This is a genomic window from Pseudomonas sp. BIGb0381, from assembly GCF_024809815.1.
Taxonomy (GTDB): Bacteria; Pseudomonadota; Gammaproteobacteria; order Pseudomonadales; family Pseudomonadaceae; genus Aquipseudomonas.
In genome coordinates, this window is the sequence record NZ_JANUEN010000001.1 from 1,130,893 (window position 1) to 1,184,829 (window position 53,937).

Genomic DNA, 53,937 nt, shown 5'->3' on the forward strand with positions numbered 1-53,937 from the left:
TCGCAAGTATCGGGCTTGCGCCAGAGCCTGCGAGGTGTGCTGCTTGAACTGGATCAGGCCTTGGATGGTTAGACCGGCCTGGCTACTTTCTCGGGTTCATTTATCATCAATGCCAGCGAACCGACGCCGGGGTGTGATTTCCTGGCCTATCGACACCTATGGACATTGCCTGGGGATGCATGCGTTTGAGTACCAAGCTGATTACCAAAGAAGGTCATGAAGCGCTGAAGAAAGAGCTGGATTACCTGTGGCGCGAAAAGCGTCCGGATACCACACGCAAGGTGACGTGGGCTGCCTCCCTGGGGGATCGCAGCGAGAATGCCGACTATCAGTACAACAAAAAGCTGCTGCGTGAAATCGACCGGCGGGTGCGTTATTTGCGCAAGCGCCTGGAAGACATGCGCGTGGTGGAGTACATGCCCGAGCAGGAGGGGAAGGTGTTTTTCGGCGCATGGGTCGATATTGAAAACGAGCAAGGCGACACCAAGCGTTTTCGTATCGTTGGTTATGACGAGATTTATGATCGGATGGACTATATCTCCATCGATTCACCGATGGCCCGTGCGCTGCTGCGCAAGGAAGTCGACGATGAGGCCATTGTGCAGACCCCGGGAGGCGAGGTGTGCTGGTGGATCACCGCTATTGAGTACGTGAAGTAAGCGACGTTGACCCGCACCCCGCAAGGGAGGCGGGCCGTTGACCGCTCAACCCTCGCGCAATACCGTCAGCGGGCTTGCATTCAGCGCACGGCGTGTGCCGAACACCCCGGCACCGCCGATCAATACGGCGCCGACCACAGGCAGCAGCAATAGCCAGGGGTGCGGGTGCCAGGCCAGGTCGAAGGCATAGCGGTACAGCACCCACGTGACCAACTCGGTGCCCAGCGCTGCCAGCAAGCCACTGACTGCGCCCAGCAAGCCGAACTCGATACGCCGCGCCTTGACCAGCAGCTTGCGCTCTGCGCCCAGTGCTCGCAGCAGTGCGCCTTGGCGAATGCGCTCATCCAATGTGGCCTGCAGGCCGGAGAACAGTACGGCCATGCCCGCGGCAAGTACAAACAACAACACGTATTCCACTGCCAGGGTCACTTGGGCGAGGATGCTGCGCAGCTGCTCCAGCAGCGCCTCGACCTGCAGGATGGTCACCGCCGGAAAGGCGCGGGACAGATCAACGATCTGCTGATCATGCCCTGGCGCGAGGTAGAAGCTGGTCAGGTAGGTGGCCGGCAGGTCCGTCAAGGTACCCGGTTGGAAAATCATGAAGAAGTTCGGCTGGAAGTTATCCCAGTTGATGGTTCGCAGGCTGGCAACCCGTGCCTCACGGTTTTCCCCGGCGATGGTGAACACCAGGTGATCGTTCAACTTGAGCTTGAGGCTTTGCGCGACCTTGGCTTCTACCGAGACTCCAGGAATTCCATCGGTGGGTTGTTGCGACCACCATGAGCCTTCGGTCAGGGTATTGCCCGGCGGCAGGTCGGCGGCCCAGGTCAGGCTCAAGTCGCGTTGTACCGCGCGGTCACCACTGGAGTCCTTGCTGACTATTTCCTGTACAGGCTCGCCATTGATACTGATCAATCGCCCTGGCACCACCGGGTACAGCGGCGCTGATTGCGCCTGCACTTCCAGCAAGCGGGCGCCAAAGGCGTCCTTATCGGCCGGTAGGATATTCAGGGCGAAATAGTTAGGTGCGTCCTTGGGCAACTGGTTTTGCCAGGTGTCCAGCAATTCGCCGCGCAGCAGGGCGATCAAGCCCATGGACAACAGGATCAAGCCGAACGCCAGGGACTGGCCCGCCGCCGCCAGCGGGTGGCGCAGCAATTGGCCCAGGCCCAGGCGCCAGGGCAGGGACGCGCGGGCCAACAGGCGTCGCAGGCTCTGCAACAGCAGCAGAAGCAAGCCACCCAGAACCAGCGCGGCGACCACGCCGCCGCCCAGCAGGGCGAAGGTCAGCACCAGGTCGAGGCTAAGGCGCCACATGATCAGGCCCAGGGCGAACAGCGCAGCGCCGTAGACCATCCAGGTGCTGGACGGGATAGGCAGCAGGTCGCGCCTCAACACGCGCAGAGGTGGTACGCGACCGAGTGCGGCCAGTGGTGGCAGGGCGAAACCCGCGAGAGCGACCAGCCCGGTGCCGATCCCGGCGACTGCCGGCAGCAGCCCGCCTGGGGGAACATCCGCCGGCAGCAGGTCGTGCAGGAAATAGAACAGGCCAAACTGTGCCAGCCAACCGAGCAGGGCGCCGGCCAGGCTCGCCAGCAACCCCAGTACGCTCAGTTGCAGGCTGAACAGCAACATGGCCTCGAGTCGCGACAACCCAAGGCAACGTAGCAACGCACTGGCGTCGAAACGGCGGGTGGCAAAACGGTTGGCCGACAGGGCCACGGCCACACCGGCCAACAGCACAGCCACCAGGCTGGCCATGTTCAGGTAGCGCTCGGCTTTGCCAAGGGCGCCACCGATCTGCTGGTTGCCGTCCCGTGAGTCCTGAAGACGCTGGTTGGCGGCGAGCCCCGGCTTGATCAGGTCACGATAGGTTTGCAGCGCAGTGCTGGCCTGTGGTCCACGCCACAACTCGCGGTAGCTGACGCGACTGCCTGGTTGGACTACGCCGGTGGCGTCCAGGTCCGCCAGGTTGATCATCACCCTGGGCGTCAGGCTATAGAAATTGCCGGCGCGATCCGGTTCGTAGGTCAGTACGCGTGCCAGGCGCAAGGTCTTCATACCCACATCGATACTGTCGCCGACTTTCAGGTCCAGCGCCGTCAACAGCCGCGCCTCTACCCAGGCTTCACCCGGTTTCGGTCCGCCGCCTGGGGTTTCATCGCCAAAAGGCGCAGCGGCACTCTTCAACTCGCCCCGCAGCGGGTACTGCTCGTTCACGGCCTTGATGCTGGAAAGCTGAATGCCGTTGTCGGTGGCGATGACGCTGGAGAACTCAACCACACGGGCGTGATCCAGGCCCAGTTCGGTCCCGGATCTGATTTGTTCGGGGCGGGCCGGTGAGCTGCCTTCGAGTACCAGGTCGGCGCCGAGGAACTCGGTGGCGCGTAACAGCATCGCGCCGTTGAGGCGGGCGCCGAAATAACCGATAGCGGTACTGGCGGCCACGGCCACCAACAGGGCGAAGAACAACACACGCAATTCGCCGGCGCGGGCATCGCGCAGTAATTGGCGCAGGGCAAGGCTGAACAGGCGCAATAGCGGCAAACGTGCCATCAAGGCTCCAGGGGGGCGACCATCAGGCCGGCTTCAAGGCGGATCAGGCGTCGGCAACGATGAGCCAGGCGCTCGTCATGAGTAACCAGCACCAGGGTCGTGCCGCTTTCTTTATTGAGCTCGAACAGCAGGTCGCTGATGCGCTCGCCGGTGTGACTGTCGAGGTTGCCGGTGGGCTCATCGGCAAACAGCACGTCCGGTTCGGCGGCGAAGGCGCGGGCAATCGCCACCCGTTGCTGTTCGCCCCCGGAAAGCTGGCGTGGTGAGTGGGTCAGGCGTTGGCCGAGGCCCACGCGCTCCAGTAGGTGTTTGGCGCGTTCGCGGGCGTCTTTGCGGCCATCCAGCTCCAGCGGCAGCATGACGTTCTCCAGCGCATTGAGGCTGTCGAGCAGTTGGAACGACTGGAACACAAAGCCCACGTGTTCGGCGCGGATGCGCGCCCGTTGGTCTTCGTCGAGGGTGCTGAGCGCCTGGCCGGCGAGGGTGACTTCACCGCTGCTGGGCAGATCGAGGCCGGCCAGCAGGCCGAGGAGGGTGGATTTACCGGAACCGGAGCTGCCGACGATAGCCAGGCTATCGCCCTTGTTCAGTTCCAGGCTCAGTTCGTGCAGGATAGTCAGTTCACCTTCCGCGCTGGGAACCACTTTGCTGAGGTTCCGCGCGGTGAGAATGCTTGCGCCCATGGAGAATCCGATGCGAATGTGGTTTTTGAGTGCTGGCCTGGCCTTGATGTGCATGGCCCAGAACGCAGCGGCGGGTACAGTCCTGATCGTTGGCGATAGTATCAGTGCCGGTTTCGGCCTGGATACCCGCAAAGGGTGGGTGGCACTGCTGGAGCAACGGCTCAAGAAGGAGGGTTTCGACGATAAGGTGGTCAACGCCTCCATCAGCGGCGACACCAGTGCCGGAGGCCTGGCGCGGCTGCCGGCGGCGCTTGCAGAGCATAAGCCGGACGTGGTGGTGATCGAGTTGGGGGGCAACGATGGCTTGCGCGGGCAGCCGCCTGCGCAATTGAAACAAAATCTTGCGTCGATGATCGACCAGTCCAAGGCCGGCGGTGCCAAAGTCTTGTTGCTGGGTATGCAGTTGCCACCCAATTATGGCCCGCGATATACCACGGCGTTTGCCGAAGTCTATGGCGTGCTGGCCAAGGAAAAAAACGTCCCGCTGGTACCGTTTTTCCTTGAAGGCGTGGGGGGGAATCCGGAGCTGATGCAGGCGGATCAACTGCACCCGGCGGTCGGCGCCCAGGGTAAATTGCTGGAAAATGTCTGGCCGATGCTAAAACCGCTGCTATGACGCTTTTCTACCGGCAGGCTTTCGGCTAAGGTGGCGCCCCCCCGATCTGGAGCCCCCGATGTCGCGTCCTGCCTGGTCCCTGTTTAACTACCAACTGATCGAGCCGGACGAACAGCTGGATCTGTTCGCCTGCCAGGAAGTGCGGGTGCATCTGGTGACGCGTCAATTGGAACTGGGCGGCTCCATCGATCGGACCCTGTGCGGTACGTTATTGCCGGCGCAGCCGCGCTGGTCCCTGGTCGACCGTTCGATTTTTCAGGACCAGCGCCTGTGCCCTTTGTGCCGGGCGATCCTGGAGTCGCAGAAGCGTGGCACGCCGCCAATCTGGCCCGAGTTGCGTTTCGAGTTGTAGGGGGCAGCTAGAAGCCCGCTTCACGTATACAATCGATTTTTACCTCCCGTCGTTCTGCGAAGGATTTTCCGGATGTTGTCGCGCCTTTCCGTCGTCACCTGCTGCCTGTCTCTTGCTGCCTTGTGTGCGGCCGGTCCTGCCGCCGCCTTGCAGTTGCCCTTGCCTCCACCCGGTGAAGACATCGTCGGTCAGGTCCAGGTGATCAAGGCCAAGTACGAAGACACCTTTGCCGACCTGGGCACCACCTACGACCTGGGCTATTCGGAAATGGTCGCGGCCAATCCGGGCGTCGATGCCTGGTTGCCGGGGGCGGGGACCGAGATCGTCCTGCCGACGCGCTTCATTCTGCCGCCGGGCCCCCGTGAGGGCATTGTGATCAATCTGGCGGAATATCGGCTCTACTACTTCCCCAAGGGACAGGACGTGGTCTACACCTTCCCGCTTGGGATTGGTCGTGAAGGCTGGGGCTCGCCCATTGCTCACACCAGCATCATCGCTAAGACGCCGAACCCGACCTGGACGCCGCCGGCCTCGATCAAGGCCGAGCACGCCGCCAACGGCGACCCGTTGCCCAATGTGGTGCCGGCCGGCCCGGACAACCCTCTGGGGCCGTTCAAGTTCACCCTGGGGACGCCGGGTTACCTGATCCACGGTTCCAACATGAAGTTCGGCATCGGCACCCGTACCAGCCACGGCTGCTTCCGCATGTTCAACAACAACGTGCTGGAAATGGCCGGTATGGTCCCGGTGGGGACGTCGGTGCGCATCATCAACGATGCCTACAAGTTCGGCAGCAGCGGCGGCAAGGTCTACCTCGAAGCGCATACGCCCTTGAACGACGACGGCACGCCGTCGGTGGTCGACAAGCACACGGCAGTGATCAACGCCTTGCTCAAGCGTGAAGACCTGGCCAATAACCTGCGGGTGAACTGGGACCAGGTGCGTGATGTGGTCGCGGCGGAAGATGGCCTGCCAACCGAGATCGGTGTGCCAGGTGCTGCACCGATTGCCTCCAGCGCGCCGATTGATTTGCAGCAGTAAGCCTGCTCCATCAACAGCCCGCTGCAGCCTTGCGCTGCGGCGGGCTTTTTATTGTCTGTAATCGAGAGCCGAATCGCAGGCAATAAAAAAGCCGATCCAAGAATGGATCGGCTTGATAACAATCCCGAGGGATTATTACTTGCGGCTAGCTTTTTCAAGCATGCGCAGAGCGCGCTCGTTAGCTTCGTCAGCAGTCTGTTGTGCTTTTTGAGCAGCAGCCAGAGCTTCATCAGCTTTACGGTAGGCTTCGTCTGCACGGGCCTGGGAGCGAGCTGCTGCGTCTTCAGTTGCAGTCAGACGAGCTTCGGTTTCTTTGGAGACGCTGCTGCAACCGGTAGCCAGAACTGCGGCCAGAGCCAGAGCAGAGAATTTCAGAACGTTGTTCATCGTGTTCCCCTTCAAGGACTTTCTATTAAATGGCTACTCTCAGAGTGAGCTAATAGCCGGCGTACATACTACCCATTACTTGTAGTAAGTAAACTGACGTAGCGCAAGAAGCAAAAAAAATTCTTGTGCCGAATCTATTTTGGCTAATCTTTTGGACATTTGTATAAAAACCGTACAGTTTTTTGCAGTCTGACGGAGGTTGGACCCAGGCTGAGAGGGCCGGCCCGCATGTGTTAAGCCTTGTAAATAGATGAAATTTTATATATCGAGGCTGACACTTTCGTTTGGCTGGCCTTTACCACGCTCCGCATCTTTTGTGCATGTAGAGGTGACTTTAAGAGCGCCTGTTCGTCTCAAGGTTCAACTGCCGGCAATGTTCAGGCTTTCGGTCACCGGTTGATCGAGGCCCTTTCTATATCCACCAGCGGCAGGGATGACGGGTACGCCTTGAGCAATTACAGGATTGGTGCCTACTATTCCCTACGTGCTGGTTGTGAGCGCTCAAGGTTTTCTCGTTGTCGAAACCGGCACGGGGTGGCGTAGATGTTCCTTCGCCGGAAAAACATCGGTAAGGTAGGGGTCAGAATCCAAGACCCGCGAGGAGTAGTGATGAGCGAGGCGTTGTCCATCCACCATGACCAGGCTGGTCATCAGTTCGAGACCAATGTGGACGGTCATCGTGCCTATCTGACCTATATGGACCTCGGGAAGCAGACCCTGGACATCTATCGGACCTTCGTGCCCAACGCACTGCGCGGCCGTGGCATTGCAGCTGCGTTGACCGAGGAAGCGTTGAAGTTTGCCGAAGAGCAAGGCTACACGGTGATCCCGTCGTGCTCCTATGTCGAACGCTACATGGAACGCCACCAGCGCCATGCCGCGAAGCTTTGAGGCATAAAACGCAGGATGAAAAACGCCGGGCTCAGCCCGGCGTTTTTGTGTGCGCATACTTCAGATACAGGTTCAGGTGCGTTTGCGTTTCGGCAATACGTCCTTGAGCTTGGCGTGCATGCTGCGCAGGGTATTTTCGGTGGCGGACCAGTCGATGCAGGCATCGGTGATCGACACGCCGTACTGCAAGTCGGCCAGGTCCTTCGGAATCGCCTGGCAGCCCCAGTTCAGGTGGCTCTCGACCATCAGGCCGATAATCGACTGATTGCCTTCGAGGATCTGGTTGGCCACGTTTTCCATCACCAGCGGCTGCAGGGCCGGGTCCTTGTTGGAGTTGGCGTGGCTGCAGTCGACCATGATATTCGGCTTGATCTTGGCCTTGTTCAACGCCTGCTCGCAGAGCGCAACGCTGACCGAGTCATAGTTGGGCTTGCCATTGCCGCCGCGCAACACCACGTGACCGTAGGCATTGCCCTTGGTGGTGACGATGGAGACGCCGCCTTCCTGGTTGATACCCAGGAAACGGTGAGGACTGGAGACCGATTGCAGCGCGTTGATCGCCACGGTCAGGCCGCCGTCGGTGCCGTTCTTGAAGCCTACGGCCGAAGACAGGCCGGATGCCATTTCGCGGTGGGTCTGCGACTCGGTGGTGCGCGCGCCGATGGCCGACCAGCTGATCAGGTCCTGCAGGTACTGCGGGGAAATCGGGTCGAGGGCTTCGGTGGCAGTGGGCAGGCCCATTTCGGCCAGGTCCAGCAGCAATTTCCGACCGATGTGCAAGCCGTCCTGGATCTTGAACGAGTCGTCCAGGTACGGGTCGTTGATCAAGCCTTTCCAGCCGACGGTGGTACGCGGTTTCTCGAAATAGACGCGCATCACCAGGTACAAGGTGTCGGACACTTCTGCCGCCAGTACTTTTAGGCGCTCGGCGTATTCGTGAGCAGCCTTGAGGTCGTGGATCGAGCAAGGCCCGATCACGACGAAGAGGCGGTGGTCGGTGCCATCGAGAATGTCACGGATGACTTCGCGGCCCTTGGTGACGGTCTGCAGGGCAGCGTCGCTTAAAGGGATTTCGCGCTTGAGCTGATCGGGTGTGATCAGGGTCTCGTTGGATTCGACGTTTAGGTCATTGATCGGTAAATCAGCCATCGTGTTACTCGCCAGGGTCACGGGTGCCGGCCGCCTGCCATCCCCGTGCGGCGGGCACAGCATGATTTGAATGCAGGGGGGAGGAACCTTAGCGCGTAACACGGGCCCGCGACAATGGGCAAAGCCCGCTTTAATCCCGCGCTGGTCGCACAAATGTTTCATGGGAGAACTCGCCCGCATGGCGCGCCACCCACTCACGGGCCAGGGCTTCGAGTTGCTGCGGGGTCGGTTCGGCATCTTCATGCTGGCGGCAGTAGCGCTCTATCCGGCATGCTTGCTCACCCATTCGCGCACCGAACAACGCATGTTCATCGGTAAACGAAATGCCCACGCGGTAGCCGTTTTCCACCTTGCGACACCACGCCACATAACCTGGATAGCGGGCGCTGGCGCCCAGGGAGGGAATGAGCAGATCAACGGCCGTGCCCTGGCGCCACGCGCGGGGCCAATTGCAGGCGACGCCGCCCAGGCCGATAGTGAGCAGGCGTTGGCGGGGGATGGCAGGAGAGGGGCGTTGGATTAACTCGACAGCGACATCATCAGGGTGAGGTAAAAAACGACCCATGTACACGGACTCCGAGCACCGTCCAGTTGACGGCGGTGGCAGCAGTATAGTGAAGGAACTGGAATTGACCGACCTGGATATTGACCAGCAATTGCTGGGATTGCCAGGTATTTCGCTGGTGGTGTTCACCAGCGTGGGGTGTTCCAGTTGCCGTTGGGCGCGCCAGCAATTGCCGGGCTGGCGTTTGCCGGTGGACCGCGTGTGCTGGGTGGATGCCGGGCACAACGGCGGTGCGGTCGAACGCTACCAGATCTTTCATTTGCCGGCGTTGTTTGTGGTGTGCGAGGGTCAATTCTTCGGGCAGATACAGACACGTCTTACGCCTGCTGACACCTGCGAAGCAGTAAAAATAGCGCTTACCCGCACCCCGGAGGATTTGCCATGACTGCACTTGCACCCCAGACGCCACGTATCGGCATTATCGGAACCGGCGCCATTGGTGGCTTCTATGGAGTGATGCTGGCACGCGCGGGCTTCGACGTGCACTTCCTGCTGCGCAGCGAATACGCGGCGGTCAGCGAGCACGGCCTGCGCGTCAATAGCAGTGTGCATGGCAACCTGCTGCTGCGCCCGGTGCAGGCCTACGCCCGTGCCGCGGACATGCCGCCGTGCGACTGGCTGCTGGTGGGCACCAAGTCCACGGGCAATGTCGAGCTGGCCCCGACCCTCGCCCAGGTCGCGGCGCCGGACGCCAAGGTGGTGTTGCTGCAAAACGGCCTGGATGTCGAAGACAGTCTGCGTGAACACCTGCCGCCATCGCTGCATCTACTGGGCGGGCTGTGCTACATCGGCGTACACCGCTCTGCACCTGGCGTCGTAGAACATCAGGCGTTGGGCCGGGTCAACCTGGGCTACCACAGCGGCACGGCGGCCAACGATGAGAGCTGCCAGAAGGCTATTGTCGAAGCCGGCGCTGCGTTGTTTCATAAGGCCGGCATCGAATCCCAAGCCATGGCCAATGTGCATCAGGCCCGCTGGCACAAGCTGGTGTGGAACGTCCCCTACAACGGCCTCTCGGTGTTGCTGGGCGCGGGCACCACGGCGATGATGGCGGACCAATCCAGCCGTGAGCTGATCCAGGCGCTGATGGCCGAAGTGGTGCAGGGCGCCCATGCCTGTGGCCATGAAATTCCCGGCAGTTACGCCGAGCAGATGTTCGCCATGACGGAAACCATGGACGATTACCTGCCCAGCATGTACCACGACCATGTGCACAAACGCCCGCTGGAACTGGCGGCGATCTATGCGCGACCGCTCGCTGCCGCCAAGGCCGCGGGTTGCGAATTGCCGCGAATGCAGGCGCTGTACCAGGCCTTGAGTTTTATTGATCGGCATAACCGCTGATTCGGGGGACGTACCATGGCAAAGGGATTGGGCGACAAACTGGTGCTGGCGATTTCTTCGCGGGCGCTGTTCGACCTGAGCGACAGCCACAAGGTCTACCTGGCCCAAGGGGTGGAGGCCTACCGTAAATATCAGATCGAACACGAGGAAGAGACCCTTGAGCCCGGTGACGCCTTTCCGCTGGTCAAGAAGCTGCTGAGCCTCAATGCCAGCCTGGGCCGTGCTCGGGTCGAGGTGGTACTGGTATCGCGTAACAGTGCCGACACCGGCCTGCGTGTATTCAACTCGATTCAGCACTACGGCCTGGATATTTCCCGTGCCGCTTTCGTAGGCGGACGTAGTCCTTATCCTTATTTAGCTGCGTTTGGCTGCCATCTGTTTCTTTCCACCCATGCTGAAGATGTACGCAGTGCCCTCGATGCCGGCTTTGCCGCCGCGACGATTCTGTCGGGCGGTCCGCGCCGGGCGTCCAGCGAGGAGCTGCGGATCGCCTTTGACGGTGACGCGGTGCTGTTCTCCGATGAGTCGGAGCGCGTGTATCAGGCCGGCGGGTTGGAGGCGTTCCAGGCCAGCGAGCGCGAGTCGGCGCGGCAACCTTTGCACGGCGGTCCCTTCAAGGGGTTCCTGGCGGCACTCAACTTGTTGCAGCGTGAGTTTCCAGACGAGGCCTGCCCGATCCGCACAGCCTTGGTCACCGCCCGTTCGGCGCCTTCTCACGAGCGGGTGATTCGTACCTTGCGTGAGTGGGATATCCGACTGGATGAGTCATTGTTTCTCGGCGGCCTGGAGAAGTCCGCATTCCTGGAGGCGTTTGCCGCTGATGTGTTTTTCGATGACCAGGCCGGGCATTGCGAGAAGGCCCGGGAGGTGGTGGCCACCGGGCATGTGCCCCATGGCATCAGTAACGAGGTGAGGATTCAGGCCGAGAGTTAGGGGCGCTGCTAAGCTCATTCAATCTCCTCCATTCCGGCTGTCCAGGAGGTTTTATGATTCGTTCGATGCTGTACGCCACGGACCTTGGTCTGTATGCGCCTTATGTGATGCAACATGCACTGGCGCTGGCGCGGACGTTCAAGGCTGACCTGTATGTGATTCACGCGGTTGAACCGATTGGGCTGTTCGCCGAATCGGTGTTGCAGAGCTACCTTGATGAACAGGCCTTGAGTGAGTGGCAGACCCAGGGTTTGAGCACGGTGATGGCGACTATCGAGCAGCGGGTGCTCGACAGCTTTCGCGAGGAGTTGGGAGAGGGTGAGCAGGATTTGAAGTTGATCCGCTCGGTACGGGTGATCCAGGGGGACCCGTGTGAGGTGATTCTCGACCAGTTGCGCAAACTGTCCGTCGACCTGCTGATCGTCGGCAGTCACAGCCATGCCGCGGCGGCCGCCACACCGCTTGGGCGCACCGCTGCACGGGTGCTGCAGCTGTCTAACGTGCCGGTTTATCTGGTGCCTTCCTTACAGCGTCGACGCAGCGATGACGTGTGAGGGATAGAAAATGATAAAAGGTTCTAGATTTATCTGTCTAACCTTTAATATAGTTATATACCGTCGCTGATACCCACGGCGTCTACCTGCTTTGAGGGATACATATGAAGCTTCAACAACTGCGCTACATCTGGGAAGTGGCGCACCACGACCTCAACGTTTCCGCTACCGCTCAAAGCCTTTACACCTCGCAACCGGGTATCAGCAAGCAGATCCGCCTGCTCGAAGACGAGTTGGGCGTCGAAGTGTTCGCGCGCAGCGGCAAGCACCTCACCCGTGTCACCCCGGCCGGTGAACGCATCATCACCACCGCCGGCGAGATCCTGCGCAAAGTCGAGAGCATCAAGCAGATCGCCCAGGAGTTCTCCAACGAGAAGAAAGGCACCCTGTCGATTGCCACTACCCACACCCAGGCGCGTTATGCGTTGCCGCCGGTAATCCGTGATTTTATCAAGCAATACCCGGACGTCGCGCTGCACATGCACCAGGGTTCACCGATGCAGATCGCCGAGATGGCCGCTGACGGCACCGTCGATTTCGCCATCGCCACCGAAGCCCTGGAGCTGTTCGGTGACCTGGTGATGATGCCGTGCTATCGCTGGAACCGTTGCGTGGTCGTGCCCCAAGGCCACCCATTGGCCAAGTTGCCGAAGCTGACCCTGGAAGCCCTGGCCGAATACCCGATCGTGACCTACGTCTTCGGTTTCACCGGCCGCTCCAAGCTCGACGAAGCCTTCAGCCATCGGGGCCTGACGCCGAAAGTGGTGTTCACCGCCGCCGACGCCGACGTCATCAAGACCTATGTTCGCCTGGGCCTGGGCGTGGGTATCGTTGCCAAGATGGCAGTCGATACCAACCTCGATAAAGACTTGGTGGTGCTCGATGCCAGCGAGCTGTTCGAGTCCAGCGTGACCAAGATCGGCTTCCGTCGTGGCACCTTCCTGCGGGGCTTCATGTGCGACTTCATCGAGAAGTTCGCGCCGCACCTGACCCGTGAAGTCATGGCCAAGGCGATCCAGTGCCACAACAAACAGGAACTGGAAGAGCTGTTCGACGGCGTGGAATTGCCCGTCCATTAAGGGGGTTATTTGGCCTCGGTAACCGTAAAGTGTTGCCGGGCGCCTGCCACCAGAATCTCCACCTCATCCCCTTCGAACTTGCCCAGCAGGCTTTTGCCCAAGGGTGAGCGTGGGGTGATGACGGTCACCGGTTGCCCGACCACGTCCACCTTCAAACCCGCTGCATCCGGTGCCAGGAACAGCCACTGCTGGCGGCCGTTCTCGTCTTCCAGGCCCAGCAGTGTGCCGACTTCTATGCCACGTTGATCATCGTACCCACGCAGAGGAAGGTTCTGGCACAGCACCAGCGCCTGCTTGATTTCCTCGACGCGCTTGGCTTGTCCGGCTGCCAGATAAGACGCCTCCAGCCCGAGGGTGTCGTATTTGTTCTCGGCGATATTTTCTTCGTGGGTTGCGGTTTCGTAGGCGGTCTGCGCGGCGCGCCGGGCGATGTCGAGGTCGGCGGTGAGCTTTTCCAGGATCAACTGGTGAACAGCGTGTTTATTCATGGTCATCAATCGCAGAATTGCAGGACATTGGCCCGGGTCTTTTCATTCGGTGCGTTCAGGTCCTGCTGCAGCCAGAACTGGCATTTTGGGTTGGACAGGTTGCGTGCGTTGTTGCGGGCCTGGTCCAGGGCCTGCTGTTGTTTCTGCTTCTGCAGGTTCTGTTGGTACTGCTCGAACATACGGTTCGGCGGCTCCGGCGCAACCGGTGCAGGTTTACCCAGTTGCTGAACGGCCTGGGCTACAGGCGCCAGGCTTTGCGGGAACAGATAGCGCGACGCCAGCCAGGTGGTCAGTGCAATGGCGATAAACCCCAGCCACACCCCCAGGGCAATGGCGAGCGTGAGCTTGGGCAGCGACAACGAGCGATCAGACATGATGGCCTCCTGGCAGGCATTAACAGCATGGCGGCGATTGTCGCACAGCCACTGTGCAGAATAATCGCTATCAAGCCTTCTGCATCGGCGCATTTATGCGGACAATCGAGCCTTTGAGCGTTGGAGCCCGGAATGAAAGCCCGCTGGGATATTTTTTGCAGCGTCGTCGATAACTACGGCGACATTGGCGTGACCTGGCGCCTGGCCCGGCAATTGGTGGCAGAGCAGGGGTGCGAGGTGCGCTTGTGGGTCGACGACCTGCGCGCCTTCGAGCGTATGTGTCCCGAGATTGATGTGCGTCTTGACCAGCAATGGCAAGAGGGTGTCGATGTGCGCCATTGGCCGGCTGTGTGGTCGAGCGCCCCGGCAGCCGATGTGGTGATCGCCGCCTTCGCCTGCCAGTTGCCGCCTGATTACATGGAAGCCATGGCCGCGCGTGAACGCACGCCGTTGTGGATGAACCTGGATTACCTCAGTGCCGAAGACTGGGTGGTGGGGTGTCATCGGTTGCCGTCGGTGAAGTTCAAGGGCGTGCAGAAGTACTTCTTTTTTCCGGGGTTCCGTCCCGGCACGGGGGGGCTGTTACGCGAGGCAGGGTTGCTGGAACAGCGTCAGGCGTTTCAACAGGATGCCGCTGCGCAGCGGCAATTCCTGCACGCGTTGGGTGTGTTTCCGGCAGCGGGTGTGCGGCTGATCTCGTTGTTCGCCTACGAAAACGCTGGGCTGGCCAGTTGGCTGGACGTACTCTCGACCGACGGGCATGCCACTCATCTCTTGGTCCCTGAAGGGCGCATCCTCGGGGATGTGCAGCATTGGCTCGGTGTCGAAGGCCTGTCGGTGGGGGACCTGCATCAGCGCGACGCCCTGACTGTGCAGGTGCTGCCGTTTGTGCGCCAGGAGCAATATGACCGCCTGCTGTGGTGTTGCGACTTCAACGCCGTACGCGGCGAAGACTCGTTCGTGCGCGCCCAATGGGCCGGGCGGCCGCTGTTGTGGCATATCTATCGCCAGGACGAAGACATCCATCTGGACAAGCTCGATGCCTTCCTCGACCTGTACACCGCCGCCCTGTCGCCGGCCGCAAAGGCTGCCCTGGTTGAACTCTGGCAAGCCTGGAACACTGATGGCGATATGGCACAACCGTGGAAAATGCTGCTGGAGCACTGGCCTGAGTTGAGTCAGCACGCGCAGACGTGGTGTCTGGAACAGGGCTTGCAGGCAGATCTTGCGACGGCGCTGGTACAGTTTTATGAAAGTTGGATATGATACGCGACCTTGATTTTTGTAAATCCCATCCAAATTTCGGATATACGCAATGAAAACTGGTAAAGAACTGAAACCCGGTACAGTGATCCGTCTCGAAAACGACCCTTGGCTGGTTCAGAAAGCTGAGTTCACCAAGTCTGGTCGTAACAGCGCAATCATGAAGACCAAGCTGAAGAACCTGCTGACCGGTTACAAGACCGAGATCGTCTACAGCGCCGATGACAAACTGGATGACGTGATCCTCGACCGCAAAGAAGCGACCCTGTCCTTCATCAGCGGCGACACCTACACGTTCATGGACACCACCGACTACACCATGTACGAGCTGAACGCTGAAGATATCGAAGCTGTTCTGCCGTTCATCGAAGAAGGCATGGAAGACGTCTGCGAAGCTATTTTCTTCGAAGAGCGCCTGGTTTCCGTAGAGCTGCCGACCACTATCGTGCGTAAGGTTGCCTACACCGAAGGTTCCGCTCGCGGCGACACTTCGGGCAAAGTGATGAAGCCTGCCAAACTGAGCAACGGTACCGAACTGCAAGTAGCCGATTTCATCGAAATCGACGACCTGATCGAGATCGACACCCGCGAAGGTGGTTCGTACAAAGGTCGCGCCAAGAAGTAATTCTGGCCTCGCCGATACGAAAAAAGCCCGACCTTGCGTCGGGCTTTTTCGTGAGCGCTGCTTTTTACTTCAGGTGCTGCTTCAGCTCGTCCGATGCCTGCAGCAAGGCCGAACGCACGGCTGGTACCTGGCTGACCACATTGAGCAAACCGTAGTCGTGGATCATGCCGTTATAGCGCACGGCCGTCACGGGAACCCCGGCCTGGTCCAGCTTGCGCGCATAGGCTTCGCCTTCGTCACGCAATACATCGGCACCGGCAGTCTGAATCAGCGCGGGCGGCAAGCCCTTGAGCTGATCCGTGGTCGCCCGCAACGGCGAGGCGTAGATCTCGGCCCGCTGGTTGGCGTCGGTGGTGTAGTTGTCCCAGAACCACTTCATCATGTTCCTGGTGAGGAAGTGCCCTTCGGCGTACTGGTTGTAGGACGCCGTCTCGAAGTTGGCATCGGTCACCGGCCACAACAGCAACTGGAACTTGATCGCGGGTGTGCCCTTGTCCTTCGCCATCAGGCTGACGACGGCTGCCATATTGCCGCCGACACTATTGCCCGCGACCGCCAGGCGTTTGCCGTCGACGTTGATGTCCTTGCCATGCTCGGCGACCCACTTGGTTGCGCCGTAGGCCTGGTTGATCGCCACCGGGTAGTGCGCTTCCGGTGAAGGCGTGTAGTTGACGAAGACCGCCACGGCTCCCGAACCCACCACCAGATCGCGCACCAGGCGCTCGTGAGTCGGGTAATCCCCCAAGACCCAGCCGCCGCCGTGAAAGAACATGAACACCGGCAATGTGCCCTTGACCCCGGCTGGCCGCACGATGGTCAGGTCCAGCGGCTGGCCATCGACCTGAATGGTCTTCTGGCTCACGTCCGCCTTGGGCAAGGTCAACTTCACACCGGCCTGGGCACCCGTCAGTACGGCGCGGGCTTCCTTGGGCGTCAGTTGTTCCATCGGTTTGCCGGTGCCGGCGTTCAACACATCCAGGAAGGCCTGGGTGTTGTGTTCAACGTCGCCATTGGCGGCGAAAGCGTGGGTGACGGACAGGGCGAGCAGGCTGCCGGTCAGCACTTTGGCAAATGTGTTCATGTTCTTCTCCAGTGACATCGGCAGGGGTTAGACGGTTACGTGCAGGCGCACATCGACGTTGCCACGGGTGGCGTTGGAGTACGGGCAGACTTGGTGAGCGGCGTCGACCAGGCTTTGCGCGTCGTCCTGGGCCAGGCCTGGGAGGCTGACGTGCAGGTCGATATCCAGGCCGAAACCACCAGGGATCTGGCCGATGCCGACGTGGGCAGTGATCGAGGCATCATCCGGGATTTTGCGTTTGGTCTGGCTGGCGACGAATTTCAGGGCGCCGATAAAGCAGGCCGAGTAACCAGCGGCGAACAGTTGTTCCGGATTGGTGGCCTGGCCGCCGGCTCCGCCCAATTCTTTGGGGGTGGAGAGTTTGACGTCGAGGATGTTGTCGCTGGAAACAGCGCGACCATCACGGCCGCCGGTGGCGGTGGCTACTGCGGTATAGAGCGTTTGCATGGTGTCGTCCTCTTGGTTATTAGCGCTAAAGTTTTGTGCGCTAAGTAGTTTGTGAAGCAAATGTATAGCGCTAATGTTTTGCGCGCAAGATAAATGTATAAATATTTTTTCAGTCGCTGCAAACCAATGTGGGAGGGGGCTTGCTCCCGATAGCGGTGTTTCAGTCAAAAGATTCGTCGACTGATAAACCGTCATCGGGAGTAAGCCCCCTCCCACATGTTGAGTGTTTTGCTGTGTTTAGATCGCGTTCTGCAGGTTGCCCCGCAACGCGAGCAAGTCAGCCTGCAGCTTGCGCAATTGGTCCAGCTCCAAACCGCTGGCGCCGAGAATGCACTGTGGAATACCCATGGCCTTTTCCTGCAAGGCACGCCCAGCGCCGGTCAGCTCCACCACCACCACGCGCTCATCTTCACGGCTGCGGGTGCGGCTGAGCAGGCCTTCGGCTTCCAGGCGCTTGAGCAGTGGCGTCAGGGAGCCCGGGTCGGTCAGCAGGCGGCTGCTGATTTCGCCGACGGTCAAACCATCCTCTTCCCACAGCACCATCATGGCCAGGTACTGCGGGTAGGTCAGACCGAGGGCTTGCAGCAGCGGTTTGTAGACCTTGGTCATCAGCAGCGATGTGGAGTGCAGGGCGAAACACAGTTGATTGTCCAGCAACAGGGAATCGCACGCGGTGGGATTTTTGCTCATGGTGGTGCCTCAAAAAAAGCGTGTCTACGCTGGAATCTAGCGGGCAAATCTTTAATGCGCCAGATAATTCTGTCCCAGCGGTCAGACCAACCCGCTTTGCAGGGCCAGATCCCAAGGCGGCACGGGGCTGAATCGGGACTTGAGGTATTCCAGCAACAAGCGGCTGCGCGCATTGGGCTGCTGTTCCAGCCGCAGTGCGTAGATCCCGGTGGTCTCCGGGCTGGGCAGGCCGTCCTCGCAAAACAGCGGCAGCAATTCCCCGCGCACCAGGTATTCACTGGCCAGCCAGGTGGGAAGATGGGCGATGCCCAGCCCGGCGAGAGCGCCCGATAGCAGCGCTTCAGCGTTGTTGGCGCTCATGCGGATGCGCCGCGGGCGATGCGTTGCACGTCGCCCGTCCAACTCAAAGCGCCACGCGAACATCGGCGCCAGGCCGTCCCAATCCAGGCCGTCATGCTCGCTCAATTCGCGGGGGTGAGCCGGGGTGCCACGGCTTTTCAGGTAGGCCGGGCTGGCGCAGGCGATACGCACGATACTGGCCAGGGGCGTGGCGATCAGCCGTGTATCGACGATATGCCCGGCGCGCAGCACCAAGTCGACCTTACCCAAGTGCGCGCCCTGCATATCGACAAAACTATCGATCAGATGCAGGTGCACATCCAATCCGGGGTAAACGTTCAAGAAGTCGGCAATCACCGGCGCCAGGTGCCGGCGACCGAACGCTGCCGGTGCATCCACGCGAATCAGCCCTTCCGGCGCATGACTCAGGGAAGCGGCCTCTGCCCGTGCGAGTTGCAACTCGCTGACAATCCGCCGTGCCCGTTCAGCGAAGGCCAGGCCCGCCGGGGTCGGCACCACCGCGTGGGTGCTGCGCTGGAACAAGCGGCTGCCCACGGAGCTTTCCAGGCTGTCGATGCGCCGCGCCACCGCCGAGGGTGTCAGCGGATGGCGACGTGCTGCGGCGGAAAAGCTGCCCGTTTCCAATACATCCAGAAACAGGCTCAGTTGATCGGTCAGCGTATTGGGATTCATCGGTACGCGCTTATGCGAGATTGGCATAGCCATTGTGCGTTGCTGTGCGTTTCCGCGCCAGAGTCGACTGCGTAGCATGCAGGTCTTGAGAATGGGGAGTAGCGAGCGGTGTTGGATTTAGCGGTGTACCTGGTATTGGGCGTGGCCCTCGGCACGGTGGGTGGCCTGTTTGGTATTGGCGGTGGGTTGATTGCGATCCCGGTACTCGGCGTATGGTTCGGCCTGGACCAACAACTTGCCCAAGGCACGGCGTTGGTCATGGTGGTGCCGAACGTGATGCTCGCCCTGTGGCGTTACCACCAGCGCAATCGCATCGAACTGCGGCACGCGCTGCCCTTGGGCATCATGGGGTTCAGCTTTGCCTGGCTTGGTTCGATCTGGGCCGTGGGGCTCGACGCAGGTGCCATGCGCATCGGCTTTATTGTGTTTCTGCTGACGCTTTCGGCTTACAACCTGCTGCGTATGTTCACGCGGAATGCGCCGCCGACGGCACACATGCGTTACTCCTGGCCTTGGCTTGGCGTGTTGGGCGCGGCGTCCGGTTCCATGGGCGGTTTGTTCGGGGTTGGCGGCGCGGTGGTTGCCACTCCCGTGCTCACCAGCCTGTTCGGCACCACCCAGGTCGTCGCCCAAGGGTTGTCCCTGGCCTTGGCGTTGCCCAGCACGGGTGTGACGCTGGTCACCTATGCCTGGCACCACGAGGTGGACTGGATGATCGGCGTGCCGCTCGCCGTCGGCGGCCTGCTCAGTATCAGCTGGGGCGTGAAGGTTGCCCATGCGTTGCCGGAGCGTGTCTTGCGCGGCCTGTTTTGCGGCTTCCTGGTGGTGTGTGCGGTGATGCTGACGTTTAAAGTCTGAAGCCTTCGACGATGTATTCGGCCAGGCATTCGGTGATGGGCGAGGTCATTTGCGGATTGCGCAGCAAGTGCAGATTCATAGAGGGCAGCGCTGGGAAACCCTCGTCGCTGCCGAGTACTCGCAAGTCTTCAGTCACCAGGCTTTCCATGCAGATCATGGCAGCCAGGCCGGCACTCACCACTGCCAGGATCGCCGCCACGTTGGTGCTGTGATACGCCAGGCGATAATCCCGCCCGGTTGCATCCAGTGCGGCCTGGGTCCACTGCGTGTACACGCAGTCGGCACCGGACACCGCCAGGGGCACGGCATCGTGCTCTTCCACACAAAAACATGGCGCCGCTGCCCATACCATGCGCTCTGTGCGCAAAAGCTCGCCGATTTCCTTGCCAGGCTCGCGGCTGATAACGGTCAGCGCCAGATCCCGTCGCTGCATCAGCACCGTTGACGACTCGCAATGCAGCTCGATCTGGATCAGCGGGTAGGCCTTGGAGAACCGCTTGAGGATCCCTGGAAGGAAACGCATCACGTAGTCGTCCGGCGTACCGATACGTACCAACCCCACCATATGCGGCTCGCGTAGGGTGTTGAACACCTCGCTGTGGAGCTTCAAGATGCGCCGCGCATAACCCAGCAACACCTGGCCCTCGGGCGTCAGCCGCACCTGCCTGCCATCGCGCTCGAACAGCTTGCGCTGCAACACGTCTTCTTCCAGACGCTTCATCTGCATGCTCACCGCCGATTGGGTGCGGTTAACCAGTTCACCGGCGCGGGTGAAACCGCCCTGGTCGGCGATGGCGACGAAGGTACGCAGCACTTCAGTGTCGATGCTCGGGTAGCCGGACAATTGATCAATCTCCGAGATGTGTTGCATAAGAAACATTCGTTGGATTGATCATATTGCACGGCACACACTTGCGTCATCCCCACTGGAGGGCGAGAAGATGAAAGGTCAGAAAGGTTTCGTGTTGATCACCAAACGGCCGTTTTCCAGGCTGCTGCAAGTGGTATTGCGTTGGCAGGTGTTGCGCCACGAACGGCAGGTGCTGGCAAGCATGAACGATGATGCGCTCAAGGACATCGGCCTCAGCCGTGCCGATGTGGAGCGTGAGAGCCATCGGCATTTCTGGGAAGATCCACTGCGAAAATGACCCCGGATGCAGTAGGGTAGGTCGCGAGCATTCAAGGAGATTCCCATGCCCGCCGACTTGTCCTTTTCCCTCAAGCAAGCTCGACGCATGGCGCTGGCGGCCCAGGGATTTTCAGGGCGCCAGGCGCCTGCGCTGATAAAAGCTGCGCACCTCAACCGCGTGATCGAGCGCTTGGGCGTGTTGCAGATTGACTCGGTCAATGCGCTGGTGCGCTCTCACTACTTGCCGCTGTTTTCCCGCCTGGGCAATTACTCCCCATTGATGCTTGAACAAGCGGCCTGGAGCCAGGGCCGACGACGCTCGTTGTTTGAGTATTGGGGGCACGAGGCCTCGCTGCTGCCAATGGCGTTGTACCCGTTGATGCGTTGGCGTATGGAGCGAGCGCAGCAGGGGCGCGGCATCTATTCGCAGATGGCGCGCTTCGGTCGTGAGCAACAGGCCACGATCCAGCGCGTTTTGCAGACCGTCGAACAGCAGGGCGCGCTCGGCGCGGGCAGTTTGTCGACCCGCGAAGAGCGGGCCGGACCCTGGTGGGACTGGAGCGATGAAAAGCATGCGCTTGAGTGGCTGTTCGCCGCCGGCCTGGTTACCGTTGCCGGCAGGCGTGGTTTCGAGCGGCTCTATGACTTGCCCGAGCGCGTCATCCCTGGCGACATCCTCCAGCAGGTGCCGTTGACCGAGGCCGAGGCCCAACGTGGCCTGTTGCTGCACAGCGCCACCGCCTTGGGTGTAGGTACCGAAAAAGACCTACGCGACTACTTCCGTCTTGACCCCGCCGACAGTCGCAGTCGCCTGGCGGAATTGGTCGAGGACGGGCACTTGCAGGTTTGCCAGGTGCAAGGCTGGAAGCAGGCAGCCTACTGTCTGCCCGAGCCCAAAGTGCCGCGCAAGGTGTCGGCCAGCGCACTGCTGTCGCCCTTCGACTCGCTGGTCTGGGAGCGCAGCCGTACCGAGCGCCTGTTCGATTTCCGCTACCGGCTGGAGATCTACACCCCGCAAGACAAACGGGTGTACGGCTACTACGTGCTGCCGTTTTTGCACAACGAGCGGATCGCCGCACGTATCGACCTGCGGGCCGAACGCGCCAACGGACGCCTGGCCGTACATGCGGTGCATGAGGAAGAGCCGGGGCTGGATGAGGAGGGGATGTTGGTGCTGGCGTTGAACCTGCGGCAAATGGCCGACTGGCTTGGGCTCGAACATATCCAGCTCAATTGCCAGCGGCCGAGTGCCGACCGCTTGCGGTTAGCCATGCTGCACTTGTAGGAAGAAGGTACTTTCGTGGCGAGCGGGCTTGCCCTGCGTTGGGCTGCGAAGCAGCCCCAGTGGATCACTGTATTGGTTCTGGCAGAATTGCGGCGTGGGTTTTGGGGTGGCTTCGCCACCCAACGCGGGGCAAGCCCGCTCGCCACACGGGGCTTTGTTGCCACAGGAAGCCCTATTTCAAAACGTCTGCTAGCGTTTGACCTGCTTCAATGTCTCGGCAATCAGGAACGCCAACTCCAGCGACTGATCGGCGTTCATCCGTGGGTCGCAGTGGGTGTGGTAGCGGTCCGACAAGCCATCTTCGGTGATCGGCCGCGCGCCGCCGATGCACTCGGTGACGTTCTGCCCGGTCATCTCGATATGAATCCCGCCAGCATACGTGCCCTCGGCCTGGTGGACCTGGAAGAACTCCTTGACCTCACCGAGGATCTGCGCGAAGTCGCGGGTCTTGTAGCCGCTGCTGGCCTTGATGGTGTTGCCGTGCATCGGATCGGAGCTCCACAGCACCTGCTTGCCTTCGCGCTGCACGGCGCGAATCAGGTTGGGCAGGTGGTCGCCGACCTTGCCTGCACCCATGCGCGCGATCAGGTTGAGGCGGCCGGGGTCGTTGTCGGGGTTGAGGATGTCGATCAGACGGATCAGGTCATCGGGGTTCATGCTCGGGCCGACTTTGACGCCGATCGGGTTATTCACCCCGCGCAGGAATTCGACATGAGCGCCATCCAACTGACGGGTGCGGTCGCCGATCCACAGCATGTGGGCCGAGCAGTCGTAGTAGTCGTTGGTCAGGCTGTCGCGGCGCACGAAGGCTTGTTCGTAGTTGAGCAGCAGCGCTTCATGGGCGGTGAAGAAGCTGGTTTCGCGTAACTGCGGCGAGCTGTCCATGCCGCAGGCGCGCATGAAAGCCAGCGTTTCGTCGATGCGGTCGGCCAACTGGCTGTATTTTTCGGCCAGGGCGGAGTTGGCGATAAAGTCCAGGTTCCACTTGTGCACCTGGTGCAGGTCGGCAAAACCGCCCTGGGCGAAGGCGCGCAGCAGGTTGAGGGTGGCGGTGGACTGGTGGTAGGACTGCAGCAGGCGGTCCGGGTCCGGCACGCGGCTTTTTTCGTCGAAGCCGATGCCGTTGACGATATCGCCACGGTAGGCGGGCAGGGTGATGCCTTCAATGGTCTCATCGTTGGCCGAGCGCGGCTTGGCGAACTGGCCGGCCATGCGCCCGACTTTCACCACCGGGCAGCCGGCGGCGAAGGTCATCACGATTGCCATCTGCAACAGCACCTTGAAGGTGTCGCGGATTTTTGCGGCGGAGAACTCGGCAAAGCTCTCGGCGCAGTCGCCACCTTGCAGCAGGAACGCGCGACCTTGGGTCACCTCGGCAAACTGACGGCGCAACTCGCGGGCTTCCCCGGCAAACACCAGCGGCGGATAGCTGGCCAGGCTCTGCTCCACTTGCAACAAGTGCGCAGAGTCCGGGTACTGGGGTTGTTGCTGGATTGGCAGGGCGCGCCAGCTGTCGGGGCTCCAGGGTTGGCTCATCATGAACTCGATTGGGTGGTTGACGGTCGGGCGTCAATGTTATCAGCAATTAGTGCGTGACCTGTTGCCGCCGGTTGGCCGACAATCGCGCCTTTGCCGTGCGGTAAACCCTTTAGGAGTTGTGATGACCGAGGAGCGTGTCGAGCGCCTGCTGGCCGAAGTCCATGATGATTTCGGCATGATCCGTGTGCTTGAGGTTGCCGATTACCGGTTTCTCGAGTTTGGCGATGCCATCGAGCAAAGCTGCGTGTTCACCGCTGACCCGAGCTGGCTGGAGTACGACTACACCCGCGCGATGCTGATCGGCGCGTTGTGCCATGAGCAGCCGGAGAGCGCGCTGTTCCTCGGCCTGGGGGCCGGGACGTTGACCCAGGCCTGCCTCAAGTTCCTGCCTCTGGAAGACGTCGAAGCTATCGAGCTGCGCCCCGATGTGCCGCGCCTGGCCATCGAATACCTGGGGCTGGATGATGATCCGCGCTTGTATATCCGCATCGGCGACGCCCTGGAGCTGTTGGAGACCGCTGAATCGGCCGACCTGATTTTCGTCGACCTCTACACCGATGTAGGCCCGGGCGTCGGACACCTGGCCTGGACCTTCCTGGAAAACTGCCAGAAGAAACTCAACCCCGGCGGTTGGCTGGTGATCAACCAGTGGGCGACCGATGATGGCAAACCCTTGGGCGCGGCGTTGCTGCGTGGTTTGTACCACCGGCATTACTGGGAACTACCGGTGAAGGAGGGCAATGTGATCCTGTTGGTGCCTTCGGAGCTGGACCAGGCGCTGGATCTTGATGCGCTCTGGGCCCGCGCCGAAGCCCTGGCACCGCGATTGGGGTATTCGTTGCAGGCGTTGATCAAGGCGATTCGGCCGGCTACGTAGTCGCCTGTGCCGACGCCATCGGGGGCAACTCGAATCGTCGCACCACACCTCCCACACTTGGAGCTCATTTCAAATGTGGGAGGGGGCTTGCCCCCGATAGCGTCGGTACAGGCGACTCAAATGCCCTTGAACACCCCCGGCCGCTTCTCGACCATCGCGCGCACGCCTTCCTTGGCATCCTCGCTGTTCAGCAATTGATCCACCATCGGCGGCAGCGCGGCGGCCGCAACGGTTTCGCCTTCCATCCGTGCCAGGCGGGCCGACATCAAGGTGGCCTGGACGCCAAGCGGCGCCTGGCGCGCGATGCGACTGGCCAGCTCGATGGCGCGGGGCAGAAGGTCTTCACTGGCCATGACTTCCTGCACCAAACCTAGGCGCAGGGCTTCATGGGCGTCGAACTCATCGCCGGTGAGCAGCCAGCGCATGGCGTTGCCCCAGCCGGCGATCTGATAAAAACGCAATGTCGCGCCTCCAAACGGAAAAATCCCACGTTGCACTTCCATCTGTGCAAAGCGGGTATTGCTCGCGCACAGATTGATATCTGCAGCGAGCATCAACTCGATACCGATGGTCAGGCAGTAGCCTTGGGCGGCGACGATCACCGGTTTGCTGATCCTGGGGCCTGCGAAAACGCCCCAAGGATCACAGCCTCCCAGCGGCGGTTGCCAGCCGCCTGCCATTACCCCGCTGACATTGGCCAGGTCCAGGCCGGCGGTGAAGTGGTCGCCATGGGCAAATACAACGGCCACTCGTGCGTCGTCATTTCGATCAAATTCGCCATAAGCCAGGCTGAGCTCATTGAGCAAGTCCAGGTCAAAGGCGTTGCGCTTGGCGACCCGATCCAGGCCCAACAACAGGACATGGCCCTGCAGTTCACGGCTGACGCGACTACTGCTGGCTTGATTCATCGGACGTGTCCTCGGACGGGGGAAAAGTTTCAGACCAATGGAAGGTGAACCGTTTAAGCGTCATGACCAGCAGGGCCGGGCCTTTGAAAAATAGACCCTGCCGCGCTTATCTGCAAAGACTGTGATGCCGTGCGGTTTATCGGCGCCTGGCGATAAAAAAAGCTCCCTTTTTCAGGTATTTCCGGTATAGTGCGCGCCGGCCTTTAACCGGGCCGCGTTTAGGTAGTGCAATTCCCCGAAGTCAGCTTCGGCTGCGCGTCCGCACAGCGGACTCTCCCTTGACGAATCTTTTTCATTCATTCGTTTTCGCAAATCCCCGCCGACAAAGCAGCCAGGGCGACTCTTGAGTCTCAACACGGCATGCGCAGCTTTGGAGCATGGGTCTTTGCGGATGCACTTAGAGGCAGACCCATGACCCAGGAAACCGGCGGCTTCGCCGCTTTTAATCTTAACCCGAACATTCTCGCTGCCGTCATCGCGACCGGCTACGAAGAACCTTCGGCGATTCAGCAGCAATCGATCCCGATCATCATGGCCGGCCAGGACATGATTGGCCAGGCGCAAACCGGTACCGGTAAAACCGCCGCGTTCGCCCTGCCTATCCTGCACTGCATCGATCCTGCCAAGCGCGAACCGCAAGCCCTGATCCTGGCGCCAACTCGTGAGTTGGCGCTGCAAGTAGCAACCGCTTTTGAAACCTACGCCAAGCAAATGCCAGGCGTTACCGTTGTTGCCGTTTACGGCGGCGCGCCGATGGGCCCGCAACTGAAAGCCATCCGTAATGGCGCTCAGATCGTTGTCGCCACCCCGGGCCGTCTGTGCGACCACCTGCGTCGTGACGAGAAAGTCCTGTCGACCGTGAACCACCTGGTTCTGGACGAAGCCGACGAAATGTTGAAGCTGGGCTTCATGGATGACCTGGAAGTCATCTTCAAGGCGCTGCCACCGACCCGTCAGACCGTGCTGTTCTCGGCCACCCTGCCACAGTCGATCCGTGCCATTGCCGAACGCCACCTGCGCGATCCGCAACACGTGAAGATCCAGACCAAGACTCAGACCGTTACCGCGATCGAACAGGCTCACCTGTTGGTTCACGCTGACCAGAAGACCTCGGCTGTATTGAGCCTGCTGGAAGTCGAAGACTTCGACGCCCTGATCATGTTCGTGCGTACCAAGCAAGCGACCCTGGACCTGGCCAGTGCCCTGGAAGCCAAAGGCTACAAAGCCGCTGCGCTGAACGGTGACATCGCCCAGAACCAACGTGAGCGCGTGATCGACTCCCTCAAGGATGGCCGTCTGGACATCGTTGTTGCGACCGACGTAGCCGCTCGTGGTCTCGACGTTCCGCGTATCACCCACGTGTTCAACGTTGACATGCCTTACGATCCAGAGTCCTACGTTCACCGTATCGGCCGTACCGGCCGTGCCGGTCGCGAAGGTCGTGCACTGCTGCTGGTGACTCCACGTGAGCGCCGCATGCTGCAAGTGATCGAGCGTGTAACCGGTCAGAAAGTGGCTGAAGTCCGCCTGCCGGATGCCCAGGCCGTTCTCGATGCCCGCATCAAGAAACTGACCAACAGCCTGTCGCCACTGGTGGCTGACGCTGAATCGACCCACGGCGACCTGCTGGACCGCCTGACCGCCGATATCGGTTGCACTCCACGCGCCCTGGCTGCAGCCCTGCTGCGCAAGGCTACCAACGGTCAGGCCCTGACCCTGGCAGCCATCGAGAAAGAGCGCCCGCTGGTGCCGAACAACGCGCCGCGCGGTGATCGTCCAGAACGTACCGGCGACCGTCCGGACCGTGGCGATCGTGAGCGTCGTGCTCCGGTTCCATTGGCTGAAGGCCGTGCTCGTTGCCGTACCGCGCTGGGCGCGCGTGATGGTATCGCTGCCAAGAACCTGCTGGGCGCTATCCTCAACGAGGGTGGCCTGGCACGTGAAGCCATCGGTCGCATCCAGGTCCGTGACAGCTTCTCCCTGGTGGAGTTGCCGGAAGACGGTCTGGAAAAACTGCTGACCAAGCTGAAAGACACTCGCGTTGCCGGCAAGCAATTGAAGCTGCGTCGTTACCGCGAAGATTGATCCGCCCCTGGGCTGATTGATCGCACATAAAAAATCCCCGACTGGTTCGGGGTTTTTTTTTGTCCGGTGTTAACCGAAGCGGTAGATGTCCATGCCCAGCGCGCCCATGGTGAACCCTTGATGCGCCACGCTGAAGTCACCCCCAGCGCCGCGCGCAAAGTACAACGGCAACAAATGTTCATCGCTGGGATGGCTGCGCACGGCGTGTGGCGCCTGGCGACGGTAATCATGCAACGCCGCTTCGTCGTTGGCAGCGAGTGTGTCCACTACCCAGTCGCGGAAATCGCGTGCCCAGGGTTCGATACTCTCAGGTCCGGCCTGCCAGTTCAGCTCGCCCAGGTTGTGGGTGATGCTGCCGGAGCCGATCAACAGCACGCCCTGTTCGCGCAAGCTGGCCAAGGCATGTCCGACGCGGGTTTGCAGGGCAGGGCCCATGCGACTGGGCAAGGAGACTTGCACCACTGGAATGTCCGCTGCCGGGTACATCAGCGAGAGCGGCACCCAGGTGCCATGGTCAAACGGGCGGCGCTCATCGATTCGCGCATTCAAGCCGTCGGCATGAAGCAGGTCGACGATTTGGTTGGCCAATTGCGGGTCGCCCGGCGCCGGGTACTGCACGGCGAACAGCTCGCGGGGGAAACCGCCGAAGTCGTGCCAGGTCTCGGGCGCAGCGCTGCCGCTGACCAGCAGTTCCTGGCTTTCCCAATGCGCCGACACCACCACAATTGCCTTCGGCCGTGGCAGTTCAGCGGCCAGGCGCTGCAGGGCAGGGCCGCTGGCGCCGGGTTGCAGGGCAAGCATGGGTGATCCGTGGGAGATAAACAGGCTGGGTAACATAAGGAAGGTCCTGAGGTTTAACATGGGCCCATCTTCAATCAGATCATTGATCTAAATCTAATATAAGTTTTAGCGCTTTTTGATCGAATTCTCGGAGGTGATTTCATGGAGCCCAAATTTTGGCAGGAGCGCTGGGCGCGTAATCAGATCGGCTTTCACTTGCCCGAAGTTAACCCTTACCTGCTGCGTTATTGGCCTTCGCTGACCCTTGCTCAGGGCGCCAAGGTGCTGGTGCCGCTGTGCGGCAAAAGCCTGGACCTGATGTGGCTGGCCAGCAACGGCTATCACGTACTCGGCGTTGAACTGTCGGAGCAGGCGGTTGATGCGTTTTTCCGCGAGCAGAATCTGACGCCGCGAATCACTTGGCACGGCGTATTCAAGGTGTACCAGGCCGATTTGATCGAGATATGGTGCGGCGATTTCTTTGCCTTGGATGCTGGGGCACTGGCTGATTGCACGGCGCTTTACGACCGTGCCGCACTGATTGCCTTGCCGCCGCTGATGCGTGCGCAGTACGCCGAGCAGTTGAACAGCCTGTTGCGGCCGGGCTGCCAGGGGCTGCTGATCACCCTGGACTATGACCAGACGCAAAAAGCCGGCCCACCCTTTGCGGTGACGGACGATGAGGTGAAGGTACTGCTGGGTTTGCAGTGGTGCCTGGAGGTGCTCGAAGCTCAGGATATTCTGGATGAGAGCTGGAAGTTCGTGCAGGACGGTGTCACGCGCCTCGAAGAGCGCGCTTATCGGCTCACCAAGGTGTAAAACCCGCGCACAAAAAAGGGGCGATCCAATCGCCCCTTTTGCATTACCGGGTATCAGCCCCGGCGACGCAGCGCGTCGATACGCTCTTCCAGCGGCGGGTGGCTCATGAACATGCGAGCCAGGCCCTGCTTGACGCCGCCGTTGATGCCAAAGGCGGTCAGGCTGTCGGGCATATGCACCGGCAGGCCCTGTTCGGAGCGCAAGCGCTGCAGCGCACTGATCATTGCACTGGTGCCAGCCAGACGTGCGCCGGCTTCGTCTGCGCGGAACTCTCGTTTGCGCGAGAACCACATCACAATCGCGCTGGCCAGGAAGCCCAGTACCACTTCGGCAAAGATGGTCGCTACAAAGTAGGCGATACCGCGGCCGCCTTCGTTCTTGAAGATCACCTTGTCGACAAAATTGCCGATGATCCGCGCGAAGAACATCACGAAGGTGTTCACCACGCCTTGCACCAGCGCGAGGGTAATCATGTCGCCGTTGGCCACGTGGCCAATCTCGTGGGCGAGTACCGCCTTCACTTCATCGGGTGAAAAACGTTCGAGCAGCCCTTGGCTGACCGCCACGAGGGCGTCGTTCTTGTTCCAGCCCGTTGCAAAGGCATTGGCCTCGTAAGCAGGGAAAATCCCGACTTCGGGCATTTTAATACCTGCTTCTTGAGACAACTGCTCCACGGTTTGCATCAGCCATTGTTCATGGCGCGTGCGTGGTTGAGTGATGATCTGGGTGCTGGTGCTCATCTTCGCCATCCACTTGGAGATGAACAGCGAGAACAGCGAGCCTGCAAAACCAAAGACCGCACAGAAAATCAGCAGCTGATTGAGGTTCAGATCAACCCCGTTGGCCGCCATGAACCCGTTGAAGCCGAAGAGGCTCAGGGTGATGCTGGCAATCAGCACGACCGCCAGGTTGGTGGCCAAGAACAGCAGGATGCGCATCATGGTTGTAGAGTTCTCCTCATGCTTAATATGTCGCGTACTGCGGGGTATATAAGGTGCGGCTTAGGGTGATTCAACCGAGCGACTATTTCAAACTGTGTCCTACAGCTTGAATGTACAGTCTTGAAGGGATTTTCCGATGAGGAATGCCACCCGTGAAATGCCACTTTTTGCCTTGGGGCCCCGTAACTACAGGGTTTTGTGGAGGTGGAGACACAAGTGCAGCGCGGGGAGAACAGATAGCCAGAGAAGTGTTGCCAGATAATCGCCGTACGACCGAATGTCGGTCGTACGGCGCCGCACCGCTACTGGCGATAGGACTTGAGGAAGTTGCCAATTCGGCCAATCGCCATGTCCAGGTCATCCACGCGCGGCAAGGTCACCACACGGAAGTGATCCGGCCACGGCCAGTTGAACGCCGTGCCCTGGACCACCAGCAGCTTTTCCGACAGCAGCAGGTCGAGCACGAACTTCTCGTCGTTGAGGATCGGGCAGACCTTCGGGTCGATCCTTGGGAAGGCGTACAGCGCGCCCATGGGCTTCACGCAGCTCACGCCCGGGATCGCATTGAGCAGCTCCCACGTACGGTTGCGCTGTTCCAGCAGGCGGCCCTGGGGCAGGATCAGGTCATTGATGCTCTGGTAGCCGCCGAGGGCGGTCTGGATCGCATGCTGGCTCGGCACGTTGGCGCACAGGCGCATGTTGGCCAGCATGTCGATGCCTTCGATGTAGCTCTGGGCGTTGTGCTTGGGCCCGGAAATGGCGATCCAGCCGGAGCGGAAGCCCGCCACGCGGTAGGACTTGGACAGGCCGTTAAAGGTCAGGCACAGCAGGTCCGGCGCCAGGGAGCCGGTGCAGATATGCACCGCATCGTCGTAGAGGATCTTGTCGTAGATCTCGTCGGAGAACACCACCAGGTTGTGCTGGCGTGCCAGCTCGAGCATGCCCAGCAGCACTTCCTTGGAATACACGGCGCCGGTGGGGTTGTTCGGGTTGATGATCACCAGGGCCTTGGTGTTCGGTGTGATCTTGGCCTTGATGTCGGCCAGGTCCGGGAACCAGTCGGCGCCCTCGTCGCACAGGTAGTGCACCGGGTGGCCGCCGGCCAGGGTCACGGCGGCGGTCCACAGTGGGTAGTCCGGTGCCGGCACCAGCACTTCGTCACCGTTGTTGAGCAGGGCCTGCATGGACATCACGATCAGCTCGGATACGCCATTACCCAGGTAGATGTCTTCGATGCCGACGCCTTCGACCTGCTTCTGCTGGTAGTACTGCATCACGGCCTTGCGCGCGCTGAACAGGCCTTTGGAATCGCTGTAGCCCTGGGCGGTGGGCAGGTTGCGGATCACATCCTGGAGGATTTCATCCGGCGCTTCGAAACCAAAGGGCGCCGGGTTGCCAATGTTCAGCTTGAGGATGCGATGGCCTTCCTCTTCCAGGCGCTTGGCGTGCTTGAGCACTGGGCCGCGAATGTCGTAGCAGACGTTGGCGAGCTTGTTCGATTTGCTGACCTGCATGGCGATGTGATCCTGAAAATGAACGATCCAGACGGTATGGGCACTACCGTACTGTGAATGCTGCAAGGTCCGCACCCATAAATACGTTTGAATGCCGGTAGCGCGGGTGCCAGACTGGCGTTTTGAAGAGGCGCAATCATACGTGCCGCCTGATCCGTGGAAAAGATACAGATCAGGCTTTTTCAGTTGCCGAGGTGTACCGATGGAAAAGTTGCAGAAAACCGTTGAAGAATGGAAGGCAATGCTCGATCCAGAGCAGTACAACGTGTGCCGCCTCAAGGGCACCGAGCGTCCTTTCAGCGGTAAGTACAATGAGACCAAGACTGAGGGTGTGTATCACTGCATCTGCTGCAATGAGCCGCTGTTCGATTCGACCACCAAGTTTGATTCCGGCTGCGGCTGGCCCAGCTTCTACGCGCCGATCGCCGACAGCGCGATGATCGAGATCCGTGACGTCAGCCACGGCATGATCCGCACCGAAGTGACCTGCGCCAAATGCGATGCGCACCTCGGGCATGTGTTCCCGGACGGTCCGCCGCCGACGGGGCTGCGTTATTGCATCAACTCGGTGTGCCTGGACCTTGTACCCCGTTAACTCGACTGACGGCGGGCCTCTGTAGGTGCGAGCAAGCCCGCTCCTACAGAGTGTTGATGGGATGCCATCAGTCTGGTCAATTAAATTGCACACAATTGAATTGCCTACTATGTTTCACCTTCTTCCCCCTTTATCGAGGCACTGCCATGAGCAACAACCTGCTGAGTATCCCTTGCACCACCATCAAGGGTGAGCAAAAGACCTTGGCGGATTTCGCCGGCAAGGCCGTCCTCGTGGTCAACACCGCCAGCAAATGCGGCTTCACCCCGCAGTACAAGGGCCTGGAGCAACTTTGGCAGCAGTACAAGGACCAGGGCCTGGTGGTGCTGGGCTTCCCTTGCAACCAGTTCGGCAAGCAGGAGCCCGGTGACGAAGGTGCGATTTCCGAATTCTGCGAGCTGAACTTCGGTGTCAGCTTCCCGTTGTTCAAGAAGATCGACGTCAATGGCAGTGATGCCCATCCACTGTTCGTGCAACTGAAAAAACAGGCGCCCGGACTGCTGGGCTCCAAAGGCATCAAGTGGAACTTCACCAAGTTCCTCATCGGCCGCGACGGCCAGGTGGTCAAGCGCTTCGGTCCTGCCACCAAGCCGCAGGACTTGACCCAAGAGATCGAAGCCTTGCTCAAATGACCGACCTGCCCAGCGTGTCCCTGGCCCTGAACAACCAGCTGTGTTTCAAGCTCTACGCAGCGTCACGCGCAGTCACCCGCGCCTACAAGCCGATGCTCGACCAGTTGGGCCTGACCTACCCGCAATATGTGGTGATGCTGGTGTTATGGGAGTGGCACGCCACGCCTGCGCTGCAGCCGACGGTCAAGGCCTTGGGTGAACGCCTGATGCTCGACTCGGGCACGCTGACGCCGCTGCTCAAGCGCCTTGAGCAGCTTGAGTTAGTGAAGCGCCGGCGCAGTGCCAGGGATGAGCGTGAAGTGCATTTGAGCCTGAGCGCGGCCGGTGTGCAACTGCGGGACCAGGCCCATGGTTTGAAGACCCGCTTGTTGTGTGATCGCGGCATCGACCTGAATCAAGCCGATGCCTTGCGCGATGGCCTCGACCAGTTGCTTGCGCAGCTTAAAGACTTGTCGTCCCAGGCACCCACAAGTCCAGCAGCGCATTGAGTTCTTCGCGGCGGAACGGCTTGGCCAGGTAGTCATTCATCCCCGCCGCACGGCAGCGCTCGCGTTCTTCGGACAGGGCGTTGGCGGTCAATGCGACAATCGGCAGGTCCGGCCAGCGCCCGCTGCGACGAATCTGCCGGCTGGCCTCATAGCCATCCATCACCGGCATGTTGCAGTCCATCAGCACCATATCGAAGCGCTGTTCTTCAAGAAACTTGAGTGCTTCGCCACCATGGGCGGCGACAATCACTTCGCAGCCCAGCTTGCTGAGCATACCCTTGGCCACCAGTTGGTTGACCGGGTTGTCCTCCACCAGCAGGATGCGCGCCCGATGTGCGAGTGGCGCGGCATCCAGTTGGATTGGGTCAGGCATCAGATGTGCGTCGGTGCGTAAGTTGCGGTGCAGGATCTGGTACAGCGCGTTGCGGCTCAAGGGGCGCGCCTGTTGGTGCAGCGGCGCGAGCGCTGCCACTTCTTCGCTGGGCATGAAATTGCCATAGGCGGTCACCAGCAGGATGGGCGTGGTAATGCCCGGTCGTATGCGGAACAGGCATTCCGGGCAGTCGGTAATCAGCAGGTCAGGCGTTTGCCCGCTCAAGTCGTCTTCCATGGTGAAACAACGGGGGGCCAGTCCCCAACTGGGCAGCAGGGTCGTGAGCAACTCTGTCAGGCCGCTGCCGGCGTTGGTGATGGCGATGACCTCACCTTTGAGCGGCGGTGGCTGCAAGGCGGGCAAGTGGGCAGGCAGTGGCAGGTCGGCGCAGAACTGGCTGCCAAAGCCCACTTCCGAGCTGATACTCAAACGCCCCTTCATCGCTTCGCACAGGTTGTGCGTCAGCGCCAGGCCCAGGCCCGTCCCACCAAACTGGCGAGTGATACCTGCGCCTGCCTGGGTGAACGGTTGGAAGATTTTCACCTGGGCCTCCTGCGCAATGCCGATGCCGGTATCGCAGACTTCAATGCGCACCCCGCCGTCGTGGGTACGCAGGCGCACATCAACCCGACCAAAGCGCGTGAACTTCAAGGCGTTGGAGAGTAGGTTGCTGACAATCTGCCGCACACGGGTCGGGTCACCCAGCACCTGGGCCGGGAACTGCGGGTCGATCAGGCAGCTCAGTTCCACGCTCGGTGCGGCGTTCTGCGATAACAGGTTGGCGGTGTCTTCCACCAGTGCGCCCAAGTCGAACGGGATGCGCTCCAGCTCCAACTGGCCGGCGTCGAACTTGGACAGGTCGAGAATATCGTTGAGTAACTCCACCAGCACTTTGCCGGAGTCATGGGCGATAGACAGTTGCTGGCGTTGCTCGGCGTTCAACGGACTGTCCAGCGACAGCGCGATCATGCCCAGCAGGCCGTTGAGCGGGGTGCGGATTTCGTGGCTCATATTCGCCAGGAAGGCCGCCCGGGCCTGGGCCATGCCCAATGCCTTCATCTTCGCCGCTTCCAGTTCATCGTTGGACTGGGTCAGTCGCTGGTTGCTGGCCTTGAGTTCAAGGGTGCGCGCGGAAACGATGTCTTCCAGTTGCCCCAAGTATTCAGTCAGCCGGTCTTCGGCGTGGCGGCGCTGCTGGATTTCGGTTTCCATGTTTTCGAATTGCTGGTTGGCGACGTTTACCAGCACGCCGATTTCATCGTGCTCATGCCCTGGCGGGCAGTCCAGGCGTGCCTGATTGCGTGTGCTCAGCTCACGAATAATGCGCACCAGTGGCTGGGTCAGCATCACGTAGAACAGGCCCAGCAAAATCCCGGTCAGCAGCAGGCTGCGCACGAACCCGTTGAGCAGGGTGATCTCAGCGCGGCGTAGGAACCGGCTACCAAAGGCGTAGGTGTCGACGTCCAGACGCAGTACACCAAGTGACTCATTGGGCATGTGGCCCAGGAACAGTTTGTCTTCGAACTGACGGTTGGCGCCAAACATAAAGTCACTGATAGGCCGGTAGGTACTTTCCTTGCGTGGTCGGTCGACATCGGCCAGTACCACGCCGTTGTTGTCGATCAACTGCGCGCGAATGATGGCGGGGGAGTGCAGCAGGCCCAGGGTCAGTTCCTGGGCCAGTTCGGCATCGATGTTGTAGGCGATACGTGACGCGGGGTTATGGCTGATTTCGATCAGCGAACGTATTTCGCGGTTGATGGATGCGTCTTCGCTGGCATAATCAATGCCGATTTGGATCAGGCTGAGTAAGGTTCCCAAGACGAAACCGACCAGCACAGTCAATCTGGCTTGTTTATAAGACAAGCGGTGGGCGAACTTGATATCCATTGAGTGTTGAACCACTTCACGTTTCCCTTCGCCCGGCAAGCATAGCTGAACATCCACAAGCTAAGGCTTGCCCGGCATGAATCGTTTTTTACGCAGCCCCAAGCGGTCTGTCGCAGGGTTGCCAATACGCCATCTTTTGCAAGAACTTGCCAGAGGAATAATCGTGGATTCTCGATTGAGTGCCTTTCTAGAGCGAGCCGATGCAGTGCTCGCTCGCCTGGAACCCTTGTTGCCCGCGCCACGCCAAACCATCGACTGGAATCAGTGCCTGGCCGCCCGTTGGCAACGTGAGGGCCGCAGTGGTTTCCTGTTGCCGCTGGACGTGAGCCTGGACATGCGCCTGTCCGACCTGATCGGCGTAGACAAGCAACGTGAAACCCTTGCGCGTAACACCCAGCAGTTTCTGGATGGCCTGCCTGCCAACCATGCGTTGCTGTGGGGGTCGCGGGGCACCGGTAAATCGTCCATGGTCCGCGCTTTGCTCGCCCAGCACGCCAAGGCCGGTTTGCGCCTGATCGAAATCGAGCGTGACCATCTGGCCGATCTGCCGCGCGTGGTTGAGCAACTGCTCAAGTTGCCGCAACGTTTCATCCTGTTCTGCGACGACTTGTCGTTCGAAGCCGGCGAAGGTGACTATCGGGTACTCAAGAGCGTGCTGGACGGCTCCCTGGAGCAGGCGCCTGAAAACGTGCTGTTGTATGCCACGTCCAACCGCCGCCATCTGGTGCCGGAAAACCAGAGCGACAACGATAACTGGAAGCGCGTGGACGGTGAGTTGCACCCGAGCGAGGCGGTGGAAGACAAGATTGCCCTGTCCGACCGCTTTGGCTTGTGGCTATCGTTCTACCCGTTCACCCAGGAACATTTCCTGGACGTGGTCGAGCACTGGATCGGTGAGCTGGCGAACAAGGCGGGTTTGCAGTGGCAGCGCGATGAGGCCCTCGATATTCTCGCCGTGCGCTGGGCTACCGGGCGCGGCAACCGCAACGGTCGTTGCGCGTATCAATTCGCCCGTTACTGGGTGGGTCTCAAATTGCTGGAGCGTCAACCATGATCGATTTACAACAAGCCGGTACCGGCCTCGGTGGCTATGCCCTGCTGAGTGCCCAGCTGGAGTCGCTGCTGGCCGATGAGCGCGATTTCATCGCCAACAGCGCCCAGTTTTCCGCTTTCCTGTTCAGCCAGCTGGATGACCTGAACTGGGCGGGCTTTTACCTCAACCGCAATGAAGAGCTGGTGCTTGGCCCGTTCCAGGGGCAGATCGCCTGTGTGCGTATTCCGTTCGGCCGTGGGGTGTGCGGCGCGGCCGCGTCCTCGCGGCAAACCCAGCGAGTAGACGATGTTCACGCATTTCCCGGGCATATCGCCTGTGACAGCGCGTCCAATAGCGAACTGGTGGTGCCACTGTTCAAGGACGGCACATTGATTGGTGTCCTTGACCTCGATAGCCCGTCGTTGGCCCGCTTTACCCCTCAGGACCAGGCCGGTATCGAACAGCTGGCGGCGATTTTCCTGCGCTTGACCGACTGCTGATCAAATAGGGGGCGCGCCCGCCCCTTATTGGCCATCCAGCTCGTCAAGCCGCACTTGCAGCATCCTCTCCAGCTCCAGCATCAGCTTCTCCAGGGACTTCACACTCGCTTCGATCAGGGGCCGATCATCGCCCCGGGCACAGGCCTGTTCGAGGGCTTCGCACTGCGAGGCCAGCGCACTGGCCTGAACGATGCGAGCGGCTCCCTTGATCTTGTGAGCCTGTTCGATGATGGCCTCGACGCCGGTCTGCGCAGCCATCAACGCGACCAACTCCTGGCGATCCTGGCGACTGCTGCTCAGCAACTCCTTCAGCAGCAGGCGGCACATATGTGGATCGCCACCGGTAAGGGCCTCGAAATTGCCGATGTCCAGGATCAGGCCGGTGGGCTGGGGGCTGATCTTTGCCAGTTGCCGCTCCAGCGCCGTGAGGTTGATAGGCTTGAACAGGCAGTCATCCATGCCCGCCTGTGCACAGCGTTGCTTCTCTTCTGGCTGGGCATTGGCCGTAAAACCCAGTACTACGCAAGGCGTCAGCTGTTCGCGTTGCTCGTATTCGCGGATCGAACGGCTCAACTCGTAGCCATTCATGATCGGCATGTTGCAATCGGCGATTACCAGGTCGAAGTGCTCCTGGCGCCAGGCCTGGAAGCCGGCGGCGCCGTTCTGGGCGGCGGTGAACTGGTGGCCCAGGTAGCCGAGCTGTTGACACATCAACAGGCGATTCGCCGGATGGTCGTCCACTACCAGCACATTGAGCACAGGCACATCTGTGGTTGCGGCAGGCTTGAGTTCGTCGACTACCTGCGCTGCCTGCAGGCGATTCATCTTCAGGTTCACATGCACCTGGGTGCCCACCATGGGCACGCTGCTCAGGCTCAGTTGCCCGCCCATCATGGCGCACAGGCTGCGACAGATTACCAGCCCAAGGCCGGCACCGCTCCTGGCCAACTGTCCTGAGTTGTCCGCCTGGGCAAAGGGTTCGAACAGGCGCATCTGGTCGTCCCGGCTGATACCGATGCCGGTGTCCTCCACCACCAGTTTCATCTCGACCTGCTGCGGCAATTCGGTGGCTGATACTTCCACCTTGATCTTTACCTGGCCACGTTCGGTGAACTTGATGGCATTGCTGATCAGATTGGACAGCACCTGCTTGAAGCGCAGTGGGTCGATCAGGACTTCGGTGTGTTCAAGATCAGGCGTGAACTCCAGCAACAGGCTAAGGGTCTTCTGGCGTGCCAGGCCGTCGAAGACACGCACTACCGACTCGATCACCTCCCTCAGGTTCACGCGTTCCGGTGCCAGGCTGAGGCGACCGGATTCAATCCGTGCGATGTCCAGGATGTCGCCGATCAGCTCCAGCAGATCCTTGGCCGAGTTGTAGGCAACTTCGATGGCGGGGCGGTCGAGGTGGCCCTGGTCCGCCCGCTTGAGGGTCAGTTCGAGCATGCCGATCACCGCGTTCATCGGCGTGCGGATTTCGTGGCTCATGGTGGCGAGGAATGTGCTCTTGGCCCGATTGGCTTCGTCGGCTCGCTCCTTGGCGGTGCGAAGTTCGTCGAACAACTGGCGTCGTTCACTGATATCGATCCAGCCACCGATGATGCCCTGAACTTCACCGACGGAGTCGCGGTACGGCAGGATCCAGTGGTAGATCGTCAGTTTTTTTCCGCGAATATGCAGGGTGCGATCCAGGATCAGCGGGTTGCCTTCGGCCACCACGCGCTGATAGTCGGCATGGTATTGCGCCGCCTCGACTGCGAGGGCTGTGCTGATCTGGACCGCGCTTTTACCTATCACGTCTTCGCGCTTGACGTCGAACGCCTGCAAGTAACTGTCGTTGCAGGTCTGCAGCAGCCCCTTGTTGTCACGTACGTAGATCGGGTGCGGGGTTTCATTGACCAGGGCGCGCATGAACTCAAACTGATCATTGAGGGCGCGCTCGGCCATTTTCCGGTGCTTGATCTGGCGGCGCATGTACGCGTTCCAGCTCAGGGAGATCAGCAGCAGCAGCCCGGTCCCGATGATGATGCGCGCAATCAGTTGGTGATAATCACGCCAGTAGCTGTCTGAGGCGGCGGTATAGCCGCGCCAACGACTGTTGATCACGCCCAGTTCATCCGGTGCGATGCTGAGCAAAGCCTTGTCGAGAATCGAGCTGAGTTCGGTGGCGCTGCGTGATGTCGCCAGCCCGAAGGTGGCCGGCATCGTGCCAATGCTGAAGCTGATTTGAATCTTGTCCTGAAGCATCTGCGAGGACAGGAAGTAATTGGCGACCACCAGCGTATTAACTGCGCCCTCTACATGGCCTTGTACCAGCAGTTCGGCTGACTTGAATGTGTCGCCGGTTTCTACCAACTGAATCTTTGGGAAGTGCTCACGCAGGAATTTTTTCAGTGGACTGCCTTGAGTGACCGCCAGGCGCTTGCCTTCCATTTCCTCCAGACCTGTAGGTGCCTGGCCGTCCTTGCGTGTCAACATCACGTAGGAGTTTTCCAGATAGGGACGACTGAAGTTCAGTTGGGCTTCTCGCTCGACGCTGGGGATGACTGCTCCGATGATGTCCGCTTTGCCGGTCTCTACGTGCTCGATCATCGTGTTCACATCACGCCCGCGCTGGACTTCGAAGCGCAGCCCTGTGCGCAGGCGAATCAACTCCAGCAGGTCGGCCGTAATGCCGCGAAAGTTACCATCGGCGTCGAAGAAGGTCAGCGGCGCAAACGTGGGGTTCACGATCACTTTGACTACTGGGTTTTCTCTCAGCCAACGTTCTTCGCGAAGGGTCAGCTGCAGCTTTTGGTCGGTCAAGAGGATGTCGCTGCCGGCACTCCAGCGTTTGGCGATCGTTTCCCGTTCGGAGGTGGGCACGGCCCTCAGTACGGCGTCGACGATGCTCAACAGCATTCGCTGGTCCTGGGGCATTGCAAAGCTGAATCCATAGGCTTCATGTCTACCGAAGTTAGCCATGCGAATGTTTTTCAGATAACCCTTGTTGATCATGTAGTGGGTGGAAATGGTATCGCCGAGAAAAACGTCAGCCTGCTCGAAAGCCACTGCATTCAAGGCGTTTTGATAAGAGGGGTAGGCACGGATGATTGCCTTGGGGTACAGCTTTTCCACCTCGTGCAGTGGCAGATAGTGATAGACCAGTGCCAGCCGCATGCCGGCCAGCCCATCATTCAGGCTGCGAGTTTCGCCTTCGCGGGTCACCAGTACCGGCCGGTCCACGGCGTACGGCTCCGACAGGGTCAGGTTGGGGTTTGCCGCTTCAAAGCTGTTGGAAGAGCCCAGTAGGTCGATATCCCCCGCTTCGAGGGCACGAATGGCGGCCTCCCGAGAGGGGTAGCGCAACACTTTTACCGGCACGTCCAGCGCCATTGCCAGCAAGCCGGCGTAGTCGGCGGTGAGTCCCTCATAGTCACGCCCGCTGGAGGTGAGGTCAAAAGGCGGGTAGTCAGGAAACGCCGCGCCCAGTACCAGTTCGCGTTTGTTCTGGAGCCATTGGCGCTGGGCCTTGTTCAGGTGGGGCTCCAGCTGCACGGAGCTCGCGCGACTCAATAGGTTGAAATGCTCCGGGCTTGCTGGAAGGGTTGCAGGTACGGCGGTGCTGAAGCACAAACCGGCACTCAATATAATCAAATAGTCCTTTATACGCCTGGGCATCCGCTTTCTCACACTAGCGCGTTTCGTTTTGCCATCTCGATAAGTTCTACCAAGGACTTGGCTTGAAGTTTTTGCATCAGCCTCTTTTTATATGTGCTTACTGTTTTGTTGCTCAGGAACATACCTTTAGCGATTTCCTTGTTGGTACGGCCTTGTGCAAAAAGTTGCAATACCATCAACTCACGATCATTAACGGCCTTGAACAGTTCAAGTTCCTTGCCGCTTTCATCGCAGGGGGTCAAGGCTTGGCTGGGGAAGTAGTTGTAACCGGACAGTACGGCGCGGATGGCGCTCATCAGCTCGCTCAGGTCACCTTCCTTGCACACGTAGCCATCGGCGCCCGAACGCATGCATCGAGTGGCAAACAGGGTGGGGGATTGAGCCGTCAGAACGAGGGTTTTCATCGAGGCGTTCATGGCGTTGAAGCGGCAAAGCACTTCCAGGCCATCGAGTTTTGGAATGCTGATGTCCAGGATGATCAGGTCCGGCATGCATTCGCGGACCATTTGTATGGCGTCGCATCCGTTATCCGTTTCGCCGACTACTTTGAAATTTTCTTCGTGCTCCAACAACATTCGTATGGCCAGCCTTATAACGGGATGGTCATCAATAATAAAAACTGTGTTCATGATCATATTCCATGCAAGTACAAATAAAGCGGGCACATTAGCTCAGAAGCCGACGGGTAAGCATGAACTTGGGTGGCAACAGGTATAAAACAGGAAAGTTCCTACATTAAAAAAGGTAAAAGCCTACCTGTCTCTAAGGAGTTGTAACGCGATAGGTCAACGTTTCGCAGGGGCATGGGTTGAAGGGGCATGGCAAGAACTTTACGGTGGTTGTGCGAGAATTTTCCGACCGGACGATTTGTTTAAAGTCCTACATTTATAACGTCAGTAATGTATGGGTCAAATGTGCAAGCTCATCTTTATTCAACGGCTTTGGCAAGTAGCCGAGCAATGGCAGGCCACGTTTGAGGGCTTGGGTTTGCAACGCTGAAAGTTCTGTCTCGGGAAGTCCGCTGAGCAAGATGGCGGCCTTGATAAAGCATTGGCGACTGGCAATTTCAATCAGTTCAAGCCCAGGCAGGTCGGGCAGGCACTGGTCACACAGGATGATGTCGAAGGGCGCCTCGGCCTGGGTCATCAAACGGATTGCCTGCTCGGCGTTTTCGGCCGGGGCGAGGTGTTCGAAGCCGAAGCTTCTCAGCAGGCATTGGGTGGCGAGCAGTTGAAAGGGATGGTCCTCCACCAACAGGATACGAAGAGGGTAACTGGGCATAGAAGGCACACGGTGAGTCAAGCGTCGATAGGGGGCACGTAGGAACTGTTCACCAGACCTGCCCGGAGCGTGCGCGATTATTCTTCGGGTGCTTGTGCGAATTCGATCAGGCCGCTCTGTTCCCGTCGTAGGCAGATTCTGTTCAGTGAACAGGCGGCCTGATCAGTCAGGCTATTGAGGGCTGGAGCGCCCGGTCATCTCCCGTGCCATCTCGGTGGCATAGCTGTCGGTCATGCCGGCGATGAAGTCGATCATCCGCAGGAACGACCTGTGCAGCGGCCACGCAGGGTCCGGCGCGTTGTTGCCCAGCAGGTCGAGAATGCGCCGGTTCTTGAACGACGGCGTGCGTCCGCCGTGCTGCTCCAGGGCCGCGCCGCAGAAGGCGTTCAACAGGATTTCCAGGGTGGTGTAGGCGCCGATCTCGTGCAGAGTCTTGCGCTTGTCCTGGAAGATCTTTTTGCGCGCCATGTCCTTGGCATCCAGCACGCAGCGTTTGGCGGGGCCGTGCATATGCTCCACCAGGTCGCCGGGCAAGGTGCCAGCCAACAAGGCATCCTGTTGTTCGACGAAGGCGCGCGCCGCAGCGTTGGTCAAGTGCTCGATGGCCTTGCCGCGCAGGATCGCCAGCTTGCGTCGGCGCGAATCCTGGGAGCCCAGTTGGCGGTAAGTCTGCGGCAGGTCGTCGCCCACCAGGTCGAGCAGCAGCGACTCGACTTCGGCGTACTCCAGGAGGTCCATTTCCAGGCCGTCCTCCAGGTCGATCAAGGCGTAGCAGATGTCGTCTGCTGCCTCCATCAGATAGACCAGGGGATGGCGAGCCCAGCGTTGTTCCTCGAGTTGCGGCAGGCCGAGCTTGCTGGCGATCTGTTCGAGGATCGGCAATTCGCTCTGGTAGCAGCCGAACTTGTGTTTCTTGTAACCCAGGGAATCGGCGTGGCGGGCAGTCCAGGGGTACTTGAGATACGTGCCCAAGGTCGCGTAAGTCAGGCGCGTGCCGCCGTCGAACTGGTGGTATTCCAACTGGGTCAGTACCCGGAACCCTTGGGCATTGCCTTCGAAGTTGAGGAAATCATTGCGCTCGGCGGTGCTCATGTCGTCCAGCCAGCCGCGCCCCGCTGCCTGCTGGAACCAGTGGCGGATGGCGTCTTCGCCGGAATGCCCGAACGGCGGGTTGCCGATGTCATGGGCCAGGCAGGCCGATTGCACCACCATGCCCAGGTCGCTCGGGTCGCACCAGTCGGGCAGGGCGCTGCGAAGGGTTTCGCCCACGCGCATGCCGAGGGAGCGGCCTACGCAGCTGACTTCCAGGGAGTGGGTCAGGCGGGTATGGATATGGTCGTTGCTGGACACCGGGTGCACTTGGGTCTTGCGGCCCAGGCGGCGAAACGCGCCGGAGAAGATAATGCGGTCATGGTCTTTGTGAAACGGGCTGCGGCCGAGTTCTTCCGGGCTGTGCAGGGGTTTTCCAAGGCGTTCGCGGGTAAGCAGGGTGGGCCAATCCAAGGCGGGTACTCTCCGTACGGTGAATGACCCTCCCAGCTTCCCGGTTCCGCCCTGACGGGGCAAGCGAAAATCTACAGGCCGGCCGCGTCGATATCGATTAACAGCAAGCGCTGACCGTTATGGAAGAATTGTCCGGCGGTGAGGCAGTACTGGTTGGTGGTGGCGTCACGGTAGGTCGAGGACAACGTCAGGCGACGCTCCTCCCAACCTTCGGCCAGCAGGTGATAGAAGTACGGGCGCCACGACCAGTTGTGGCCCAGATAGCGGCTGTCGGCCTGCCAGGCGTCCTGGCGCCATTCGAAGTTGGGGGTCAACTGGGTGCCATGCCGGTCGCACTGGTAAAAGCGCAGCAGCCAGGGGAAGGCTGGCAGTTGGGGCAAGTGATCCAGCGGGGCTTGGGCTTGTGCCCAGGATTGCAGGATCTTCATCAGTTCGGTCAATTGCTGGCGCAGTTGCATGATGCGGCCGCGTTCGGCCAGTTTCTGCTGGACATACGCCGCGCGCAGTTGGTCAAAACGCGGCACGAAGGCGTCGGTGGCGAACCAGTCCAATTGCGCCTGGGCAAACAGATAGCCCTGTACATAGCGCGACCCGCATTCCAGGGCGAAGCTCAGCTGCGCCTCGGTTTCCACGCCTTCGGCAATGATCCAGCAGCCGGTCTTTTCCGCCATCTGCGCCAGCGCTCGCACTACGTCACTGCTCGGCCCGCCCCTGGCGGCTTGCTGGAACAGGCGCATGTCCAGCTTGAGAATGTCCGGCTGCAGCGCCAATACCCGGTCAAGCTGGGAATAGCCGGCGCCGAAGTCATCGATGGCGATGCGCGCACCGGCCTCGCGATAACGTGCCACCACCTCGGCCAGGCGCTGGATGTCGCCGCCCAGTTCGGTGATCTCGAACACAATGCGCTGCGGGTCGACGCCATGGCTGTGAATCTGTTTGAGACTCGGCAGCGCCTGGCCCGGGCGCAGTTGGTTAATCCAGCGCGGCGAGATATTCAGGCTCAGGAACCAGTCTTGCGGGGCTTCATGCAGGCGGCTTAACGCATTGTCGCGAATCTGCCGGTCGAGACGGCGCAAGGTCGCGCCTGGCGTGCGTGGGTCGGCGAACAACGGGCCAACGGAGTGCAAACTGCCATCAGCCTGGCGTAGACGGCCCAAGGCTTCGACGCCAGCAATGCGACCGGTGGCGGTGTCGATAAACGGCTGGAAGCAGGCGAGCGGTTGCCCGTCGATCACGGGGCCTCCTTAAGAGAGGTGGCGAAAAAAGGCCCGGCCCTCGAAAACGGGGACCGGGCCGATTCTGTTAGCAAGAATGCAGCCAGCCGGCTCAACCTTTGCGTGAATTGCCTTGCATGGCCAGTTTGATCAGCGGGATTAATCCGGCACCGAGCCGAACCAGGCGCGTCACACTGCTGATCCCGCCGCCCTTGGCGCCCTTACCGGTGAAGAAACCGATCAGCGTTACAGCGGCCACGCCCCACAGCGGCGCGTGCTTGATGCCCAGGCCGCCCTGAAAGCTTTGGCCCATGTTGCGCACCTTGTTCAGCGGCACCATCAATTGCTGGGACTCGTGGCGAATCTCCTGGCGGTGCATCTCCATGCGCAGGCGGATCAAGGCCTTGCGCATTTCCCGGCGGGAGGTTTGCTGGGTTTCATTCGAGCTCATGGCAGCAGGCGCTCCCGATCATTGGCCAGTTCTTCGAGGGTGGCGTGGAACGGCGTGGACTCATCGAACACTGCCGCTTTCAAGCGCACCCCGCAGAAGGCGGCGGCCAGGGTATAGAACACACAGAGGCAAATGATCCCGGTCAGGCGGTAGCCGGTGTCCCATACCAGGATCATCACCAGCGTCGACAACCCCACCAGCAGCAACAGGGCAAACACTAGTGCCAGGCCGGCAAACAGCAGCAGGCTGACGGTGCGGGCCTTCTGTTCCTGCAATTCGATGCCAAACAGTTCGACGTGGCTGTGCAGCAAGCCTAGAACGGCCGCGCCCAGGCGTCGTGAGGTGGTACCTGTGGACGAGCCAGTTTCGCCGATAGACATGATTAGCGCCTTGTGGCCAGCAGGCCGATCAGAAAGCCCACGCCGGCGGCAATGCCTACCGACTGCCAAGGGTTGGCCTGCACGTAATCTTCCGTCGCGGTGACCGCCGCCTGGCCGCGCTCGCGCAGGGAGTCTTCGGTTTGCTTGAGGGTTTCGCGGGCCTGTAACAGCGTGTCATGAATCTTGGCGCGCAGTTCATCGGCCTGGTCTCCCGCAAGCACCTTGGTGTCGTCCAGCAACCTTTCGGTGTCAGTCACCAGGGTTTGAAAATCCGCCATCAGTATTTCTTGAGCAGTCTTTGCAGTTCTTCTGGCCATGGTTATCTCCGTGATTGGCTGATCGGTACGTGTGGTTTCGAGTCACCGGCTTCGGTGAAGGTTCAGTGCAATTGTGTGGTACAGCTTTTGCTTTGCCTTGGTGCGCAGGCTCCTGGGCCTGCGCTGAATCTGGGCGGCCTAAGGCCAGTGCCTTAAAAACCTTACCCTAAATAACTGAAACTCGCGGAAAAACCCTGTCGGCAATGGCCTGTTGTGTTTTTCGCTGCGCTAAAGCGGTTCATGCCCTCTGAAGAGGGGTGGGGCCGGTGGTGCTAATTTAGTGCGCGAAACCCTGGCTTGAACCGCTTTGGTGCTTTTTGCCTTTAATGCAGGCCTGCCACCCTCCATGGAAAATTTGCAAAGTGCAGTGGATACCCTCGTCCACAGTTCCAATACCCTGTTCATCCTGATTGGTGCGGTCATGGTTCTGGCCATGCACGCCGGCTTCGCGTTTCTGGAAGTCGGGACGGTGCGCCAGAAAAACCAGGTCAACGCCCTGTCGAAGATCCTCAGCGACTTCGCCATCTCCACCCTGGCCTATTTCTTTATAGGCTATTGGATCTCCTACGGTGTGAGCTTCATGCAACCGGCGGCCGTAATCAGTGCGGATCATGGTTATGGCCTGGTGAAGTTCTTCTTCCTGCTGACGTTTGCGGCAGCGATCCCGGCGATCATCTCCGGCGGTATTGCGGAGCGTGCAAAGTTCGCTCCGCAGTTGTGCGCCACTGCGTTGATCGTGGCATTTATCTATCCGTTTTTCGAAGGCATGGTGTGGAACGGCAATTTCGGTTTGCAGGCCTGGCTGCTCAAGACGTTTGGCGCCAGCTTCCATGACTTTGCCGGCTCCGTGGTGGTGCATGCCATGGGCGGCTGGCTGGCGCTGGCGGCGGTGTTGCTGCTGGGCCCACGCAACGGGCGCTACCGCGAAGGGCGCCTGGTGGCCTTCGCGCCGTCGAGCATTCCGTTCCTGGCGCTGGGGTCGTGGATCCTGATTGTCGGCTGGTTCGGTTTTAACGTGATGAGCGCGCAGACCCTGGACGGTGTCAGCGGTCTGGTGGCGGTCAACTCGCTGATGGCCATGGTCGGTGGCACCGTTGCCGCCCTGGTGATCGGCCGCAATGACCCCGGTTTCCTGCATAACGGTCCGTTGGCCGGGCTGGTGGCGATCTGCGCGGGTTCCGACCTGATGCATCCGGTGGGCGCGCTGGTCACCGGTGTGGTCGCGGGCGGGCTGTTTGTGTGGTGCTTTATCGCCGCCCAGGATCGCTGGAAGATCGACGACGTGCTGGGTGTATGGCCACTGCACGGCCTGTGCGGTGTATGGGGCGGGATTGCGTGCGGCATCTTTGGCCAGACGGCGCTGGGTGGATTGGGCGGCGTGAGCCTGATCAGCCAATTGATCGGCACGGGGCTCGGTGTGGCCGTCGCGTTCGGCGGCGGCCTGCTGGTGTACGGCGTGATCAAGCGCGTGCACGGGCTGCGCCTGAGCCAGGAAGAGGAGTATTACGGCGCAGACCTGTCGATCCACAAGATCGGTGCGGTCAGTCAGGATTGATCGGCGCCTCTTCGTCGGTGCTCGGATGCGTGTAAAAACCGTGCAGCAGGCGATAGCGGTTATGCCGTACTTCATCGACCCGCGCCTGCACCTGGTGGTCCGGCAGGCCCAGCAGGATCAAGGCGTGGGAGGCGAGCATCAGGCTCGACTCCAGCAACTCGGGCACCACTTCGTTGGCGCCCGCGGCTTTTAATTCAGCCAGTTGGCTGTCATCGCGGGTGCGCACCAGGATCGGCACGTCGGGGTTGATATGGCGTGCTTCCTTGAGCACCGCCAGGGCGACATCACTGTTGTCCACGGCAATCACCACCAGGCGCGCGCGTTCCAGGCCCACTGCACTGAGCAACGCGCCACGGCGACAATCGCCGTAATGCACGCTGCTGTCTTCGGTGGCGGCTTCCTGCACCCGTTCCGGGTCGTCATCCAGGGCGATAAACGCCTGTTGCTCATTGCGCAGAAAGCGCCCGATGGATTGCCCGACCCTGCCATAGCCGCAGATGACCGCATGCCCTTGTAATTGGGCGTTGAGGGCGGTGATCTGTTCCAATTGCACCTGTTGGTTGGGCTTGCGGTGCAGGCGCAGGGCAATCGCCGGTGCGGCGCGCAACAGCAGTGGGGTCAACAGCATCGAACAGAACGTAGCGGCGAGCAGCAAGCCGTTGAATTCATCGGGTATCAACCGGCTCTGCTGCATCTGCGCCATCAGCGCAAAACAGAACTCACCGCCCTGGGCCAGGGCCAGGCCGCTGCGCCAGGCAGTCTCACTGTCGCTGCCGCGCAGCTTGACCAACGCAGCCACCACACACCCTTTGATCAGCATCAGCGCGAGGGTCATGCCGAGGATCAACAGGCTGTGGCTGACGAACAACTGCAGGTCGATGAGCATGCCGATGCTGACGAAAAACAGCCCCAGCAGGATGTCGCGAAAGGGGCGGATATCCGCTTCGATCTGATGGCGGTAATGGCTTTCGCCCAGCAGCATGCCGGCCAGGAAGGCGCCGAGGGCAGGGGAGAGGCCCAGCAAGTGGGTGAGCCAAGCGGTCAGCAAGACGATCACCAGCGCCAGCAGCACAAACAGCTCCGCCGAATGGGAGGCGGCGACCTCATGAAACAAGCGCGGCAATAACCAGCGGCTGGCGAGCAACAGGCCCACGAACAACACCACGGTTTTGCCCAGCGTCAGCGGCAATGCCCAGTACCAGGCCTGCTCGCTGCTGCCGGCGAACACCGGTACCAACGTCAGCAGCAACACCGCCACCACATCCTGGAACAGCAACACGCCGATCGCGTTCTGGCCATGGCTGCTGAAGATTTCGCCGAGGCTGGTCAGTTCCTTGCTGACGATTGCTGTGGACGACAGCGCCAGCCCTGCACCCAGCAACAAGGCGATGCCCGGCGCCACACCAAAGGCTATCAACAAGCCCCCCAGCAGCACGCTGCAACCCACCACCTGCAAGCTGCCCAGGCCAAACACTACGCGGCGCAGGGCGAGCATCTTGGTCAGGGAAAACTCCAGGCCCAGGGAAAACAGCAGGAACACCACGCCCAGTTCGGCGAGGTCGGGCAGATCCTCGCTGTCATTCACCCAGTCCAGGGCAGTGGGCCCCACGGCCAGGCCCACGCACAGGTAGCCCAGCACGGGTGGCAGTTGCAGACGGCGAAACAGCGCAATCACCACCAGGGATGAGGCCAGAATGATCAGCAGGTTGGCGAACACAAGCATCTCCATTGCAGGGTGAGCGGGCAAAAAGCCGCGAGAATCGCTGAATCAGTTATAGGCCATGGTGATCTGGGTCAGGGTTTATTGTGGCGAGCCCGCTCGCCACAGGTTTTTGTCAGGCTTAGAATATTTGTCTACTTACTGATCAGGGCCATTCGTCATGCTTCCTGAATGCCAGTTGTTCGGCACCCTGGGTTGCCATCTTTGTGAAATTGCCGAAGCCGAAATCATGCCGCTCGTCGAGCGCGGGTTGCTGGTTGAGTTGGTTGATATCACCGACCCCGAGGACCTGACCGACGCCTACGGCCTAAGGATTCCGGTGCTTCGGCGGGTGGACACGGGGGCTGAACTGGATTGGCCCTTCGATGCGGATCAGGTTGTCGCCTTCCTGCGCTGACGTTTATGCGATGGCGGGTTTCCGAATATTACGTTACTGTATGTTTGTACAGCGATTGAATAGAGGGAACGCCCGTGGTGAATGTTGAACAACTGAAAAGCAGCGTCAATCGCATGTCTGCCGATGTCGTGCGCGACGCGGTGAACGAGCTGCGCCTCGACGGCCTGGTCACGGAAGGCAAGACGCCGTTTAACAAAGTGCATTTCAATACCTGCTTTGCCGAGATCGAAGCGTTGTTCCAGCGCGCCGGTTATCACAAGCAGCTCGATGTGGTGGGCTACCAGGGCCTGTTGTACGCGCTTTACGATCCCGGCCGCTGGGAGGCGGTGGACGTGCTGCGCTGGCTCAAGGAGTTCACCGAGGCGGCGAGTGCTTCGCCGATCCTGCGGGCGGAATTGGCCAAGGCCTGAGATCCGCCCTAGGCCGAGTCCCGCTTCATGCGGGATAATGCCTGCCTGTTTTTCCCAGGCTTCGAGCACTTCATGTCCACATCCGCTTTTTCCGCGTCCCAGCACCAAGCCAGCACCCTGTACCTGCCACCTGGCCCCTGGGCAACGGTGCTGGAGTGTCTGTGCGAGCACTTTGCGGCGATCAGCCGCGAACACTGGCTGGACCGCATCGCCCGGGGGCGGGTGCTGGATGTCAATGGCAACCCCATCCCCCTGGACCTGGCCTACAAGGAAGGCCTGTGCATCTATTACTTCCGTGAAGTACCCAACGAAAAAGTCATCCCGGTGCAGGAAACCATCCTCTACGCCGACGAGCACCTGGTGGTGGCGGACAAACCGCACTTCCTGCCCGTGACCCCGGCCGGCGAGTACGTCGAGCAAACCCTGCTGCGCCGCCTGATTCGCCGCCTGGACAACCCTGCACTGGTGCCCCTGCACCGCATCGACCGGCACACCGCCGGGCTGGTGTTGTTCTCGGCCAACCCGTCCAGCCGCTCGGCCTATCAGCAGCTGTTTCCCACGCGCCAGATCGATAAATTCTACGAAGCCATTGCCCCGGCTTTGCCTGGGCTGACGTTCCCATTGGTACACAAAAGCCGCCTGGTGGATGGCGAACCGTTCTTCCGCATGCAGGAGGGCCCGGGCGCCAGCAATACCGAAACAGCGGTGGAGGTGCGGGAAAAGAATGGCGACTTATGGCGCTACGGCCTGTTTCCCGTGACCGGCAAGAAGCACCAGTTGCGCGTGCACATGACCGCGCTGGGGGCGAGCATCTGCAACGATCCGTTCTACCCGGAGGTGATCAAGGATGCCGTCGACGATTACGCCAACCCTCTCAAGCTGCTGGCCCAGGGCGTGCGGTTTGTCGACCCGGTCACCGCTGAAGAACGCCTTTTTCGCAGCCGGATCACCCTCGACTGGTGACCCCGGAAACGACAAGGCCCGCGCGAGGCGGGCCTTATGTGCAAGCGCTGAGACTTACAGGTCTTTAACGGTGCGAACCTGATCTTTGTTGATGCGGGTACGCTTGCCGTCAAGTTGTTCGAATTCGTAGAAACCCGAATCTTCGTTGTATTTCGGGGTGTCGACGGCCTGGATTTCGCGACCGTCATTCAGGGTGATCACTGTCGGCGAGGCGCAACCGGCGAGGGTAGCCAGGCCCAGTGCAAGCATGAGAGCGGCGATGGTCCGTTGAGTCATGGGTGTTGTCTCCGAGAGAATACTTTTTTGATTACTGACCTTGTGACGTGTGGGACGTCGCCAAAGTTCCTTGTGCGAAGGTTCATTCTGACACGTCAGACCTTTGGCGCAACAGCTCTGGTGTATTCAGGTTGGCCAGGCGTGGGTCATCGGTTGGGCATTCCAGGCCCACACCGCCCAATTGCAGGAGGATCTTTCGTGGGCTGCGTTCACCGGCATGCCAGGCCTGTTCTACCTCGGTTCGCAGACCGATGGGGATGATGCAGATCAAGGGTTCCCAGAATTCACCGTGGCGCACCATTACCGGCAACGATGGATTGCGTTGTGCGGTTTCACGCAGGTCGGCGAGCAGTCGGGCGTCGATGTGTGGCACATCGCATGGCAGGATCAGCAGGTGCTCATGGCGCGCGGCGACCAGTCCCGCGCGGATACCGGCCAACGGCCCGGGGAAGTCCGGGCTGTCGTCGCTCACCAACTGGTCGGCATAGGGGGCGTACTGCGCCTGGTTGCGGTTGCACGAGATGATCAGGTCATCGGTGAGTGGTCGCACCAGGCGCTGCAAGTGTGCGATCAAGGGCAGGCCGTGCCAGTCCAGCAGACCTTTATCCTGGCCGCCCATGCGCTGGCCGCGGCCACCGGCCAACAGCAGGATCGAACAGGGCAGGGGCATTGAATCGAGTGGCATGTGGGTTCCGCGCAGGCAGCTGAACAGGGGCCTGTGATATAACATCGGGCTGTTCCTTCGACAACCGGACCGTGCCATGAAAGCCAAGGCCGATGCACCCTTCGTACCCCTGAATATCGCGGTATTGACCGTCAGCGACACCCGCACCCTGGACACCGACACCTCGGGCCAGGTCTTCGTCGACCGCCTCACCGCAGCCGGGCACAACCTGGCCGAGCGCGTGCTGCTCAAGGACGACCTCTACAAGATCCGCGCCCAGGTCGCCCACTGGATTGCCGAAGACGTGGTGCAAGTGGTGTTGATCACCGGCGGCACCGGCTTCACCGGCCGCGATAGCACCCCCGAAGCGGTCAGTTGCCTGCTCGACAAACAGGTCGACGGCTTTGGCGAACTGTTCCGCCAGATCTCCGTGGCCGACATCGGCACCTCCACCGTGCAATCCCGCGCCCTGGCCGGGCTGGCCAACGGCACCCTGGTGTGTTGCCTGCCGGGCTCCACCAATGCAGTGCGCACCGGTTGGGATGGCATCCTCGCCGAACAACTGGATAACCGTCACCGGCCGTGCAACTTCGTGCCGCACCTGAAGCTGGCCGAACCTTGTGAATCCCGTGGGTAAGCCCGGCAAGACCGGCGCCCTGATGCCGGTAGAACACGCCCTGCAACAGCTGCTGGCGATGGCCGAAGGCGCGCCGATCCGCGAGCAGCACGTGCTGCCCCTGGCCGAGTGCGATGGCCGCGTATTGGCCCAGGACCTGGTCTCCACCCTCGACCTGCCGCCCTGGCCCAACAGCGCCATGGACGGTTACGCCGTGCGCCTGGCGGATTGGACCGGTGAACCGTTGCCTGTCAGCCAACGTATTTTCGCTGGCCAGGCGCCACAGCCGCTGGCGGCTGGAACCTGTGCGCGCATCTTCACCGGGGCGCCGGTACCGGAAGGCGCGGACTGCGTGGAAATGCAGGAAAACGCCGTGGTCCACGCCGACGAACGCGTGAGCTTTAGCGAGCCGTTGCAGCTCAACCAGAACATTCGCCCCCAAGGCCAGGAAACCACCGTCGGCGACTTGGTGCTCGCGGCGGGTACGCGCCTGGGCCCGATCGAACTGGGCCTCGCGGCTTCCCTTGGCCGTGATCGGCTGGACGTGATCCGCCGCCCGCGTGTTGCGGTGTTGTCCACCGGTGATGAACTGATCGAACCCGGTTTGCCGCTCGGCCCGGGCCAGATCTACAACAGCAACCGCCGCGTGTTGTGTTCCTGGCTTGAGCGTATGGGCTGCGAAGTCATCGACGCGGGCATCCTGCCGGATGATCTGGAGCAGACCCGTTCCCGACTGGCAGGCTTGAGCGCGGTTGACCTGATTTTGTCCACGGGCGGTGTGTCGGTGGGCGAGGCGGACTTCCTCGGTATCGCCCTGCGCGAAGACGGTGAGCTGGCGTTATGGAAGCTGGCGATCAAGCCGGGCAAACCCCTGACCTTTGGTCATTTCCGTGGTGTGCCGGTGATCGGCCTGCCGGGCAACCCGGCCTCGACCCTGGTGACCTTCGCGCTGTTGGCGCGTCCGTATTTGCTGCGCCGTCAGGGAGTGGCCGACGTCGAGCCGCTGCGTTTCGCAGTGCCGGTGGGGTTCACCTGGCCCAAGCCGGGCAACCGCCGCGAGTATCTGCGCGGGCGCATCGAGCAGGGCAAGGCGATCATCTACCGCAACCAGAGCTCCGGCGTGCTGCGCAGCGCGGCGTGGGCGGAGGGGTTGGTGGAGGTGTTGGAGGGCACGACGCTGGAGGTGGGTGATCGAGTCAATTTCATCCCGCTAAGCGAAGTCCTCAACTGACCGCAGATCCAAATGTGGGAGGGAGCAAGCCCCCTCCCACATTTGGATCTGTGTGTGCCTGTGGCTATTCAGTAGTCGTCGCCACGCTCGGTCACATCCCGCTCCACCGGCCCCGCATCCGGGTCATAGCCCACCGGGAACTTGCCTTTCAAGGTCCAGGCAAACGCGATGATTTCGGCGATGGTGCGGTACAACTCTTCCGGAATACTGTCGCCCAACTCCATGCGTGCCAGCAGTTTCACCA

General features: G+C 60.5%; 60 protein-coding genes (2 of these 60 cut by a window edge). 30 read left to right on the plus strand and 30 right to left on the minus strand.

Annotated elements, in window-relative coordinates; all coding sequences use genetic code 11:
- Together M2397_RS05315 and greB are read left to right on the plus strand one after the other, a co-directional pair.
- Nucleotides 1-72, plus strand: the end of a protein-coding gene (locus M2397_RS05315; RefSeq protein ID WP_131699535.1) for a hypothetical protein. 900 nt of this gene lie to the left of the window's left edge; only the last 72 of its 972 coding nucleotides appear in the window; its start codon lies beyond the left edge, outside the window; it ends in the stop codon at nt 70-72.
- A gap of 113 nt (nt 73-185) precedes the next feature.
- Nucleotides 186-659: a transcription elongation factor GreB gene (greB, locus tag M2397_RS05320; RefSeq protein WP_167656214.1), complete on the plus strand. Its 474-nt coding sequence runs from the start codon at nt 186-188 to the stop codon at nt 657-659.
- A gap of 45 nt (nt 660-704) precedes the next feature.
- Here the strand turns inward: greB and M2397_RS05325 are convergent, their stop codons facing one another.
- Both M2397_RS05325 and M2397_RS05330 read right to left on the minus strand, forming a co-directional pair.
- Nucleotides 705-3,215: an ABC transporter permease gene (locus tag M2397_RS05325; RefSeq protein WP_131699534.1), complete on the minus strand. Its 2,511-nt coding sequence runs from the start codon at nt 3,213-3,215 to the stop codon at nt 705-707.
- A complete protein-coding gene (locus M2397_RS05330) occupies nt 3,215-3,898 on the minus strand; it encodes an ABC transporter ATP-binding protein (protein ID WP_016972350.1) in 684 nt (227 codons plus the stop codon). Before M2397_RS05330 ends, M2397_RS05325 begins: the two co-directional genes overlap by 1 nt.
- Nucleotides 3,899-3,908: 10 nt before the next feature.
- On the opposite strand from M2397_RS05330, the gene M2397_RS05335 reads away from it, so the two are divergent.
- From M2397_RS05335 to M2397_RS05345, 3 genes are all read left to right on the plus strand, one after another.
- The gene (locus M2397_RS05335) at nt 3,909-4,514 is read left to right on the plus strand and encodes an arylesterase (protein ID WP_167656213.1); all 606 of its coding nucleotides are present in this window, start codon (nt 3,909-3,911) and stop codon (nt 4,512-4,514) included.
- A gap of 58 nt (nt 4,515-4,572) precedes the next feature.
- The gene (locus M2397_RS05340) at nt 4,573-4,866 is read left to right on the plus strand and encodes a hypothetical protein (RefSeq protein WP_003172705.1); all 294 of its coding nucleotides are present in this window, start codon (nt 4,573-4,575) and stop codon (nt 4,864-4,866) included.
- 72 nt (nt 4,867-4,938) lie between these two features.
- Nucleotides 4,939-5,907 (plus strand): L,D-transpeptidase family protein, encoded by a 969-nt coding sequence (locus tag M2397_RS05345; RefSeq protein ID WP_027606975.1) that lies wholly within the window; start codon nt 4,939-4,941, stop codon nt 5,905-5,907.
- A gap of 135 nt (nt 5,908-6,042) precedes the next feature.
- Here the strand turns inward: M2397_RS05345 and oprI are convergent, their stop codons facing one another.
- Entirely contained in the window at nt 6,043-6,294 is a 252-nt protein-coding gene (gene oprI / locus M2397_RS05350; RefSeq protein WP_003172710.1) for an outer membrane lipoprotei OprI, read from the minus strand.
- A 609-nt stretch (nt 6,295-6,903) separates the two neighbouring features.
- Here oprI and M2397_RS05355 point away from each other — a divergent pair.
- Entirely contained in the window at nt 6,904-7,185 is a 282-nt protein-coding gene (locus M2397_RS05355) for a GNAT family N-acetyltransferase (RefSeq protein WP_027606976.1), read from the plus strand.
- Nucleotides 7,186-7,257: 72 nt separating this feature from the next.
- Here the strand turns inward: M2397_RS05355 and M2397_RS05360 are convergent, their stop codons facing one another.
- Both M2397_RS05360 and M2397_RS05365 read right to left on the minus strand, forming a co-directional pair.
- Nucleotides 7,258-8,334, minus strand: coding sequence for a 3-deoxy-7-phosphoheptulonate synthase (locus M2397_RS05360; RefSeq protein ID WP_053130701.1), 1,077 nt, complete (start codon nt 8,332-8,334; stop codon nt 7,258-7,260).
- 130 nt (nt 8,335-8,464) lie between these two features.
- Entirely contained in the window at nt 8,465-8,899 is a 435-nt protein-coding gene (locus M2397_RS05365; protein WP_131699531.1) for a PilZ domain-containing protein, read from the minus strand.
- Between M2397_RS05365 and M2397_RS05370 the strand changes: the two genes are divergently transcribed.
- The 5 genes from M2397_RS05370 (at nt 8,898) to cysB (ending at nt 12,809) form a co-directional block, all read left to right on the plus strand.
- The gene (locus M2397_RS05370; RefSeq protein WP_131699530.1) at nt 8,898-9,284 is read left to right on the plus strand and encodes a thioredoxin; all 387 of its coding nucleotides are present in this window, start codon (nt 8,898-8,900) and stop codon (nt 9,282-9,284) included. The genes M2397_RS05365 and M2397_RS05370 overlap by 2 nt on opposite strands.
- On the plus strand, nt 9,281-10,243 hold the full coding sequence (locus M2397_RS05375; RefSeq protein WP_259242400.1) for a putative 2-dehydropantoate 2-reductase: 963 nt from the start codon (nt 9,281-9,283) through the stop codon (nt 10,241-10,243). The genes M2397_RS05370 and M2397_RS05375 overlap by 4 nt, the downstream gene beginning before the upstream one ends.
- Nucleotides 10,244-10,258: 15 nt before the next feature.
- Entirely contained in the window at nt 10,259-11,176 is a 918-nt protein-coding gene (locus tag M2397_RS05380) for a 5'-nucleotidase (protein WP_131699528.1), read from the plus strand.
- 53 nt (nt 11,177-11,229) lie between these two features.
- Nucleotides 11,230-11,730, plus strand: a complete 501-nt coding sequence (locus M2397_RS05385; protein ID WP_131699527.1) for a universal stress protein — start codon at nt 11,230-11,232, stop codon at nt 11,728-11,730.
- Nucleotides 11,731-11,834: 104 nt separating this feature from the next.
- Complete coding sequence (cysB, locus tag M2397_RS05390; RefSeq protein ID WP_003189876.1) at nt 11,835-12,809, plus strand: HTH-type transcriptional regulator CysB; 975 nt, start codon at nt 11,835-11,837, stop codon at nt 12,807-12,809.
- Nucleotides 12,810-12,814: 5 nt separating this feature from the next.
- On the opposite strand, the gene M2397_RS05395 is transcribed toward cysB, so the two are convergent.
- Both M2397_RS05395 and M2397_RS05400 read right to left on the minus strand, forming a co-directional pair.
- Nucleotides 12,815-13,297, minus strand: coding sequence for a GreA/GreB family elongation factor (locus tag M2397_RS05395; RefSeq protein WP_167656209.1), 483 nt, complete (start codon nt 13,295-13,297; stop codon nt 12,815-12,817).
- Nucleotides 13,298-13,302: 5 nt separating this feature from the next.
- Nucleotides 13,303-13,671 carry a hypothetical protein gene (locus M2397_RS05400; RefSeq protein WP_259242401.1) on the minus strand — a complete coding sequence of 123 codons (369 nt, stop codon included), beginning with the start codon at nt 13,669-13,671 and terminating at the stop codon, nt 13,303-13,305.
- Nucleotides 13,672-13,803: 132 nt separating this feature from the next.
- Between M2397_RS05400 and earP the strand changes: the two genes are divergently transcribed.
- Nucleotides 13,804-14,937 (plus strand): elongation factor P maturation arginine rhamnosyltransferase EarP, encoded by a 1,134-nt coding sequence (gene earP, locus M2397_RS05405; protein WP_184746402.1) that lies wholly within the window; start codon nt 13,804-13,806, stop codon nt 14,935-14,937.
- 49 nt (nt 14,938-14,986) lie between these two features.
- Nucleotides 14,987-15,559, plus strand: a complete 573-nt coding sequence (locus M2397_RS05410) for an elongation factor P (protein WP_003172723.1) — start codon at nt 14,987-14,989, stop codon at nt 15,557-15,559.
- A gap of 64 nt (nt 15,560-15,623) precedes the next feature.
- Here M2397_RS05410 and M2397_RS05415 read toward each other — a convergent pair whose 3' ends face one another.
- From M2397_RS05415 to M2397_RS05430, 4 genes are all read right to left on the minus strand, one after another.
- On the minus strand, nt 15,624-16,640 hold the full coding sequence (locus M2397_RS05415; RefSeq protein WP_167656206.1) for an alpha/beta hydrolase: 1,017 nt from the start codon (nt 16,638-16,640) through the stop codon (nt 15,624-15,626).
- 27 nt (nt 16,641-16,667) lie between these two features.
- Complete coding sequence (locus M2397_RS05420; protein WP_034126737.1) at nt 16,668-17,087, minus strand: organic hydroperoxide resistance protein; 420 nt, start codon at nt 17,085-17,087, stop codon at nt 16,668-16,670.
- Nucleotides 17,088-17,324: 237 nt separating this feature from the next.
- Complete coding sequence (locus M2397_RS05425; RefSeq protein WP_131699522.1) at nt 17,325-17,777, minus strand: MarR family winged helix-turn-helix transcriptional regulator; 453 nt, start codon at nt 17,775-17,777, stop codon at nt 17,325-17,327.
- A gap of 81 nt (nt 17,778-17,858) precedes the next feature.
- Nucleotides 17,859-18,809, minus strand: coding sequence for a LysR family transcriptional regulator (locus M2397_RS05430; protein WP_145338083.1), 951 nt, complete (start codon nt 18,807-18,809; stop codon nt 17,859-17,861).
- Between the two features lie 108 nt (nt 18,810-18,917).
- On the opposite strand from M2397_RS05430, the gene M2397_RS05435 reads away from it, so the two are divergent.
- Nucleotides 18,918-19,667, plus strand: a complete 750-nt coding sequence (locus M2397_RS05435; RefSeq protein WP_131699520.1) for a sulfite exporter TauE/SafE family protein — start codon at nt 18,918-18,920, stop codon at nt 19,665-19,667.
- Here M2397_RS05435 and M2397_RS05440 read toward each other — a convergent pair.
- Entirely contained in the window at nt 19,657-20,538 is an 882-nt protein-coding gene (locus tag M2397_RS05440) for a LysR substrate-binding domain-containing protein (protein ID WP_131699519.1), read from the minus strand. The genes M2397_RS05435 and M2397_RS05440 overlap by 11 nt on opposite strands.
- A gap of 70 nt (nt 20,539-20,608) precedes the next feature.
- Between M2397_RS05440 and M2397_RS05445 the strand changes: the two genes are divergently transcribed.
- Nucleotides 20,609-20,815 carry a DUF1127 domain-containing protein gene (locus tag M2397_RS05445; protein WP_237683153.1) on the plus strand — a complete coding sequence of 69 codons (207 nt, stop codon included), beginning with the start codon at nt 20,609-20,611 and terminating at the stop codon, nt 20,813-20,815.
- Between the two features lie 45 nt (nt 20,816-20,860).
- On the plus strand, nt 20,861-22,081 hold the full coding sequence (locus M2397_RS05450) for a winged helix-turn-helix domain-containing protein (RefSeq protein WP_131699517.1): 1,221 nt from the start codon (nt 20,861-20,863) through the stop codon (nt 22,079-22,081).
- A 189-nt stretch (nt 22,082-22,270) separates the two neighbouring features.
- On the opposite strand, the gene M2397_RS05455 is transcribed toward M2397_RS05450, so the two are convergent.
- Nucleotides 22,271-23,617: a class II 3-deoxy-7-phosphoheptulonate synthase gene (locus M2397_RS05455; RefSeq protein WP_259242402.1), complete on the minus strand. Its 1,347-nt coding sequence runs from the start codon at nt 23,615-23,617 to the stop codon at nt 22,271-22,273.
- A gap of 124 nt (nt 23,618-23,741) precedes the next feature.
- Between M2397_RS05455 and M2397_RS05460 the strand changes: the two genes are divergently transcribed.
- Nucleotides 23,742-24,497 carry a spermidine synthase gene (locus tag M2397_RS05460; protein ID WP_131699515.1) on the plus strand — a complete coding sequence of 252 codons (756 nt, stop codon included), beginning with the start codon at nt 23,742-23,744 and terminating at the stop codon, nt 24,495-24,497.
- A 116-nt stretch (nt 24,498-24,613) separates the two neighbouring features.
- On the opposite strand, the gene M2397_RS05465 is transcribed toward M2397_RS05460, so the two are convergent.
- On the minus strand, nt 24,614-25,405 hold the full coding sequence (locus M2397_RS05465; RefSeq protein ID WP_259242403.1) for a crotonase/enoyl-CoA hydratase family protein: 792 nt from the start codon (nt 25,403-25,405) through the stop codon (nt 24,614-24,616).
- 411 nt (nt 25,406-25,816) lie between these two features.
- Between M2397_RS05465 and M2397_RS05470 the strand changes: the two genes are divergently transcribed.
- Nucleotides 25,817-27,490 (plus strand): DEAD/DEAH box helicase, encoded by a 1,674-nt coding sequence (locus M2397_RS05470; protein WP_027606997.1) that lies wholly within the window; start codon nt 25,817-25,819, stop codon nt 27,488-27,490.
- A 69-nt stretch (nt 27,491-27,559) separates the two neighbouring features.
- On the opposite strand, the gene M2397_RS05475 is transcribed toward M2397_RS05470, so the two are convergent.
- Nucleotides 27,560-28,327, minus strand: coding sequence for a class III extradiol ring-cleavage dioxygenase (locus tag M2397_RS05475; RefSeq protein WP_131699513.1), 768 nt, complete (start codon nt 28,325-28,327; stop codon nt 27,560-27,562).
- 105 nt (nt 28,328-28,432) lie between these two features.
- On the opposite strand from M2397_RS05475, the gene M2397_RS05480 reads away from it, so the two are divergent.
- Nucleotides 28,433-29,089: a thiopurine S-methyltransferase gene (locus tag M2397_RS05480; RefSeq protein WP_131699512.1), complete on the plus strand. Its 657-nt coding sequence runs from the start codon at nt 28,433-28,435 to the stop codon at nt 29,087-29,089.
- Nucleotides 29,090-29,142: 53 nt separating this feature from the next.
- Here the strand turns inward: M2397_RS05480 and htpX are convergent, their stop codons facing one another.
- Together htpX and M2397_RS05490 are read right to left on the minus strand one after the other, a co-directional pair.
- Nucleotides 29,143-30,030, minus strand: coding sequence for a protease HtpX (gene htpX, locus M2397_RS05485; protein WP_027607000.1), 888 nt, complete (start codon nt 30,028-30,030; stop codon nt 29,143-29,145).
- 302 nt (nt 30,031-30,332) lie between these two features.
- Nucleotides 30,333-31,544 (minus strand): pyridoxal phosphate-dependent aminotransferase, encoded by a 1,212-nt coding sequence (locus M2397_RS05490; protein ID WP_012723006.1) that lies wholly within the window; start codon nt 31,542-31,544, stop codon nt 30,333-30,335.
- A 202-nt stretch (nt 31,545-31,746) separates the two neighbouring features.
- Between M2397_RS05490 and msrB the strand changes: the two genes are divergently transcribed.
- The 3 genes from msrB (at nt 31,747) to M2397_RS05505 (ending at nt 33,259) form a co-directional block, all read left to right on the plus strand.
- The gene (msrB, locus tag M2397_RS05495) at nt 31,747-32,139 is read left to right on the plus strand and encodes a peptide-methionine (R)-S-oxide reductase MsrB (protein WP_131699511.1); all 393 of its coding nucleotides are present in this window, start codon (nt 31,747-31,749) and stop codon (nt 32,137-32,139) included.
- Between the two features lie 146 nt (nt 32,140-32,285).
- A complete protein-coding gene (locus M2397_RS05500; RefSeq protein ID WP_027607003.1) occupies nt 32,286-32,771 on the plus strand; it encodes a glutathione peroxidase in 486 nt (161 codons plus the stop codon).
- Complete coding sequence (locus M2397_RS05505; RefSeq protein ID WP_131699510.1) at nt 32,768-33,259, plus strand: MarR family winged helix-turn-helix transcriptional regulator; 492 nt, start codon at nt 32,768-32,770, stop codon at nt 33,257-33,259. Before M2397_RS05500 ends, M2397_RS05505 begins: the two co-directional genes overlap by 4 nt.
- On the opposite strand, the gene M2397_RS05510 is transcribed toward M2397_RS05505, so the two are convergent.
- Nucleotides 33,213-35,522 carry a response regulator gene (locus M2397_RS05510; RefSeq protein WP_131699509.1) on the minus strand — a complete coding sequence of 770 codons (2,310 nt, stop codon included), beginning with the start codon at nt 35,520-35,522 and terminating at the stop codon, nt 33,213-33,215. The genes M2397_RS05505 and M2397_RS05510 overlap by 47 nt on opposite strands.
- A 163-nt stretch (nt 35,523-35,685) precedes the next feature.
- Between M2397_RS05510 and M2397_RS05515 the strand changes: the two genes are divergently transcribed.
- Nucleotides 35,686-36,576, plus strand: a complete 891-nt coding sequence (locus M2397_RS05515; protein ID WP_131699508.1) for an ATP-binding protein — start codon at nt 35,686-35,688, stop codon at nt 36,574-36,576.
- Entirely contained in the window at nt 36,573-37,055 is a 483-nt protein-coding gene (locus tag M2397_RS05520; RefSeq protein ID WP_259242404.1) for a GAF domain-containing protein, read from the plus strand. The genes M2397_RS05515 and M2397_RS05520 overlap by 4 nt, the downstream gene beginning before the upstream one ends.
- A gap of 24 nt (nt 37,056-37,079) precedes the next feature.
- Here the strand turns inward: M2397_RS05520 and M2397_RS05525 are convergent, their stop codons facing one another.
- The 8 genes from M2397_RS05525 to M2397_RS05560 all read right to left on the minus strand — a co-directional run bounded on the left by M2397_RS05525 (nt 37,080) and on the right by M2397_RS05560 (nt 45,861).
- Entirely contained in the window at nt 37,080-40,715 is a 3,636-nt protein-coding gene (locus M2397_RS05525) for a transporter substrate-binding domain-containing protein (protein ID WP_259242405.1), read from the minus strand.
- Between the two features lie 8 nt (nt 40,716-40,723).
- A complete protein-coding gene (locus M2397_RS05530) occupies nt 40,724-41,344 on the minus strand; it encodes a response regulator transcription factor (RefSeq protein WP_065939963.1) in 621 nt (206 codons plus the stop codon).
- 256 nt (nt 41,345-41,600) lie between these two features.
- Nucleotides 41,601-41,996 (minus strand): response regulator, encoded by a 396-nt coding sequence (locus tag M2397_RS05535; protein WP_131699505.1) that lies wholly within the window; start codon nt 41,994-41,996, stop codon nt 41,601-41,603.
- A gap of 171 nt (nt 41,997-42,167) precedes the next feature.
- Nucleotides 42,168-43,499 carry a deoxyguanosinetriphosphate triphosphohydrolase gene (locus M2397_RS05540; RefSeq protein ID WP_145338064.1) on the minus strand — a complete coding sequence of 444 codons (1,332 nt, stop codon included), beginning with the start codon at nt 43,497-43,499 and terminating at the stop codon, nt 42,168-42,170.
- Between the two features lie 71 nt (nt 43,500-43,570).
- Nucleotides 43,571-44,734 carry an EAL domain-containing protein gene (locus M2397_RS05545; RefSeq protein WP_131699503.1) on the minus strand — a complete coding sequence of 388 codons (1,164 nt, stop codon included), beginning with the start codon at nt 44,732-44,734 and terminating at the stop codon, nt 43,571-43,573.
- A 91-nt stretch (nt 44,735-44,825) separates the two neighbouring features.
- Nucleotides 44,826-45,164, minus strand: a complete 339-nt coding sequence (locus tag M2397_RS05550) for a hypothetical protein (protein ID WP_131699502.1) — start codon at nt 45,162-45,164, stop codon at nt 44,826-44,828.
- On the minus strand, nt 45,161-45,544 hold the full coding sequence (locus M2397_RS05555; protein ID WP_033901397.1) for a phage holin family protein: 384 nt from the start codon (nt 45,542-45,544) through the stop codon (nt 45,161-45,163). The genes M2397_RS05550 and M2397_RS05555 overlap by 4 nt, the downstream gene beginning before the upstream one ends.
- A gap of 2 nt (nt 45,545-45,546) precedes the next feature.
- Nucleotides 45,547-45,861 carry a YqjD family protein gene (locus tag M2397_RS05560; RefSeq protein ID WP_012723021.1) on the minus strand — a complete coding sequence of 105 codons (315 nt, stop codon included), beginning with the start codon at nt 45,859-45,861 and terminating at the stop codon, nt 45,547-45,549.
- A gap of 346 nt (nt 45,862-46,207) precedes the next feature.
- Between M2397_RS05560 and M2397_RS05565 the strand changes: the two genes are divergently transcribed.
- Nucleotides 46,208-47,416, plus strand: a complete 1,209-nt coding sequence (locus tag M2397_RS05565) for an ammonium transporter (protein ID WP_090410096.1) — start codon at nt 46,208-46,210, stop codon at nt 47,414-47,416.
- Here the strand turns inward: M2397_RS05565 and M2397_RS05570 are convergent.
- Complete coding sequence (locus M2397_RS05570; RefSeq protein WP_259242406.1) at nt 47,403-49,139, minus strand: monovalent cation:proton antiporter-2 (CPA2) family protein; 1,737 nt, start codon at nt 49,137-49,139, stop codon at nt 47,403-47,405. The genes M2397_RS05565 and M2397_RS05570 overlap by 14 nt on opposite strands.
- A 157-nt stretch (nt 49,140-49,296) precedes the next feature.
- Here M2397_RS05570 and M2397_RS05575 point away from each other — a divergent pair, with 157 nt between their 5' ends.
- The 3 genes from M2397_RS05575 (at nt 49,297) to M2397_RS05585 (ending at nt 50,906) form a co-directional block, all read left to right on the plus strand.
- A complete protein-coding gene (locus M2397_RS05575) occupies nt 49,297-49,533 on the plus strand; it encodes a glutaredoxin family protein (RefSeq protein ID WP_131699500.1) in 237 nt (78 codons plus the stop codon).
- 74 nt (nt 49,534-49,607) lie between these two features.
- Nucleotides 49,608-49,943: a hypothetical protein gene (locus tag M2397_RS05580; protein WP_010565034.1), complete on the plus strand. Its 336-nt coding sequence runs from the start codon at nt 49,608-49,610 to the stop codon at nt 49,941-49,943.
- Between the two features lie 72 nt (nt 49,944-50,015).
- On the plus strand, nt 50,016-50,906 hold the full coding sequence (locus tag M2397_RS05585) for a pseudouridine synthase (RefSeq protein WP_131699499.1): 891 nt from the start codon (nt 50,016-50,018) through the stop codon (nt 50,904-50,906).
- A 54-nt stretch (nt 50,907-50,960) separates the two neighbouring features.
- On the opposite strand, the gene M2397_RS05590 is transcribed toward M2397_RS05585, so the two are convergent.
- Together M2397_RS05590 and mobA are read right to left on the minus strand one after the other, a co-directional pair.
- A complete protein-coding gene (locus tag M2397_RS05590; protein WP_010211805.1) occupies nt 50,961-51,182 on the minus strand; it encodes a YgdI/YgdR family lipoprotein in 222 nt (73 codons plus the stop codon).
- 82 nt (nt 51,183-51,264) lie between these two features.
- Nucleotides 51,265-51,867 carry a molybdenum cofactor guanylyltransferase MobA gene (gene mobA, locus M2397_RS05595; protein WP_259242407.1) on the minus strand — a complete coding sequence of 201 codons (603 nt, stop codon included), beginning with the start codon at nt 51,865-51,867 and terminating at the stop codon, nt 51,265-51,267.
- A gap of 76 nt (nt 51,868-51,943) precedes the next feature.
- Between mobA and moaB the strand changes: the two genes are divergently transcribed.
- Nucleotides 51,944-52,483, plus strand: coding sequence for a molybdenum cofactor biosynthesis protein B (gene moaB / locus M2397_RS05600; RefSeq protein WP_131699497.1), 540 nt, complete (start codon nt 51,944-51,946; stop codon nt 52,481-52,483).
- Entirely contained in the window at nt 52,467-53,693 is a 1,227-nt protein-coding gene (gene glp / locus M2397_RS05605) for a gephyrin-like molybdotransferase Glp (RefSeq protein WP_184746412.1), read from the plus strand. The genes moaB and glp overlap by 17 nt, the downstream gene beginning before the upstream one ends.
- Nucleotides 53,694-53,761: 68 nt before the next feature.
- Here the strand turns inward: glp and M2397_RS05610 are convergent, their stop codons facing one another.
- Nucleotides 53,762-53,937: the 3' portion of an EscU/YscU/HrcU family type III secretion system export apparatus switch protein gene (locus M2397_RS05610; protein WP_145338056.1), read on the minus strand. The gene runs 154 nt beyond the window's last position; only the last 176 of its 330 coding nucleotides appear in the window; its start codon lies beyond the right edge, outside the window — the gene reads right to left on this strand; its stop codon occupies nt 53,762-53,764.

Excerpts from the sequence above, each read along its gene's own strand:
- M2397_RS05465 (WP_259242403.1), bottom strand. The coding sequence starts at position 25,405 with ATGAATCAAGCCAGCAGTAGTCGCGTCAGCCGTGAACTGCAGGGCCAT.
- M2397_RS05500 (WP_027607003.1), top strand. The coding sequence starts at position 32,286 with ATGAGCAACAACCTGCTGAGTATCCCTTGCACCACCATCAAGGGTGAG.
- M2397_RS05510 (WP_131699509.1), bottom strand. The coding sequence starts at position 35,522 with ATGGATATCAAGTTCGCCCACCGCTTGTCTTATAAACAAGCCAGATTG.
- M2397_RS05415 (WP_167656206.1), bottom strand. The coding sequence starts at position 16,640 with ATGAACACATTTGCCAAAGTGCTGACCGGCAGCCTGCTCGCCCTGTCC.
- M2397_RS05440 (WP_131699519.1), bottom strand. The coding sequence starts at position 20,538 with ATGCAACACATCTCGGAGATTGATCAATTGTCCGGCTACCCGAGCATC.
- M2397_RS05430 (WP_145338083.1), bottom strand. The coding sequence starts at position 18,809 with ATGAATCCCAATACGCTGACCGATCAACTGAGCCTGTTTCTGGATGTA.
- M2397_RS05560 (WP_012723021.1), bottom strand. The coding sequence starts at position 45,861 with ATGGCCAGAAGAACTGCAAAGACTGCTCAAGAAATACTGATGGCGGAT.
- M2397_RS05480 (WP_131699512.1), top strand. The coding sequence starts at position 28,433 with ATGGAGCCCAAATTTTGGCAGGAGCGCTGGGCGCGTAATCAGATCGGC.
- M2397_RS05565 (WP_090410096.1), top strand. The coding sequence starts at position 46,208 with ATGGAAAATTTGCAAAGTGCAGTGGATACCCTCGTCCACAGTTCCAAT.
- msrB (WP_131699511.1), top strand. The coding sequence starts at position 31,747 with ATGGAAAAGTTGCAGAAAACCGTTGAAGAATGGAAGGCAATGCTCGAT.
- M2397_RS05340 (WP_003172705.1), top strand. The coding sequence starts at position 4,573 with ATGTCGCGTCCTGCCTGGTCCCTGTTTAACTACCAACTGATCGAGCCG.
- M2397_RS05505 (WP_131699510.1), top strand. The coding sequence starts at position 32,768 with ATGACCGACCTGCCCAGCGTGTCCCTGGCCCTGAACAACCAGCTGTGT.
- M2397_RS05335 (WP_167656213.1), top strand. The coding sequence starts at position 3,909 with ATGCGAATGTGGTTTTTGAGTGCTGGCCTGGCCTTGATGTGCATGGCC.
- M2397_RS05590 (WP_010211805.1), bottom strand. The coding sequence starts at position 51,182 with ATGACTCAACGGACCATCGCCGCTCTCATGCTTGCACTGGGCCTGGCT.
- moaB (WP_131699497.1), top strand. The coding sequence starts at position 51,944 with ATGAAAGCCAAGGCCGATGCACCCTTCGTACCCCTGAATATCGCGGTA.
- M2397_RS05400 (WP_259242401.1), bottom strand. The coding sequence starts at position 13,671 with ATGTCTGATCGCTCGTTGTCGCTGCCCAAGCTCACGCTCGCCATTGCC.
- earP (WP_184746402.1), top strand. The coding sequence starts at position 13,804 with ATGAAAGCCCGCTGGGATATTTTTTGCAGCGTCGTCGATAACTACGGC.
- M2397_RS05425 (WP_131699522.1), bottom strand. The coding sequence starts at position 17,777 with ATGAGCAAAAATCCCACCGCGTGCGATTCCCTGTTGCTGGACAATCAA.
- M2397_RS05460 (WP_131699515.1), top strand. The coding sequence starts at position 23,742 with ATGACCGAGGAGCGTGTCGAGCGCCTGCTGGCCGAAGTCCATGATGAT.
- M2397_RS05395 (WP_167656209.1), bottom strand. The coding sequence starts at position 13,297 with ATGAATAAACACGCTGTTCACCAGTTGATCCTGGAAAAGCTCACCGCC.
- M2397_RS05375 (WP_259242400.1), top strand. The coding sequence starts at position 9,281 with ATGACTGCACTTGCACCCCAGACGCCACGTATCGGCATTATCGGAACC.
- mobA (WP_259242407.1), bottom strand. The coding sequence starts at position 51,867 with ATGCCACTCGATTCAATGCCCCTGCCCTGTTCGATCCTGCTGTTGGCC.
- M2397_RS05520 (WP_259242404.1), top strand. The coding sequence starts at position 36,573 with ATGATCGATTTACAACAAGCCGGTACCGGCCTCGGTGGCTATGCCCTG.
- M2397_RS05575 (WP_131699500.1), top strand. The coding sequence starts at position 49,297 with ATGCTTCCTGAATGCCAGTTGTTCGGCACCCTGGGTTGCCATCTTTGT.
- M2397_RS05360 (WP_053130701.1), bottom strand. The coding sequence starts at position 8,334 with ATGGCTGATTTACCGATCAATGACCTAAACGTCGAATCCAACGAGACC.
- M2397_RS05455 (WP_259242402.1), bottom strand. The coding sequence starts at position 23,617 with ATGAGCCAACCCTGGAGCCCCGACAGCTGGCGCGCCCTGCCAATCCAG.
- M2397_RS05330 (WP_016972350.1), bottom strand. The coding sequence starts at position 3,898 with ATGGGCGCAAGCATTCTCACCGCGCGGAACCTCAGCAAAGTGGTTCCC.
- M2397_RS05585 (WP_131699499.1), top strand. The coding sequence starts at position 50,016 with ATGTCCACATCCGCTTTTTCCGCGTCCCAGCACCAAGCCAGCACCCTG.
- M2397_RS05555 (WP_033901397.1), bottom strand. The coding sequence starts at position 45,544 with ATGTCTATCGGCGAAACTGGCTCGTCCACAGGTACCACCTCACGACGC.
- cysB (WP_003189876.1), top strand. The coding sequence starts at position 11,835 with ATGAAGCTTCAACAACTGCGCTACATCTGGGAAGTGGCGCACCACGAC.
- M2397_RS05380 (WP_131699528.1), top strand. The coding sequence starts at position 10,259 with ATGGCAAAGGGATTGGGCGACAAACTGGTGCTGGCGATTTCTTCGCGG.
- M2397_RS05470 (WP_027606997.1), top strand. The coding sequence starts at position 25,817 with ATGACCCAGGAAACCGGCGGCTTCGCCGCTTTTAATCTTAACCCGAAC.
- M2397_RS05525 (WP_259242405.1), bottom strand. The coding sequence starts at position 40,715 with ATGCCCAGGCGTATAAAGGACTATTTGATTATATTGAGTGCCGGTTTG.
- M2397_RS05325 (WP_131699534.1), bottom strand. The coding sequence starts at position 3,215 with ATGGCACGTTTGCCGCTATTGCGCCTGTTCAGCCTTGCCCTGCGCCAA.
- oprI (WP_003172710.1), bottom strand. The coding sequence starts at position 6,294 with ATGAACAACGTTCTGAAATTCTCTGCTCTGGCTCTGGCCGCAGTTCTG.
- M2397_RS05450 (WP_131699517.1), top strand. The coding sequence starts at position 20,861 with ATGCCCGCCGACTTGTCCTTTTCCCTCAAGCAAGCTCGACGCATGGCG.
- M2397_RS05385 (WP_131699527.1), top strand. The coding sequence starts at position 11,230 with ATGATTCGTTCGATGCTGTACGCCACGGACCTTGGTCTGTATGCGCCT.
- M2397_RS05490 (WP_012723006.1), bottom strand. The coding sequence starts at position 31,544 with ATGCAGGTCAGCAAATCGAACAAGCTCGCCAACGTCTGCTACGACATT.
- M2397_RS05410 (WP_003172723.1), top strand. The coding sequence starts at position 14,987 with ATGAAAACTGGTAAAGAACTGAAACCCGGTACAGTGATCCGTCTCGAA.
- M2397_RS05365 (WP_131699531.1), bottom strand. The coding sequence starts at position 8,899 with ATGGGTCGTTTTTTACCTCACCCTGATGATGTCGCTGTCGAGTTAATC.
- M2397_RS05420 (WP_034126737.1), bottom strand. The coding sequence starts at position 17,087 with ATGCAAACGCTCTATACCGCAGTAGCCACCGCCACCGGCGGCCGTGAT.
- M2397_RS05550 (WP_131699502.1), bottom strand. The coding sequence starts at position 45,164 with ATGAGCTCGAATGAAACCCAGCAAACCTCCCGCCGGGAAATGCGCAAG.
- M2397_RS05570 (WP_259242406.1), bottom strand. The coding sequence starts at position 49,139 with ATGCTTGTGTTCGCCAACCTGCTGATCATTCTGGCCTCATCCCTGGTG.
- M2397_RS05345 (WP_027606975.1), top strand. The coding sequence starts at position 4,939 with ATGTTGTCGCGCCTTTCCGTCGTCACCTGCTGCCTGTCTCTTGCTGCC.
- M2397_RS05370 (WP_131699530.1), top strand. The coding sequence starts at position 8,898 with ATGTACACGGACTCCGAGCACCGTCCAGTTGACGGCGGTGGCAGCAGT.
- M2397_RS05355 (WP_027606976.1), top strand. The coding sequence starts at position 6,904 with ATGAGCGAGGCGTTGTCCATCCACCATGACCAGGCTGGTCATCAGTTC.
- M2397_RS05535 (WP_131699505.1), bottom strand. The coding sequence starts at position 41,996 with ATGCCCAGTTACCCTCTTCGTATCCTGTTGGTGGAGGACCATCCCTTT.
- htpX (WP_027607000.1), bottom strand. The coding sequence starts at position 30,030 with ATGATGCGCATCCTGCTGTTCTTGGCCACCAACCTGGCGGTCGTGCTG.
- M2397_RS05445 (WP_237683153.1), top strand. The coding sequence starts at position 20,609 with ATGAAAGGTCAGAAAGGTTTCGTGTTGATCACCAAACGGCCGTTTTCC.
- M2397_RS05530 (WP_065939963.1), bottom strand. The coding sequence starts at position 41,344 with ATGAACACAGTTTTTATTATTGATGACCATCCCGTTATAAGGCTGGCC.
- M2397_RS05475 (WP_131699513.1), bottom strand. The coding sequence starts at position 28,327 with ATGTTACCCAGCCTGTTTATCTCCCACGGATCACCCATGCTTGCCCTG.